The sequence below is a fragment of the Paraburkholderia fungorum genome (assembly GCF_902833645.1).
GTDB lineage: Bacteria > Pseudomonadota > Gammaproteobacteria > Burkholderiales > Burkholderiaceae > Paraburkholderia > Paraburkholderia fungorum.
Window position 1 is genome coordinate 56,482 of the sequence record NZ_CADFGE010000013.1, and the last position, 57,671, is coordinate 114,152.

The window sequence follows — 57,671 nt, forward strand, 5'->3', positions numbered from 1 at the left end:
TGACGGAGCCTAAGTCATAACTCCAATACCGATATGCGATCAAATCCATGCTAATTTGATATGGAAAAATCCTTGATTCGTACTTTGTCTCATCCATATCAGAAAGGCATGGAAAGCATATGAAGTAGATATTTTTAACATTCACGCCGCTTTCGTAGACTCGTAGATGAGATATCACTGCAAAGTCGCTAAAGCACCATGTCCGATTTCAATCGTCAGGTTATCCACTCCCTGCACTGGTGGACCGATACGCTGTTCAGTCTCACGTGCAGTCGCAGCGCGGCGTTCGAGTTTGAGAGCGGCCAGTTTGTTCGCATCAGGAGTGCGAAGTACAACCAGCGTCTATCAGGTCGGTATGGCATCGTCAGTCCGTCCGATTGCAACGAGCTCGAGTTTCTGTGCACGCGAACGCCGACGGAAGGACACAAGAGGAGACTCGAACATCTGGTGCCCGAAGACGAAGTGCTCGTAGACGTTCACGCGAGCGGCACACTTACTCTCGACGCGCTGCTGCCTGGCCATACGCTTTGGCTCATTGCCAGTGGCGCGGGAATCGCTCCATTCATGAGCGTGATACGGGATCCTGATGTGTATCGCCGCTTCGAGCGCGTGGTGCTCGTACATACGTGCCGAAGAGTGCGCGAGCTTGCATATCGCGACGACATCATGACGGTGTTGCCGACGCTTCCCGACATCGGTGATTTTGTCCGTCGGCAACTAATCTATTACCCCACCGTCACGCGAGAGCCATTTCCGAACTCAGGCCGTGTCACGGCACTGATCAGGAGCGGCGCCCTCTTTACCCGCCTGCGCCTGGACCCGTTTTCCAGTTCCTGTGACCGCATCATGATGTGTGGAAACCCGGCGATGCTGCGCGAAGCAGGCGAACTGCTTGACTCAAAGGGCTTCGTGCAGGGACACACATTCAAACCCGGACACTTCGTGATGTCGGACGCGTCCGGTTATGAACCGCTCCTCTCTCATTTTCCCGCTGTCAAACCATCGAGTTTTCAAAAGGAGTGCATGTAATGAACACGCTCAAACGCATTGCCGCCGCCGTACTGCTTGCCGGCTGCACGACCGCGGCGTTCGCTGCAGGGAGTGAACCAGCCGGATTCTGGACTACTCCGACAATTCAGGGTTACGGCCCGATTCACTATCTGCCGAACGCTTCATTCAGGCCCGACGCACACCACAGCTACAGGATTGTGTTCGCTCTGACCCAGGCAGCAAAAGCACCGGGCGACGTGAACCCGGCGCTCGACCACGTTGCCCGCACGGTCAACCTGTACACCGCCGCCGGTGTGCCTCTCTCGCACCTGAAATTCGTCGCCGTAGCGTACGGTGCTGCCACGCCGCTAGCACTTGACGACGCGCATTACCGCGAGGCCTACGGCATGGCGAATCCGAACCTCCCGCTCATCGAAGCACTGAAGAAGGCCGGTGTGACCGTGTCCGTATGCGGACAGGCCGTTGCCGAACATCACTTCGACTACGGATGGATCGCAAACGACGTCACGCTGGCACTTTCCGGACTGACCACAGTGACCACGCTCGAGTCGCAAGGCTATGTGCTCATGCCACTCTGAACCCTTTCAAATCCATCTTTATCAATCAAGGCATCATTTCATGACGACAATCGACAGGACATTGCTGGCTGCCCTGCTTACTGCACTTTGCGTGCAGTTCGCGCCGGCAGCCGATGCGGCCGGTACTGGCGCAACTTCGCCCGCTTCCTCCTCACTGGGCGTTTCGCCACCTTGGCAGCACGGCGAGAACAACGACGCGATCAGACGCGGCTTTGAATTTACAGAACCCGATGCGGACAATCTTGCCGATTTCCATGGAGACCCCATCCATCCAGAACTCGTCCTGTTCGTGGGCGGAAATTACTTCTTCGCAATGGCGCCGCTGGTCCATGCGTTTGAAGGTAGATATCCGCAGTATCGCGGCCACGTCTATTGGGAGACCATCCCGCCTGGTTTGCTCGTCAAGCAGATGGCCAATGGTGGTACGGTTACCGTCGGCAACATGACGTGGACCGTCAAGCCCGATGTCTATCTTGCCGGACTCAAAGCGGTTCAGAAACAGATCGGCCTTGGCACACTGACGGCGCCCGCCGTGCCTTATGTGACGAATACGCTCACGATCATGGTGCCGAAAGACAACCCTGCACACATCACGGATCTAGCCGATCTCGGCGAGCCGGAAGTGCGGCTCGCCATGCCAAATCCCGAATTTGAAGGCATCGCACGTCAGATCAAGGCTTCGCTCGCGAAGGCGGGTGGCGATGCCTTGGTACAGTCCGTCTACGACGCAAAAGTGACGAACGGGACGACGATGCTGACGCATATCCACCACCGGCAAACGCCGCTGTGGATCATGCAGGGAAAGGTACAGGCGGGTGTTACATGGAAATCGGAAGCCATGTTTCAGGAGCAGGTGGCGAATCCTGTTAGTCATGTCGATATTCCGGCCGCACAGAACACGACGGCGATTTACGCGGGTGCCAGGTTAGCACACGCCCCCCATCCGCAGGCGGCTCGTCGATGGCTGCAGTTCATCCGATCACCACAGGCACTTGCAATCTTTGAAAAATATGGATTCATGGCCTACGTTGACAAACAGCAATGAATTACGTCGTTGCTTCGCCCTCTCCACGATGGGACGGGAAACAGCTGGCATAAGCGTCTGCGCAGATGGAACGGTTACAGTGGACGTGACAACGATGCGTATCGGCGACTCTGCATTTACCTCGCTGGCGATGTCAGTGGCACGCGGGAACTGCAGCACGAAGCGGCCGACGAAGGCAGTATTGCCGGATGGAACGCGGCGCGCCATGCCGCTCCAACTGCCTGGCGTCGCCGCGTACCGCTGTCCATTGCGTTCACGGATCCCGATATCGCCTCGATTGGCTGCAGGTTCGATCGCCTGCCAGCACACGCCCTGATCGGCGAAGCCCGGGGCAGCGGCAACGGCCGATCAAAAATAGCCGGGCATGAAGACAATCTGGTGCGCCTCTACGCGGATCCGGCTAGCGGCAGGCTGCTTGGGGCCGCCGTGTTATCGGTGGGCGGGGAACATCTTGCACACCTGCTCGCATGGGCGATCCAACGCGGCGAGACGGTCGCCGGACTTCTCGAGATGCCCTTCTATCACCCCACAGAAGAGGAATTAATACAGAGCGCCCTCAATGATCTCCTTTCGAAAATGGAAAAGAGCGATCCACTTGCCAGAGGTCTGAACCGGTACTGAATGCCTCCCCGCGACGCAAGCAACTCGAACGGTGCGCCGTAGCTGCCTTGCGCGTACGGCTACCCGAGTACCGGCGATAATTGCAGACGGCACCCCCCGCTGAGATCGTAGCTCGGCGGACCTGTACAACGGCTTTTACATCGGAGCATGACTTCCATGAACATTGATTTTGCCGCTTTCACCCCGGGTTCGGCCCTGGCGGGCGGACTGATCATCGGCAGCTCCGCTGCACTTCTGGTCCTCGGAAACGGACGTATCGCGGGTATCAGCGGTATTGTTGGAAATCTGCTGACGGGCAGATTCTCTGATTCCGGCTGGCGGCTGGCGTTTGTCGTCGGGCTGCTTGCCGCACCGTGGCTGTTCCGCCTGACTGCACCCTTGCCCGCGATACAGATCGATGCACCGCCTGCCACACTGGCAGTCGCGGGGTTCCTGGTGGGGCTGGGCACACGCTACGCATCGGGTTGTACGAGCGGTCACGGTGTATGTGGCATCTCGCGCGGCTCAATGCGCTCCATGGTCGCGACCATCAGCTTCATGGTGGCTGGATTCATGACCGTGTTCGTGGTTCGCCACCTCGTCGGGAGCTGACATGCTCGTACTCAACGCGTTGTTAGGTGGCCTGGTATTCGGTCTCGGTCTGATCATTTCCGGCATGGCGAATCCAGCAAAAGTACTTGGATTCCTCGACATTACCGGGCGATGGGACCCGTCGCTCGCATTCGTTATGGCTGGCGCGATATGCGTCGCAATCGTGGCCTTCGCCGTGGCACGTCGACGCAGCCGCAGCTTTCTGGATGCGCCGATGGAACTGCCCATGGCGACGCAGGTGAGCGTCCGGCTGATCGGCGGAAGTCTGCTGTTCGGAGCCGGATGGGGACTGGCGGGATTCTGTCCGGGTCCTGCGATTGTCGCGGCAGGCAGCGGACAGTCGAAAGCATGGATCTTCGTGCTCGCCATGCTCGGCGGAATGGCTCTTTTCAGCCTGTTAGAACGCCGGACAGGACATGCCACATGAATGCCCGCCGGCCAACAACGCCTACCTGACAACACCTATGTCGAAAGAATCCGTCGGACATCGTCCTCCAGCCTCGTGAGCCCATGATCCCGTCCGATACGGAGAGCCTCGTGCAGGTCTGCTCCTTTCAGCCATGCGGCGCGCAGCGCAAACAACGCACCAACGCGATTGCCGGAACCGCAATGGACGACTACCGGCAAGTTGACGGGATCGGCGAGAATTCCGTCCAGCACGTTGACAGCGCCGGGCGTGAGGGAGTCAGCGTCCACAATGGGAATGTGAAAATAATTCAGACCGCCACGTATGGCCTCCGCCTGCTCGTCGAAGCCTGCCTGTTCAAAAGTCGGACGGAGATTGACAATCGAAAGAAAACCTTCCTGCTTCAATTGTGCAAGGTGATCAGACGAAGGCTGACCACCGATCGCGACGTCGTGCCCAACACGTTGAAAACCTGGAATGGATGCCGTCATTGAATACGCTCCTCGAAAGGTGTAGCTGTTACCCTAAAAAACCTGTGGCGGCACTTCAAATGTATGAAAAGGCGCGGGGCTCGGAACTGACCATTCCAGCCCTTGCGCACCGTCCCACGGTTTGTCTCCTGCGGCCTGCAAAGTTTCTTCGCGACGATAGACCGGCAACGCAATTGCGAACAGGAAGTACACCTGGACCAGCCCGAAAGCGAACGCACCGATGGTGGCCACCTGATTCCAGTCGGTGAATTGTGCCGGGTAATCCGCGTAGCGCCGGGGCATGCCAGCGAGCCCGAGAAAATGCATCGGGAAAAATGTGACGTTAAACGCGATCATCGAAATCCAGAAGTGAATCTGTCCACGGGTCTCGTTGTACATCCGTCCGGTCCACTTCGGGGACCAGTAATACCAACCCGCGAACAGCCCGAACAGCGAACCCGCCACCAGCACGTAGTGGAAATGGGCAACGACGAAATAGGTGCCGTGGTACTGGATATCGAGGGGCGCCAATGCAAGCATCAGCCCGGTCAGGCCGCCAAACGTGAACACGAAAAGAAAGCCCACCGCGAACAGCATCGGCGTCTCGAAAGACAGTGAGCCGCGCCACATCGTAGCCACCCAGTTGAAGACCTTCACGCCGGTCGGCACCGCGATCAGCAGCGTCGCGTACATGAAGAAAAGCTGTCCTGTCACAGGCATCCCGGTCACGAACATGTGATGCGCCCAGACCATGAACGACAGTATCGCGATCGACGCCGTGGCATACACCATCGATGCATAGCCGAAAAGGGGCTTGCGGGAAAACGCCGGGATCACCTGCGACACGATTCCGAATGCCGGCAGGATCATGATGTAGACCTCCGGGTGCCCGAAGAACCAGAAGATGTGCTGATACATGACCGGGTCGCCGCCGCCTGCAGCGCTGAAAAACGACGTTCCGAAATGGCGGTCGAACAGAATCATCGTGACAGCCCCCGCAAGCACCGGCATCACGGCGATCAGCAGGAAAGCGGTGATCAGCCAGGTCCAGCAGAACATGGGCATCTTCATGAGCGTCAGGCCAGGCGCGCGCATGTTCAGGATAGTCACAATGATGTTGATACCCCCCATGATCGATGACGCGCCCATCAGGTGAATCGCGAAAATTGCCAGATCCATGCCCGGCCCGAACTGCTCGGACAGCGGCGCATACATCGTCCATCCGCCTGCCGGCGCGCCTCCGGGTAAAAAGAACGTTGCGGTCAGCATCAGGGCGGCGACCGGCAACAGCCAGAAACTCAGATTGTTCATGCGCGCGAACGCCATATCCGACGCCCCGATCTGCAGCGGAATCATCCAGTTCGCGAACCCGACAAACGCCGGCATGATGGCACCGAAGATCATCTCGATGCCGTGCATCGTCGTGAGCTGGTTGAAGAATTCCGGCCTCATCAGTTGCAGACCCGGCTCGAACAGTTCAGCGCGGATTGCCAGCGCCATGACACCGCCCGACAGGAACATGACGAACGAGAACAGCAGATACATCGTGCCGATGTCTTTATGGTTGGTCGCCAGCAGCCAGCGCCGCCAGCCGTGTGGCAGCGGATGCCCGTGGTCATGTCCGGCGATGGGGTCGTGGGCGGCGGTGCTCATGGCGGAACTCCAGATGAATGGTGTGACGGACACTCCGGGTGGTTTTCAGCCCCAGCGCGAAATGCTGCGGCGCATCTCGTTCGCAATCGACGCCCTCAGATGGACCGGCACATGTGTGCCCACCACAACCGTTCTATCCGGACTGCTGATCTCGATCTTTGCTCGCGGCCTGTCCTGCAGGTTCACTCTGATCCATCGCGGGTGCAGCTCCAGATGCATCACGCGATCGCCGTTGACCGCTTCGATGACAACTTTCCCGGCCGAAATCTCTACCCGCTCGTAATCCGTGGCGTGCCTCGCATAAACGACAAAGGCCGCGCCGACACACACGAGGTCGAGTCCCGCGAACGGAAGAACGGCCCAGGCACCGAGCACCGCCCAGAAAGTCGCGATCGCAAGCGACACCGTAACGAGCGAACAGTAAAAAATTACGAACTGCCGCGGCGAGATCGCGCAGTTCCGCCTGAGGTGCCAGACCTGGGTCGCGGATGCATCATCGGAGCCTGACATGACAGCCTCCCAGCACTCGCTACGGCCGGATCGCCGGCACGGCTTCAGGAAAGTCACGACGTTTGTGGAACAGTGGCCAGCGCTTACCCTTGATCACGTTGTTCCAGTAAAGCCATGGCAGGAACGACTGTTTGAGCCACCAGTAAAACCCGCGCGGCAAGCGCGGGTCCATCGGAAAGCTCGGCGTCACGACTCCGTCATAGCAGAACTCGGCCAGCATCACTTTTCCTGCCGACGTCGTTAGCGGACACGATGCATAGCCGTCATAAGTCAACGTTTCGCCCTGGCCGGTCAGGGCCTTCATGAGATTGGCGGCGACCACCGGCATCTGGTTCTTCACCGCTGCAGCAGTCTTGCTGTTCGGAGTGGACGTGCAATCGCCAAGGCCGAAAATATTCTGATAGCGGACATGCCTCAATGAATTCTTGTCCACCTCCACCCATCCGGCCGCGTCGGCCAGCGGGCTTTCCCGAATAAATCGCGGTGCGCTCTGCGGCGGGACCACGTGCAGCAGGTCAAATCTGATTTCCTGCACCGACTTGCTACCGTCCGCACCACCGACTTCAAAGAACGCGGTTTTACCGGGCCCATCGACTTTCACGAGCCGATGTCCGAAACAGGGTGTCGCGCCGTAATCGGCCATCACCCTGTCGAGCGCTTTGGCATAGAACGGCACCCCAAACATCGAGGGACCCGGCGTCATGAACCGGATGTCTGCCCGCTGCTTGTGCTTGCGAAAGTAATCGGCCGCCAGATACAGGATTTTTTGCGGGGCACCGGCACACTTGATTGGCATGGGCGGCTGGGTAAATAGCGCGGTGCCCCCACGAAACGCCTGGATGCACTTCCACGTATAAGGCGCGAGGTCGAACCGGTAGTTGCTCGTTACGCCGTTCTTTCCCAGCGTCGCCTGCAGGCCTTCGATCGCGTCCCAGTCCAGCTGGATGCCGGCCGCAACCACGAGGTATTTGTAGCCGATACTCGGGCCGCCCTCCAGCATCACCGCGTTCTGCTCGGGCTGGAACCGTGCCACCCGGCCAGGAATGAATTCAACCCCCGGGGGAAGACATGCGCGCATCGGCCGGCGCGTCCTCGCGATATCGAACTGCCCACCGCCCACCAGCGTCCACGCGGGTTGATAGAAGTGATATTCGGACGGATCAATCACCGCGATGTCGAGCTCCGGGTCCAGCTTTTTCAGCCGCGCGGCCACGCTCGTTCCGCCAGCGCCGCCCCCGACGATGACTACGGTGTAGTGCTTCCGGATATCTGTGATTTCTGCCAAAGCGCCGCTCCCTCATGTTGACAATTCATGCTCTCAAGTCTATATTCTACTCAGATATAAGCTTATATCAATAAGTAATAAAGACGTTTTTTTGAGGTTATAAGGCCATGCTGTTTCGTCAGATGTTCGACTCCACCTCAAGTACCTACACCTATCTTCTCGCGTCGCGAGTCGGGGGAGAGGCGCTGATCATTGATCCCGTCAAGGAGCAGCTCGACCAGTATCTGACGGTAATCGCGCAGCTCGACCTGCGTCTCGTCCAGGCTATCGACACCCACACGCACGCCGATCACATCACGGCCCTTGGCGATCTGCGGGATGTGACCCAGTGCGTCACGATCATGGGTGAGCTGTCGAAAGCTCATTGCGTGTCCCGCCACGTCCATGAAGACGAAGTGCTGGGCATGGACGGCATCGAACTTCGAGCAATTTACACACCCGGCCATACAGATGAATCGTTCAGCTTTGTGCTCAATCCCAAGGCACCCACCGCAGTCTTTACGGGCGACGTCCTGCTGATCCGCGGTAGCGGTCGCACGGATTTCCAGGGCGGCGATCCCCGACGCTCCTACGATTCGATCGTCAACAAGCTTTTCAGGCTGCCTGATGACACGACGCTGTATCCGGCTCACGACTACAAAGGGTGGACGGCTTCGAGTATCGGTGAAGAGAAGAAATTCAATCCCCGCCTTGCGGGCAAAACCGAGGCGGAGTACGTCGGAATCATGAACGGGCTGCACTTGCCGAACCCGAAAATGATGGACGTTGCTATCCCGGCCAACCTCGCGTGCGGCCAGCCTTCAGTGCTGCCAAAGCGTCAGGGATAGAACTCATGGTTTTCGCCCCAGACGCGGTGACTCAGGGCGTAGCCGCAGCGCTGTGTGGCGGTTTTGTCAGTTTTTCGCTCGGACTGGTTGGCGGAGGCGGATCGATTCTCGCCGTGCCGCTCATCCTGTATGTAGTGGGCCTACACAATCCCCACATTGCGATCGGTACGGCGGCGCTGGCGGTGGCAGCCAGCGCCTACATCAACATGATTCCGCACGCACGGGCCGGGCATGTGCGATGGGGGCCGGCCTTCGCGTTTGCCGCCAGCGGCGTGCTCGGTGCCGCGTTAGGCTCGAGCGTTGGCAAGCTCGTCGACGGACAGAAGCTGGTGACCTATTTCGCTTGTCTGATGTGCGTCGTTGCATTTCTGATGCTGCGGCCGAAGCCGCAGACCGCTTCGACCAATGCGGCCTATCCGACGCCGTATCCGCGGCTTTGCGGCACGGGCCTTGGCGCCGGCAGTCTGTCGGGTTTTTTCGGGATCGGTGGCGGCTTTCTCGTCGTGCCCGGGCTGATGTTTGCAGGTCGCCTGCCCATCGTGGATGCAATCGGAACCTCCCTCTTTGCGGTTGGATCGTTTGGTCTGACAACCGCCGTCAATTATTCGATCTCGGGACAGGTGGACTGGCTCATCGCCGCAGAGTTCGTCGGCGGCGGTGTGATCGGCGGCTGGCTCGGCACCCGCGCGGCAAGCCGGCTGGCCCGCAAACGCGGCGCCCTCAATCTTGTCTTTTCGGCAATGATTCTTTCGGTGGCGGCTTACATGCTCTATCACTCCTGGCAGGCCCGATGAACATGATCCACTTAACCTCGGCAACGCGTCTCGCACGGTGCATCTCTGTCACCTGCGCGTCTGTCACCTGCGCGACAGCAGGCATTTCGCTTTCTGCCATCGCAGCGCCGCCGCCGGCACCGACGCAGGCGGACATGGAGGATATGCTGCGCAAAAGCCTTGGTCCGGACATCGATGTAGTATCCGTCGCAAGAACGCCGCTCGCCGGCATTTTTGCAGTGAACGTCGGCAGGCAGATCATCTACACGGATCGATCGGCCAACTATGTCCTTGTCGGCCAGTTGATCGAGAGCCACACCCGTCGCAATCTTACGCAGGTCGCACTGCAGGACAGTTCAAGGATCGATTTTGCGAGCCTGCCGCTCGCCAATGCGATCAGGACCGTGAAGGGCGACGGCAGTCGCCGGATGGCCGTGTTTGCGGACCCGTATTGCCCGTACTGCAAGCGGCTTGAACAAACCCTGCAGAAGCTCGATAACGTCACCATCTATACGTTCCTATTTCCGATCCTGACACCCGATTCGAAGCCCATGTCCGACGCAATCTGGTGTTCACCGGACCGTGCCAACGCCTGGTCGTCGTGGATGCTCAATGGTACGAAGCCATCCCGGGGAGCCTCGTGCAACGCAGCCGCCGTCAGCAGTAACCTCGCGCTCGCACGGAGCCTTGGCATCAGCGGAACACCTACGATCATTTTTTCCAACGGCACCGAGCGCACTGGCGCGTTGCCGACGGACGAACTGAACAGCGCACTGGATGCGGGCAAATCATGAGCGCGGGATCAATAAGCGAGGCATCGCACCCGGACGCCTTCATCCTCGCCGGGCGCAATGGCCATATCGACAGCGACAGCCTGTCAGCAGGAAATGGAGGCCGCCGTGACGCCTGACTCGTCGGCAACTGAGACCGGGGCGGGTCCGTCCATTGCCCGTTTCGGCGCTGCCCATGCAGTCGATGGCGCGGCGCACCTGCCCGATCCGGCAGCGCACTATCGCCTCATCTTCTCCATAAGTACCGCCGGCAGTCAAAAGGAGATGCCGAACCCTTCACTGAACAGGGTCGCCCGCGCGGTAAACCTGTTCAGGATGTCTGGCGTTCCCGCCGCTCACCTTCACTTCGTCGCAGTCGTGCATGGAGACGCTACGTCGGTCGTGCTGGACGACGCCTCGCACCTGGCGTACGACGGGACACCGAACCCGAACATAGATCTCATCGCCGCGCTGTGCGAGGCGAACGTTGAAGTGACCGTTTGCGCGCAGGCGCTGATTGCGAACAGGTTTGCGCCCGGATGGGTCATGCCGGCGGTGACGCACTCACTGTCTGCCCTCACGACGCTCGCAGTTCTCCAGGCGGCCGGGTACAGCCTGATACCGCTTTGACAGGCACAGTGGGGCGAGGCGAAGCGTGAACATCGGACATTTTGCGTTACCCCTCCAGCCGCTGATCTTCATTGTCAGCGTAGGCATTGCCATGTGCGCCGGACTCTGGCTCGAGCGGGGCCACGCGCGCGTGGAATCCGCGATTTTCTGCGCCGTGCTGGCCGGACTGGTCGTGGCCCGGGCAGGCTTCGTGGTGCGGTATCTGCCCGACTACAGCGGCGACCTCATGAAAGCGTTTGACATCCGTGATCGGGGTTTTGATGCGGTCAGCGGCCTCGTCGCAGGGACCTGCGCGGTTGCGTACTTTTTCATACGATCGCGCTCCATCCGGCCACCTTTGCTGGCCGCCATTGCAGCGGGTGTCATCGTCTGGGGCACAGCGAGCGCAGCCGCGGAGCTTGCGCGGCCCACTGCCACGCTGCCGGCCATATCGTTGCCTGACGCGACGGGCCACACGAGACCTTTATCGGCAGGAGACGGTGTGCCGACGGTGGTCAATCTCTGGGCAACCTGGTGCGGTCCCTGTCAGGCGGAAATGCCCATTCTCGCTCAGGCGCAAGCAGACTATCCGGGCGTGCGCCTTGTCTTCGTGAACCAGGGCGAGGCACCGCGAACCGTCGACGACTATCTGGCGACACGCCATCTGGACGTCACGAACTCCCTGCTCGATCCAAACCATGCCGTCGCGGCCGCCGTGGGTGCGGTCGGCTTTCCAACCACGCTCTTCTACGATGCGCAGGGTCACCTGCTCGCCGCACACCTTGGTCCGTTTTCGAAGGCGACATTCAGACAGGCGCTCACCAGGTTCTATCCAGCAGATATTTCAGGAGCTCCCTCATGAACCGGTTTCCCGTCCTGTCTGCATTGATCGCGACGACGCTGTTCTCCGCTGCGGTCCACGCGCAAACTACGCTGAACGTGTATGGTCCAGGCGGTCCCGCGCCTGTCATGAAGGAAGCCGCCGCGGCGTTCCAGAAGAAAACCGGCGTGGCCGTGTCGGTCACCGCCGGACCCACGCCGACCTGGATCAGCAAGGCGAAAGATGATGCGGACGTTATCTACAGCGGGTCTGAAACCATGATGTCGGATTTTGTCGACGCCATGGGTGAGCAGCTCACGCCGAACGCGCCTGAACCGCTCTATCTGCGGCCGATGGCGATGCTGGTTCGGCCTGGCAATCCCACGCACATCCGGCGATTTACGGATCTGCTCAAACCGGGCGTAAAAATACTCGTCGTCAACGGCGCTGGACAGAACGGCGTATGGGAAGACGTCGCCGGGCGGCTTGGGAGCATTGCGCGGGTAAAGGCTCTACGCAGCAACATCGTCGGCTATGCGAAGAATAGTGCCGAGGCTAAAACGACGTGGACCGACCATCCGGAGATCGATGTATGGCTGATCTGGAACATCTGGCAGGTCGCCAATCCATCGCTTGCCGATGTCGTGCCGATCGAACCCGCGTACGCCATCTACCGTGATGCGGGTGTCGCCATCACGCGGCGCGGTGCAGATCAGCCGGCGTCAAGGCAGTTTGTTGACTTTCTCGAGTCGAAGGAAGGCGCTGCAATTTTCAGAAAATGGGGCTGGAAAACAGATCCATAAGTCCGGCTAGCAGCGCCGATGCGTGCATCGGGTTCTAAACAATCAGGGAGACACAGGATGGCTGACAGAGAAAACCGCCGCACGGCGCTCAAAACGTTTGGTCTTGCTGCGGGCACTGCACTGCTCGCAGCAGGCGCTCCGGCACGTGCCGCAACGGCTGCGGACGCGTCCCTGTTGCCCGGAGGCGCCACCAGTCTCCGGCAACTCACTCAGCGCCTGAAAGACGCCCCGCGTCGCCGCTCATTCAAGACCGTGCCAATGATCCTGCAGAACCCGGATCAGTGGGATCACGAGGCGCTCTCCGAAGTGATTGCCTATCACGGTGGCCAACGTCAGGTATGGGACAACACGGAACTGGGCGGCCCATGGCTGAACCTGATGCGCAACGCCCTGAACGCGCAGATCTGGTCATTCAGGCATCCAGATTTTCTGGTCGTTTCCGCGACGCATGGGTCGGCGCATCTCGCGCTGTTTGACCAGGCGATGTGGGACAAATATGGTCTGGCGAAACTCGCCGGGGACAAATTTGCTTCCAACACATTGATCACTGAAAAGCCGGCCAGTGCATCCGGCGCGGGCGACTACGAAAACGCACAGGGTGCATTTTCTTCCCATGACAACAGCATCGCGGCCCTGCAGCGGCGAGGAGCGGTCTTTCTGTCCTGTCATAACGCGATATGGGAACTGGCCGAGCGTCTCGATGCTGGCGGTAGCAATCCCGACAGGTTGCCCGTCGACGCGCTTGCCGCCGAACTGACGAACCACGTCATCCCGACTGCGATCGTTACGCCGGGCGCAGTCGGTACGTTACCCGAGCTTCAGCAGGCGGGGTTCCATTACGCTGCTTAGGGAGCAGTCCATGCATAAGCCGACGACCGGTCGATGGCGCAATCTGCGACGTCTTGTTACGACTGCGACGCTCTGCTGCATTGGCTCGGCAGCGTTTGCAGCGCCGCCAGCCGACGACACCATTTTCCCGCCGTGGCAGCAAGGCAGGAACAACGACGCTGTCACGCGAGGACTCGAGTTCACCGTACCCCAGGTTGACGTACTGGCTGACTTTCACGGCGATCTAAGCGCGCCGAAGCTTGTCCTCTTCGTCGGTGGCAACTATTTCTTCGCGATGGCGCCGCTGGTTGAGCAGTTCGAGAAAGAAAATCCTGAATTTCGTGGCCGCGTTCTCTGGGAAACCCTCCCTCCGGGCTTACTCGCGCGGCAGATGAAAGCGGGCGGCACGATCACGGTCGGGAACATGACGTGGACGGCCAAGCCGGACGCCTATTTTGCTGGCCTCGGAAAGGTCAAGGACCTGATCAGTGATGGCACGCTGGCGGGTCCGGCAGTGCCGTACGTCACCAATCAGCTGACCATCATGGTCCGGCAGGGTAACCCCAGGAATGTGCAGTCGCTCAACGATCTCGCCAGTCCGACGTTGCGTCTCGCGATGCCCAATCCGGAATTTGAAGGCGTCGCACGACAGATCAGGGCGTCGCTCGTTAAAGCCGGAGGCGATGCGCTTGCATCCGCGGTCTACGTGGACAAGGTCAAGGCTGGCACAACGGAGCTCACCCAGATACATCATCGTCAGACGGCACTGTTTCTGATGCAGGACAGGGCTGACGCTGGTGTCGTGTGGAAGTCCGAGGCCATCTTTCAGGAGCAGGCTGGACACCCGGTCGGTCATGTCGACATTCCCTCGGCGCAGAATACAACCGCGATTTACGCAGGCGCGCTGGTGCGCGACGCGGCGCATGCCGGAGCGGCCAGAAAATGGCTCGCATTTATCCGTTCCCCCGCCGCGCTGGAAATTTTTGAACGGTACGGTTTCAGGAAATATGAAACGCCAGCGGGCGGCTGAATCTGTCGGACACGCGCCGGGAGTAACGGCTTCTGATCGGGAAATTGCTACTGGCCTCGCGGGCTGAATGGATCGATGCTGACGTTGACGCCTGTGGGAAGCATCGGAGCGCGAAACTACAAAAACGAGGGGACATATGACTCAACAGTTCAATCCGGGATGCAAGGTAACGCTCGCACGGTGCGCGGTTGTCGTCGGAGCGATCATGGGAATAACCAGCAGCTATGCGCAGGACTCACCTCTTGGCATAACGATCGCGACGAAGGGCACTGCAAAGGGTATCCCCGCCTGCATCAGTTGTCACGGATCGAAAGGCGAAGGTAACGCTGCAGCGGGATTTCCGCGACTCGCAGGACTGAGCGCCGCGTACCTGTCGACACAGCTAGCAGAGTTCGCAACGGGACAACGGAAGAGTCCGGTCATGCAACCTTTCTCCAGGCTCATGTCGCTGGATGGCCGTAACGCTGTCGCCGATTACTTCAGCAAGCTGCCGGCGCCTGTCGGCAACAAGACTGAAGATACGGGCCAGATCAAACCTTCCGACATCGGTGCATGGCTCGCCACCCGCGGCCGATGGAGCAGTGGCCTGCCAGCCTGCGCGCAGTGCCACGGGCCTGGTGGTGTGGGTGTCGGTGCGACTTTTCCACCACTCGCCGGGCAACCGGCTGCCTATATTTCAGGCCAGTTGCATGGCTGGAAGACCGGCGCCCGGCCGCCGGGCCCCATGGCGCTGATGCCGGTGATCGCGAGCAAGCTTTCGGACGCCGACATCACGGCGGTGGCGAACTACTACGGCGGCAAGGCTTTGGCTGGTGTCGCTCCGACGAAGGGGAGCAAGTGATGAACGTCCGCAGACTGATCTATGGAAGTGCCTGCTTTCTCATCCTCGGCGCCGCCAGTTCCAGCCCGTTCGCGGCGGCCGCCGCTAGCGATGCAGGCACAGCGCCGCCAGCGAAATCGGCGACGGCCGGCGCCGGAAAAGTGTTCGTCCCGCCCTCTGAAGAAACGATGCCGACCAATGATTTTGGCAAATCGGTAAAACTGGGGGAACAGATCTTCACGCACACCCAGGAGTTCGCCGGCAAATATGTGGGCAACTCGCTTAACTGCGCCAGTTGTCATCTTGATGCCGGCCGCAAAGCGAACTCGAGTCCTCTGTGGGCTGCGTATATTTCATACCCCGCTTACCGCAGCAAGAATGGGCATGTCAACACATTCGCCGAACGTATGCAGGGCTGCTTCCGGTACAGCATGAACGGCAAGGCGCCGCCGCTGGGGGATCCTGCGCTCGTCGCATTGGAGACGTACGCGTACTGGCTTGCTAAAGGCGCGCCGCTGGGCGAAAAGGTCGCTGGACGCGGTTATCCGAAGCTTGCGGCGCCCGCGCAGAAAGCGGACTTCACGAGAGGTGGTGAAGTCTATGCACAGCATTGCGCGTTGTGCCACGGCGCTGACGGCCAGGGCCAGTCGACCAATGGAAAGACCGTGTTTCCGCCGCTATGGGGTGAACACTCTTTCAACTGGGGAGCGGGCATGCATGAGATCCAGAACGCAGCTGGTTTTATCAAGGCGAACATGCCGCTCGCACTGGGTGACACGCTGACCGACCAGCAGGCGTGGGACGTGGCAACGTTTATGGACAGTCACGAGCGACCACAGGATCCGCGCTTCGCAGGGTCTGTGGAGACGACGCGAGCGAAATACCACGACTCACCAAATTCGATGTACGGAAAAACCGTTAATGGACATGTTCTCGGAAGTCCCTGAAATCGCGTGAGGAAGTCTCGATTTATGTGGTGGTACTCACAGATGCGATAGCACCATGGCCGCTGCCGAAAGTAGTAGCACTCCAGCAACGACGACACCAATCATGCAAAGGAGTATGAGCAGCAGTTGCCACAAGGTTTTCATCGGGTGCGCCCGAAAAAAAGGCCGCGGATGCGGCCCGAGGAATCGCTACAGGGGGGAGCACTCAGTGTCCCTGACGTTTCTTAAATGTGGCTTAAGGGGAGCGGGTTCGCCGGGACTGTTCGAAGGAAAATCGCGCTCGTGGCAGCGGCAATCGTAGATCACTTCGCAGCTCCACATAACACCTGGCGGCAAGAATCTGGAATACCGTGGCGGGGGTTTTGCGAATACGGTAGCTGATATTTCTGGTGTCAGGTGTTAATGGTGAATCAACGCTCGACAAAGGAAAATAATCAGCGGCGCTGCCTTATCCGTGGCCACGCTTTTTTCCCTTTCATCAGAGGCCCTTGTGTCGGAGTTCGACTCCAGGGAGCCGGGCCAGTCAGTGCGTCTCGATCTACCTCAGGCCCATTTCTGGACCACTACGGCGTTCCACGCACTCGACCGCATCGTGCATAAGTTCCGTCGCAATAGCGTAGCGGTCGACGTTACCGGCTTGAATTGAGCAAGCGCCCGATGATGGAGAAGTATGCGACGCACGACAAGGAGGCTTCGGCGGCAAACTTTGAGCGTCCTCACCCGGCGATGACTTGCGAGAGCAGTTCCTGCGGGCGGTCAGTCTTCGCGGGCATGCATCGATCGGCGTTGCGTTGGCCGTCCGACGGCTAGCAGTTCAGCGGCCGTCGAAACATTCCATGCCATCAGGGCGAAGCGCTTCCAAGGGTTGAAGGACGTCGCGAATTACTAACAGATCGGCAACGTATTGATCGATCTGGTCAATTACGTCCGAGAGCAGATCGACAAAAGACCTGTCCTGTGAACCGACCGTCAGCCCTGCGCCGTTGACAAGCATGTGGGCGATACTGTGCAGGCGCAACAGATCGTCCCGCAGGCCCTGCGGGTCGTAAAGGCTTATGCGTACCGCATCCAGACGGCTGACCGCCGCCAGCATGCGCGTTGTGTCGTAGCCCGATTGCAGCGTCTCCAGCGCGGCGGCATCAACTTCTCCGTAAGGCGTCGTGGTCACTGCGGCTCTTGCGCTCATGCAGTCGTTACCTCATCGCGTCATCAGGGCGTGCTGCCCGGCCAAACAGCGCATCATTGATCCAGCTCTCCGGCGCACGATCAAGGTGCAGCCTGTAGCGCCCGAAGCGCCGGATGTTGTGGGTTGGATAGGGGCTCAGGAATTCAATATCCTCGGCGCGGATTTTCTCGCCTTCGGACACCATGTCGCGTAGCGCGCGCATCATGTCCGCCGTGTTCTGCAGGATCACGGCCGATGCAATCAGGTCATTGTAACGGAGCCGTTTTTGCTGCTCTTCCGGCTCGTTTTCGGCGATCACGTCGCCCCCGAACGATAGCCACTTCGCGAAGCCGTTGTACGACTCGATCTTGTTGGTGTTCGCGGTCACTTCCTGCCGCAGTTCGCGGCTGCCGATCCATTCGAGCAGGTAGACCGTGCGCACGACGTTTCCGAGTTCGCGCGCTGCGAGATAAAGCCGGTTCTTCCTGCTCTCCGAACCGAGACGGCGCAGCAGCAACGGTGACGAAATCGTCCCCGCCTGGATCGACAGGGCGACCTGCATCAGTTCCTGCCAATGGCGCTTGATCAGTTCCCAGTCGATGGTGGCCGTGAAGAGCTTGTCGATGTGCCTATATTTCGCTTCGTCGCCCGGCCGATACAGCACGAGATCTTTCCAGTTGCGGATACGCGGCATCAGCTTGATCCCGAGCAGATGCGTGAAGGCAAACACGGCGGCCGACTGGCCCTGTGTATCTGCATGGACGGTGTCAGCCTTGACCGACAGACCCGTCTTGAGCAGGCCCTCGATCACATAGATGGCTTCCCAGACACCGGGCGGGATGAAATGCCGGAACACAGCAATGTAGTTGTCGGCGACGTGGCGGTAAGCGACGGCGCCCATCTTGCGATAACGGAAGTGATAGCCGGCGAGCAGGTTGTTGTCGTAGAAATCGTACTGGGTACCATCGGCAGCGACTGTCTTGCCATCACCCCAGTGCTTGGGCAGATCGAGCCGCAGGTACAGTTCGATCAGCTCGCGCTGCGCGGTTTCGAGCTTCTCGAGGCTCATGTGCCGTCGATTGACAAACGACAGCATATGCGCCGTCACGTCGGTGTCGAGATGGCGTGCGGCCTGGGTCGGACCGAGATTGCAACCCATCGCGAAAATCGTAAGCAGGTACCGCTCGGCTGCCTTGCGGATCTGCGGATCGATACCGGAAAGCGGTCCGAAATGCCGCGTGAAATGTGTCCAGTGCTCGATGTTGGCGAGTATGTCCAGCACGTTACGGGTCGGCAGCCGCGCGTTGAGCCGCTCCTGCAATGCGATCGCGCTGGCCGGAATCTCGCGGGCCACGGTTTTGCGCACGATCGGCTCGTCGCTCTGACCAATCGTGACGTGTTCGCGTTTGTGCGGAAAATCATCATCCAGCTTGCGAGCCGTTTCGCTCAGCCATTGCCGCAGCTGGGTGACGAGATCCTGCCCATTTTCAGGCAATCCAACCTTCGCGCAATACTCGGCCAGTCGCTGCTCGCATTCTCGCCATGGCAGCAGGTGAGCCCGATAGTCGGCGTACGCGTCCGAACCAGACACGCACAGGTCACCAACACGTAGTTCCTCGGCCATGTACGAAAACACGCATAGCTCGAGATAGCGCCGGTTGGTCGGCGCACCATCGCCATGCGAGCGCCGTACAAGCTTGCGCCAGCGCGGCGCAGCGAAGCTCATGTCGACGTCGGCATCGATCCATTCGCGGTGCCGCGTCTCGTTCTCCAGTACGACCGCGAGCGCATCGAGCAACGTTCTCACCGGGCTCGTCGAATCCCAGTCGAGGGTGCGCGCAAGACGCAGGATGACCGAGCGATGGGCACGGAAATGTTTCCACAGCAGAGGCAGGTAATTGCCGCCGCTGACTGCGCGCACCTCAGCGCAACTCTCTCGCAAACGCTCGAGGTCACCTTTGGGCGCGAGCCATTTACGGATCGACCGGGCTATTGTCATGTCGTCGGGTTGCTCGACGAGGATGTCGACGACGCCGTCAAGGAGGATAACAAGGTCTTCCACCTGCGTGCGCTGCCGGCGCTGGATCAGCTCCAGTTCCTCGCTCGCCCTTTTGTGAATCGCGCCCATACGACGCACAAACATGTCCGCGAGATCGTCGCGGGCACGCACCCGCATCCGGTTAAGCAATGCCACGATCAGCGTGTAGCGCTTCTCGGGCAGAGTGTCCTTTTTCAGATTGGAGGCATCCAGGCTCATGGCCTGAGCGGCAAGCGAACGCAGTTTCGATGCGGGAATGCCCGCGATAGCGGTAGTGAAGTCACCGAGTTCACCGAGCCAGGTGATCTGATCGATCAGCTGGTCGAGATGTTGGCGCGACGGGCGTTTCGCATGACGCTTGATGCGGTTGTAGGCACTTTGACGACTGGCCAGATCGCGCGCGAGGAGCCGATCAAGGTCGTGCTTCTGCTCGTCGGTGAGGCGCCGGGCAACACGCCGGAACAGCCGGGTCTGGGTCTTCGCATGAATCTGCTCCGTGATCCGGTCAAGTGTCGAGAACGCCGGCAATTCAACGTTTAGCGCAATGAGTTCGTCGATCGTAGCGTTGATGATATCGACCGGCTGGTCCATCGACATGGCTGCCGCATGCGCCGCGCGTGTTGCTATTACGTTGGCATCTGTCCCGTAGTAGGGCTTCACGCCAAGGTATTCTCGAATTGTCAGGTAATGCCGGAACAGGGTCGGCGATGATTTCGTGTCGTAGCCGAACTGGACCCTTGAGCCAATGTCTGCCGTAGATCGCACGTGTTCCACGACTGAGCCCGGAATGCAGTCGAGCGGCGGAAAATGATGCATCTGCTGGAAGACTTTGAGCAGCACCAGCAGGCCGAGCCGGGGTCGATCACCCCGCGTCGAACGGCGAGCCCATTCGAGTTCGTCAGGCTGCGGCGTGTAGCAGGCTTGCAGATCCCTGGTGGCAAAGACCTTGGGAAAACGAGGGTAGGCAGTGCGCTCTATGGTGGCCATGCGAGTCTTCCTGATCGCAGAGGGCCGTTCAGGTTAGCGCAAGAAAAATTCGAAGTTACCAGGTCAAGTTGAAATGATCGGGCACGTCTTCATAACTAAAAATATTATGATAGAAATTCTCACGTACCTTGCGCACACCCCTACAGGCCATTGAGGTCGCAGGCGGCGAACATCTCGTGTTCGAAGATCGCATCGCGGATCGCCGGGTCGCGTAACGGGTCACTCATCTGTCGGTGTGTCGATCGGCGGCCGGCCGCAACGGATACGCGGAGCGGCCCGCGCACTGCAGCGATTCTGCCATACACCGGATCATTTTTACCACGCAATTAATGATTCTGTAGACCACAACCGGACATTACCGCCACTATGTCTGTTGGTTTGAAATTGGTTGGAAAGGGACGCCATAAAATGCAACTAACAATTTCACAGGTCGCACCTACAATCTAGCCCGATAGACTGACTGCGACTCCGGCGCGCTAGATGGTCAGACCGGGTCCTAGCTGCTAATCATAAGCACAAGGATGAAACAGATAGCAGCCTGCGTCCAGACTGGGCGTGCGGCAGTCGAAGAGATGATTAGTTGCATTAGTTGACCTTTCTTGACAGGACGCACGGAACGGTTCCGACCGCGATCGTGCGAGGAAGTGAAAGTTGCTTCGTTTCGGAAGTGAAACTAGCAGCAGCATAGGCTTAAACCTGGTGACCGAACGGGAACCCTTCGCGCCCCAATAGGGCTCGTTGTTTGATCGACCAGCGCGGGCTATTAAGAATGCTCTTAAAAAAACACGGGATGCTGCGCTTCGGCTGGCGTACAAAAGTCTTGTCAGCAGTGTCTGTCGCCCCCATAATAGTGTCCAAGTGGACTGGGAGTTCCCGGTCGGCGTCAAAGCCTCGGTGAGTCTCACCGGGGCTTTTCGCTTTCTCGCGCCGGGAAAATCTTCAGTCCCCAGTCCTCGTAGCCTTCTCCCAGACGTTCGCGCCCACCGCTGCAATAGAATTTTCGTTTCAGCACCTCGAATGCGCGGTTCTCCTGCCCCGGGCGAATAACACTCATCCCGACCGGCCGGGCCACGAGGTCAGCGAGTTGCAGCCCGGGCGAATCTACCTTCTTGTCAGCAAAGATGACGTCGAACGGCAGGGAGATGCCCAGTCGGTTGGCCCCGTCACAGATCCGACGAAACTCAAGCTCGAGCTCGTTATCCTCCTTCTTGCCGCGGCATTCGACGACCACGTGCGTCAGTGCTCCATCCTGATTCTTTTCCTGAAGAAATTCGTAGAGCGTTTCGAGACAGAACCCGAGCGCAAGATGGTAGGGGTTGTTGTCCGCGTCGCCGCGCTCACGAAGCCGGGTCTTGTCAATGACACAACTGATCAGGATGAAGTTGCTGAGCTCAATGATGCCGGTCAGCTCAGAGATGAACTGCTGCTTGTGCTCGCGATTGACGAAGAAACGAAAATCTCCTTTCTCCTTCCGGATTTCATGTTCGTGGAGGACCACCAGGTCGTGACCGAAGTGGTTGAACTTGAACTTGTGTAGCGCCGGCACGACCTTTTCGCTGTAGTGCCGCTTGTAGAACACACAGAAAGCCAGCACGAACACCGGATAATTGGCATCCAGTGTCTGCATGCCGTGATCACCACTCTCATCCACGTAGACGACGAAATTGCTGTATTTGCCCGGCACCGACGTCTCGCCGGCATCATCGTCCGCGTCATGGTGCGGCTCATCGCTAAACAGCGAAAATTGCTGCGGCATCGGCGTTGGATCGTTGCTCATGCGTTGGTTACGCTCCCTTGGTCGTCTTCGCGCCGTGCGCCGGATTCTCGACGCAACCACGGCAACTCACGGCGGTGTTTTGGCACGTACCGCCGGGATCCTGTCCCGGTCCGGCGAGCCGACTATTTTACTGTCGACCGATGCGCATCCGCTTTCCCGCACGGGATGTCGGTTGGCCAGCCCCTGATACACATGACGGCACGCAGCCGGGAGCGTCGCTCGGTGTGTGCTCAGAACAGTTGCGCGTCCTGGCAGCTTATTACCACCATTTTCTGCGCAAAGCGCTACTCTTTATCGGTTCGCCTCGTTTGGCATTGAGCTGGCAAAGAGGTCTGAAATCGCGTCGCTCGCCTGTTGGCGCGACGGCATCGTGCCGCTCCGGACCCGCGAGAGAACATCCGGTGACAGCCAGACATCCTCCATTGCGCCGATGCCGCCCTCGATCATCTGCTGCAGGAAAAACGATTGCCTGCGTCCCGTTAATTCTGCCAATAGCCGCAACCTTTGCTCGATCTGTGGGTTGACGCGTACCGCGACTACCTTCCGCTGATTTTCGGCGGTTCGTTTCACCGCATACTCCTGTCGTGTTCTTCTTGCCGCAAACGGGCGCGTTCGTGCGGTGCTTCTACCACTGTGAACCGCAGCTCGCAACGCTAATTCGCGGACGGGGCTCCCGTACCAGGCTACCAGCAATTGCCAGGCGTGAATGAAGAACGCTGACTGCAACGTTGAAACCGAGCGCAATGCCGAACAGCGCGAGAAGGCCGCGCAGTTCAATAAGTGTGGCGGCCAACTCGGCGTGGTGGACGGCATCGATATGCGACAGCTGCGCCACCTGGTTGAGATTGACGCCGACGTGGCGTAACTGCTCGACCAGCTTAAAGGATGCGGTTGCCGCCCCACGATGCGGTGCTTTCGCGCGTCGCCCCAAGCAACAGCTGCGCGCGACGAGTCATCGCATGAATCTCCCGGCGCCAATCCGATTCGACAGAGTATCCGGATGGCGTCTGTCACGACGCGCTTGTTATCCGTTTGCCGAGGCCAGCATCGAACCAGTACACCGTTTCGCCCCACAGCGACACGCATAGTCAGCGATCAGTTCGGGAGTAATCGCGTCATCGATAGTGAGTCCATAGGCGATACAAAGCTCCTCGCCCGGCATCAAGTCTTTGAGCGTCTCGATGAAAACCCGCCCCCGCCCGTCCTCGATCGCCTCACAGTTCGGCTGGCAGGAGTGGTTCAACCAGCGGGCGCTATTGCCCCCGACGCTGCCGTCGATCACGCGCCCGTCAGCCAGTCCAAAGATGAAGGTGTGGCCGGGCACGCCGGATTGCCGGTACCGGGCAGAGGCCCGACGCCACGATGTCACCTCGCCGCGATATTCGAAGATCCGCTGACCGGCTGGGATTGCCTGTAGCGCAAAGACGCCTCGTCCATGAACCGATGATTTCCTGACCGCCACGCGCCGCACTTCATCACTCCCGATCCGTTGAAGGATGCGAGCATATCGAGCGACGCGCTGCGCGGCAACCGGTACCGTCGCGTCAGAACAGCCTGGTCTGCCTGGGGTCGCGTGGCGGGGGTCGGGATACGTCAGTCCGGCTGGTCTGTCGACATTTGCCGCGCCTGTCTCCGACCCGTTGTAGCCGTGCCAGCATCACGCATTCCACTGCACCATCGTTGAAGCGCAACTCGAACACGCCGGTTTCGCCGGACGGGCACGGTGCCGTTGCGCGGAACGACAGGCGCAGACCCCGCCGTTTCGCGCGGGCAATCATCTGTGTGCGGCTCATGCCGTGCCAGCAGTCCGACATGAAGCGCGTCACGGTCCCGGGCAGGGACTCAGGCGCGACGCCCGGCGGAAGCGTCAGTCCGGCGAGCAGATAGATATCAGCCATGCAGCCCGTTTCCCTGGTGGCGAGTACCTTGGTGTTTATACCGTTTTTTTGCGCCGCGTTGCTGCTTTGGCAGTCGGCACCGTACGGGACGAACGGGTCGCCCGTGGTGCCTTCCTGACTCCAGCCGATGCGGACGACGCCCGGGTTTCCCGTGCACGCGCTTCCGCTTCCCGCAGCGTCATCATCTCGGTCTGCAGCCGCGTGTTCTCCGTCCGAACAGCGTCAAGCCGCCCCTGCAGTACGCCAGCCTGATGACGCGCGTCGCCCAGCTGCACCTGTATGGCGTCAAGCACACGGCGATGGTCGGCCTCCTTCCGGTCCGCGCGACGCGTGGCTTCATCCAGCTCCTTCCGCAGCTTCGTCGCGGTACTGCGCTCGCGGTCGATCTCCAGCAGCGCGCGCTTCTCGGACGCGCGGAGCCGGTCTTCGGCGCGTTCCGCCGCTTCCCGCAGCGTCTCCTGATCGCGCGAGAACCCTTCCCTCACCGCGACGAGTTCGCGATCGCGCCCAGCCAGCGCGGCCCCGATGCGTCCAAGTTCCGCCTCCAGCGCCTGTCGCTGCGCGTGGCCTTCGGCCTGTGCCTTGTCCAGTTCGCGGATCTCGACCTGCGCGGCCAGCAGCGCGGCGGTGCGCTGCTCGAGCGCCGTCTCGGTGCGACCCAGTTCGTCGCGGGCGGCGGTGACCGCCTGCTGCGCCCCAACGCGCTGCGCCTCGACCTCGTCGCGCAGCGTGTCGAGCGCCGCCCCGGCTGACGCGGTCGCGCGCGTCCAGAGAGTGGCAACCAGCTCGCCCGCAGCCGCCCCGAGATCGGCCGGCAGGTCGGGATGGTCGATGCGCACCCGGCTCTTTTCGCGCAGCTCTGCCCAGAACTCGCCGAGCACCGCGGCGGGCGTACCCATGCTGCCGCGCCTGACGAGCTGATAGAGGCGGTTCGCGGTCGGCGTCTGGCCGAAGCGGAAAAACAGCAGCGCACAGACCTCGCGGTACAGCTCGCGCGTCCTGGGGAATTCCACCTTCAGACGGTCGATTTCGGCTGCGAGGCGGGCCTCGTCAGGCTGGACAGCGGGCAGGGCGTCAGACATGGATGGGAAACCTCATTAGGTGCTGATAATAATACAACGTAAAATGCAATATATCCAACGTATATAGCCGGATAAACGACATTAGGCCTATAATGTCGTGTATGCTGCGCTAGCTGCTTTTCGTGTAGAAAATCGCCTTTGGGACCTCTAAAACCGTGCCTGATGCTCAACTTGTCGCCGTGCAGCCCGTCGAATCGCTCGTCGTTCCGGCAATTCTCGACGGTCGTGACGGCACGAATCGCGGCGACGCCGCGAACTCGCAACTGTCGGCCACCAACGATCTGGACGCGGTGCGCGCCTGGCTGTCGAACTACGCCGACACCAGGACGACTTTCGATAACTACCGCAAGGAAGCCGAGCGGCTGCTGCTCTGGGCCGTCGTGCAGCTAGGCAAGCCGCTTTCGTCGCTGACGCACGAGGATCTGCTGCGGTTCAAGGGGTTTCTCGTCGATCCACAGCCGGCGGCTCGCTGGGTTTCGGCCACCGGCGGCAAATTTCCCCGCGGCGACGAGCGCTGGCGTCCGTTCAATGGGCCGCTGTCGCCGGCCAGCCAGCGCCAGGCGTTGATCATCCTTAACGCGATGTTCACGTGGCTGGTCAACGCCGGTTATCTGCGGGGCAATCCCATGGCGCTGCTTCGACAGCGCGCAAAACGCTCCGCGCCTCGAGTGACGCGCTATCTGTCGACGTCGCTGTGGGATGAAGTGAAGGCGTTCGTCGAGCAACTGCCGCGCGAGACTGCCGACGAGCGGGCCTACTCCGCCCGCAGCCGCTGGCTGACGACGCTTTTCTATCTGCAGGGCATGCGTATATCTGAAGTCGCCGGCGGGAAAATGGGGGACTTTTCCCGCCGGCTCGGCGCGGACGGACGGGATCAGTGGTGGCTGGAAACGCTAGGCAAGGGTGAGAAGGAACGCATCGTTCCAGTGTCAGGTGAGCTTATCCAGGAGCTGCGGACATACCGGACCGCCAATGGCCTCTCCGCCCTCCCCACCCGGGCTGATGAAACGCCGCTCGTCATCCCGTTCAAGGGAAAGAACCGGTGCCTGTCCCGCTCGGCGATCCATGACGCAATCAAGGGTATCTTTGGCGGCGCTGCGTCCTGGCTACGCGTGAAGGGACCTGAATTCGCCGACCGCGCTGATGAACTCGAACGCGCATCAGCACACTGGCTACGGCACACCGCCGGATCGCATCAGGCGGACGGCGGTGTGGATTTGCGGACCATCCGCGACAATCTGGGCCATGTATCGCTGAATACAACCAGCCTGTACCTGCATGAGGAGGACGACAAGCGGCACCGCGAGACGGTAAACCGGCACCGGATGAACTGGGACGCACAGCCGTCCGCCGAGTCCGATGCTTCAGAGGCAGATCGATAAGCGTGCGCCGCGTGGACGCCCGGGTCGACCCGGCGCACTGTCCGCGAGCCTCCATCCGTACAGCGACCACGATGGGCGCCAACCGCGCGACCGGAAAAAAAGCACCGCGTGGATCGGAATCTGTGCGATGCCCCCGGCGTTCCGCAGCGCGCATCGCACGACGGGCGTGCTGCGCCCGTTTTTCGGCCGTAGGCACGGATGGCTTGTGAGCCGATACGCAACTCGCCCGGCCCGACGCACTCCTGTTCGCCTGATTGGGGGGCGAACAAGGACCGCGCTAATACGCTGCAGAGCATTAGCGCGTATCCCGGCATACCCTCTTTATCGCCAGAAGGCCCGGCAATCAGCCGCAGTGCTGCAACAGTTCTCGCAGCAACACCACGCAGTTCGCCTTGACTCCGGGATACCGTCTGACGCCTATCATTGATACATCGTGCAACACGACACCGTTGGCCCGCTCGTCGCTTGCGCCAGGGAGGTTAGGGCGTGCAGCACCGAGCGCTGGCACGCGCGGAAAGATGTCGTGTCAGCCGCCGGGCGTTGGTCGCGCCGCAGCGAGCTTATGCGGCGTTTGGGCGCCGCTCGTAGTCGAGGTGGCGCAGTATCGAGTTTGATTCAATGAGCACTACACCATGCCGTCTTCCGATGCAGCGATCTCCCGCAGCGATTCGCTTTATTACCGCCACACATTGCCAGTGCGGATCATGCACTGGATCAACGTCATCGCGTTTTTCGTCCTGCTGATGAGCGGACTGCAGATCTTCAACGCGCACCCCGCGCTCTACTGGGGCAAGTCGTCCTATACCGGCCGGCCGCCGATCCTCCAATTGGTGGCAAAGGAAACCGACGACGGAAAAGTGGTCGGCGTAACCAGGGTATTTGGCCGCGAATTCGTCACGACCGGCGTGCTCGGCGCGTCGAGAGGCCCGGACGGCGATCTGGTCGGACGGGGTTTTCCTTCCTGGGCAACCATTCCCGGGCCCCCGTGGCTGGCGCTGGGACGGCGATGGCATCTGTTCTTTGCCTGGATCTTCGTCATCAATGGTCTGGCGTACGTCATCCACGCGATCCTCAGCCGGCACCTCGTGCGCGACCTGTTGCCGACCAAGGCGGACTGGCACTCAATCGGCAAGTCGCTCAAGGACCACCTGCTGTTGCGCCATCCCAAAGGCGAAGCCGCGAAACATTACAACATTCTCCAGAAGCTTACCTACCTGATCGTCATCTTCGGCCTGCTGCCGCTCGCTATTTTGATGGGGTGGGCAATGTCGCCGTGGCTCGATTCGATCATCCCCGGGTGGGTCGATTGGTTCGGCGGACGGCAGTCCGCTCGCACGATCCATTTCGTCGTCGCTTTGGCGCTGGTCGCTTTCGTCGTCATTCATGTCTTTCAAGTCATCATCACCGGGCTCTGGAACAATCTGCGTGCAATAATTACTGGGCGCTATCGGATCCCGCCGACGGAGGACCGTCATGACACCGAGTGAGCCGAACCGCCGCCGCGTTCTTGCCCGCCTCCTGGCCGCCGGCGGCGCCCTGTTTCTCGCAAGCTGCGATCGGTTGTCGGGCACCGCGTGGTTTCCGAACCTTCTGGACAGCGGGGAAAAACTTAGCCAGGTCACGCAACATCTGGTGACATCACGCCAATCGATGGCGCAGGAATTCGCCGAGCCGGACCTCTCGCCAACGTTTCGCAGCAATGGCACCGCCAATCCGGACGACCCGCGATACCAGTTCCTTGCCGCTGGCGAATTCGCGGCGTACGGGCTCAAGGTTTCCGGCCTGGTCGAGCATCCTGCAACGTTTTCGCTGGCCGAACTGCACGAGCTGCCAGCCCGGACCCAGATTACTCGCCACGATTGCGTCGAAGGATGGAGCGCCATCGGCAAATGGAAGGGCGCACGATTGAGTGCGTTGCTGTCGCGTGTCCGCCCGAAGCCCGCAGCACGCTATGTGGTCTTTTACTGCGCCGATCCGATGGACGACGAGGGGACGAAATATTACGAGAGCATCGACATGGAAGATGCCTACCATCCACAGACCATCCTCGCCTACGAGCTCAACGGCCAGCCGTTGCCGATCGCCAATGGCGCGCCGTTGCGCGTCCGGGTGGAACGACAGCTCGGCTATAAGATGGCCAAGTACATCATGCGCATCGAGCTCGTCAGCAGCTTTGCAAATATAGGCGAGGGCAAAGGCGGTTATTGGGAAGACCAGGGGTATGAGTGGTATGCCGGCATCTGAACAAACGCTGGCTTATCCGTGGCATTGCGGTTCAGCTAACGCGCGATCTCTTCCGATTGCATCTTTGACAACCAGGAATTCTTCGATGAGCGTCGCCGAAACATCTTCTACAGGTAAGCCGCGCTTGACCCGCGTTGCATAGGGTGACCGGGCGATGAACGTGTCCTCCGGCTCACAACACATGGGTAATCGCTGACTGAAATCACTGATATGACGCATCCAGACGAACATCCGGCTGATGACAATGCCGCCAGCGTCACGGTTCGGACTGCCGCTGGCCAGTTGAGGATCATTCCGGTTTGGCAGGCCTTGGGAGCGCACGCTGCGCAAGCGAAACGGACCCGGATTCATTGCAACCAAAAGCACAACTTCGACGAAATGACGGTCACGTTCACGTCCATTTCGCCCGCGGATCTGACCGAAATAACTAGGCGGTTGAATACCCAGAAGTGGGTTGTGTCAGCTTCACTTCACACCGCACTGTCGTCATCTCCCGAAGCACAGAAAGACTGATCCGGGAGCATGAGCGCTAGCATCAAATGTCGCGCGGATTTATGGGTAGCGCTCCCGAAGGCTCAGAATTTGTCATCAGCTACCTTTCGAGGAGCGTGGCTGGTCCGCGCGGGACGACGCGGCGTCGAACGATGCGGCACCGGGTCTGACCGGGCCATCGCGCCCCGTTCGTTGAGCCGGAGCTGAGCGCCGCCGGCGTGCTCCCCCGAACCCGTTGGATGACATCGGGCGACGGGCAGTCATGAGGCCCCTCTTGCGGAGACACAGACGCCATCGGATGACCCAGCACTGACGATATGTCCGATAACCGTTCCATTGCGCCTCAACCACAAAGTCGCGGCGCTTGCACGTCGAACTCCCTTTCGCTGCGCTCTCAGCGTCGCCATTCTTCATCGCGTGGCAGCCTAAGTGACCAGAAGATGACGGACCTGTAATCTCCAGGTCATCTGTAGGACCGGTGTGACTCTCAGCACGCCCTCTGCATGAACACAAGTGAGGGAACTACGCGTAAAAACCATTTCCCCACGGTGCCTTCCGGATTTTCCCCTGCGGCAATCGCAGCGAGCGCGCTACGCACCTTGGCCCCGCCACTAAACTGCCTTGACCTTCCTACCGGAGGAAGGTTGAAAATGGGTCTGTATTGAACCGACCTGGAGTCCCATCATGAACATTGGCGAAGTGGCGAAAGCGTCGGGAGTGTCCGCGAAAATGGTGAGGCACTACGAAGAGTCGGGACTTATCCGCCCGGCGACCCGCTCCGGGTCGAACTACCGGACCTACTCCCAGAACGACGTGGAAGTCCTCCGCTTCGTCAAACGAGCGCGCACGCTCGGCTTCGCGATGAAGCAAATTGCCACGTTGCTTGCGCTATGGGAGGACCGCAGCCGTCCGAGCAGCGAGGTCAGGCAGCTAGCGAGGCAACACATTGCCGAACTGAACGCCCGCATCGCGGAGCTGACCGAGATGCGCGACACATTGGAGCACCTGGCTCAACATTGCCGTGGCGACTCCCGGCCCGAATGCCCAATTCTCGAGGGTTTGGCCGCGTCCCGGCATTAGCAGTAAGCGCCGCGAGGGCACATCGAAAAAGGCCTTGACATTCCCACCATGGGAATGTTGATACTGGATTCATCGAAGATAATCTGATGGAGAAGAAGCATGGAATTTCAAGTCAATGATATGAGCTGCGGCGGCTGCGCACGAAGCATCACCAACGCAGTGAAGCAAGTCGACCCCGCTGCTTCGGTGGACGTCGATATCGCGCAGAAAACGGTCAAGGTGAGCTCATCCATATCGCCCGAGAAAGTGCTCAACGCCATCTCAGAGGCCGGTTACAACCCGGTCCTGAAAGACTGATGTACGCCCGGGTCGCTCCAGACCCGGGCTTTTTTCGAGGTGTTGGTAATGGAAGCGACCCTGCAAAAACCCGGCAACACACCGGCATCGAAGGAATGGTCAATTCCCATCGAGGGGATGACGTGCGCCTCGTGTGTCGCTCGCGTTGAGAAGGCTCTGGCTAGAGTGCCTGGCGTCACGAATTCAGCGGTCAATCTTGCGACCGAGCGTGCGAGTGTTACGGCCGATGCCGGCGTGGCGCAAGATGCCATCGTCGACGCGGTAAATCGGGCCGGCTATGAAGTGCCCATGAATTCCACCACCCTCGACATCAAGGGGATGACGTGCGCGTCTTGCGTCTCTCGCGTAGAGAAGGCGCTCTTGCGGCTGCCTGGTGTGTCCGCAGCCGTCGTAAACCTGGCTACTGAAACCGCGACGGTGACCAGCATGGGAGTGAGCAATGACGCATTAGTCGCTGCGGTGATCAAGGCCGGATACGAAGCGGCTCAGCATGTTGACAGCCGTGCCGAGCACGCATCGTCCCGTTTTGACGCCGACATGCTCGCTGTCCTAGCATCCGCTGTCCTGACTATCCCCCTTGTCGTACCAATGTTCGCGGATCTGTTCGACGCTCACGCGATGCTTCCGGCGTCGGCCCAGTTGGCGCTGGCGACTGTCGTGCAGTTCGTTTTTGGCGCCAGATTCTACAAGGCTGCCTATAAAGCCGTGCTGGCCAAAGCTGGGAACATGGATTTGCTCGTCGCTCTGGGGACCACTGCAGCTTACGGTCTCAGTGTGTACGAGCTTATCGCTCATCCCGGACAAATGAATCACCTTTATTTCGAGGCGTCAGCCGTCGTCATTACGCTTGTCCGATTCGGGAAGTGGCTGGAAGTGCGCGCGAAGCGCAAAACCACCGATGCAATCAGAGCGCTCAACGCATTGCGGCCTGAAACGGCGCGCGTCCGCGTGGCCGGCGAAGAGAAAGATATCGCGTTGTCGGGTGTCCGTGCCGGCGACCAGGTTGTGATGCGTCCTGGCGAGCGAATCCCGGTGGACGGAACAATCCTGGAAGGCCAGAGCGATGTAGACGAGTCGCTCATAACGGGAGAAAGTTTGCCTGTTGCGAAGGGTGCTGGAGACCCGGTCGTGACAGGCTCCATCGTAGGAAACGGGTATCTGCTGCTTCAGACCACGGCGGTCGGCGCGGACACGATGCTGTCTCGCATTATCCGTCTTGTCGAGTCGGCTCAAGCCGAGAAGGCTCCGATACAACGGCTGGTGGACCGTGTCAGTGCCGTGTTCGTACCCGTCATTCTAGGCATTGCACTCGTTACATTGGTAGGGTGGCTGCTGGCAAACGGAAACGTCGAAGCAGCCATTCTGAATGCGGTTGCGGTGCTGGTCATCGCCTGCCCGTGCGCGTTAGGGTTAGCAACGCCCACGGCGATTATGGCGGGCACCGGCGTAGCGGCACAGCATGGCATTCTCATCAAAGACGCTGAAGCGTTGGAACTGGCCCACCGCCTCACCGTTATCGCGCTCGACAAGACCGGTACATTGACCGAGGGAAAGCCGAGCCTCGTGCAGTTCGAGGTGGACCAGGTCCCGCACCTCGAAGCTTTGCAACTGGCGGCATCGGTGCAACAGGCGAGCGAGCATCCGCTAGCCCGGGCGGTGGTAAATGCTGCGAAAGAGAAAGGGCTCACGCTGAGTCGCGCAAGTGATGCCACCGCTCTGACCGGCCGAGGTATCGAAGCGACGGTAGATGGGCGCAGGCTCGTTATCGCAAGCGAACGATGGTTCATGGAAAGCGCTATCGGTGTCTCTTCCGAACTCGAGCTTGTCGGAAAGCGGGCACAGGAAGCCGGCTTCTCGGTCTCGTGGCTCGTCGAGACTCAGCCGGCCACCAGGGTTCTGGCCATGATGGCGTTCGGCGACGCAATCAAGAACACATCGCCAGTCGCCATCCGCGCGCTCTCGGCGTTAGGCGTTCGGACAGTGCTCCTTACTGGGGATAACGAGGGCAGCGCGCAGCTCGTGGCAAAGGAGCTGGGGATAAAAGATGTTCGTGCGTCGTTGCTGCCTGAAGATAAGGCAACGGCGGTGGCGGGGTTGAAGAGCGACGGCGCTACTGTCGGCATGGTCGGGGACGGCATCAACGATGCACCGGCACTCGCTGCGGCTGATGTCGGTATCGCAATGTCCACTGGAACCGATGTAGCAATGCATGCATCGGGCGTGACACTTATGCGCGGAGACCCGGCACTTATCGCAGACGCTATCGACATCTCGCGCAGGACGTATAGCAAGATTCGCCAGAACCTGTTCTGGGCGTTCGTCTACAACCTGATTGGCGTGCCGTTGGCGGCGTTCGGCCTGCTGAATCCAATTGTGGCGGGAGCAGCAATGGCATTCAGTAGCGTCAGCGTTGTGAGCAATGCGCTGCTTCTTCGGACCTGGAAACCTCGCTCCCGAGGGGTATGAAGGAATAAGCGCGATGTGTCTAGATAAGCGTGTTCCCCGTACCGGATTGGAACGGTAGATGTGGATGCCTAGGACATCCACGTCTACCATTTGAACATCGGTATCGGAGCTGGATGCCCACTACGAGACCCTTGTCCGCCACGGGTTCGCCATCACGCCAGGAAAAGTCCGCTTCATGACCGAAGATGCTGAACAACACAACGCTCGCAACCGGTTCCGGATGACTCTTTCACATGGGTCCGTCGAATTATGCTTACACAATTGCACCAGGACTCGTTCCCACTTCATAGCGCCGTTCGCCGGCCCATCCTCCGAGACGGAACACTCTCTGGTCGAAAATCGCCTTTACAGCCTGCACCACGTGCTCAGACGCCGGACTGCTTTCGGTGAGTTCCGATTCGAACTTTAGCTAGGCGATTTATTCTTTGCGCCTACTGGAACAAATTTTTGCACGCGTCCTTCGTTCACGGGCCGCGGAGGTCTGTATCGGGTAATATTAGAATCTCCGAGCCCGTCGCTGTCCCGGATCGCCAGGGTAAACGCCTGTTTAGGTAGTCATGTCACGCCAATTTTTCCGTGCGATCGTTTACTTGCTATTGCTACTGCTGCCTTTGCGCGGCTGGGCGGCAGGCGATCTGGCGGACTGTCACCCCGGAATGTCAATGGAGAGCGGCGCCACCAGAGGCGCCGTCGCTTCCCAGCCGATACGAGCTGAAATCATATCGGGCACCACCGACGGACACGGACTAATTCCGGGCACCGCCAAATCGGGAAAGGCGAACGTAAACCTTTGCTCGGTTTGCCTCAGTTGCACGTTTTGCACTCCGATTGCTGTGCAGGCGTCGCTTGACGTTCCTGGTCCGATTGGCTCTCTCACCCGGTTTTTAGCTACCGATCGGATCTATTCCTCCACTGCTCCCGACGTACCCCATCCTCCACCTCAACGCCTTCGCGTCTAATTGCCGCGGGCAATTTTTGTCGTTTAACGGCGTTGAGAGTCCGGTGCCCCAATGGTGCGCCGGCAGGATGTCAATGGTTTCGGAGTAGGACGATGCATCGTCGAAATTTCTTTGCCGGCCTGGCCGGGCTGTCTGCGCTCGGCTGGACCGCCGCCCCGTTGCGCGCCAAGGGCACCATGAGCGGTGCAATGGACAACATGACGGGAATGGCGGACATGCCCGCCATGAACGGGATGGACGCACCAACGCTGCGACTCGCGTCCGCTCGTGCGATACCGATGGGTGGGCCGCTGCAGCCGCCTCGAGTTCTTCAAAATGAAACCAGTGAAGCGGGCAAATTCAGAGCGACGCTAGTCGCGGCGCCAACGCGCATGCAGCTTGTGCCCGGCCAAACCACCGAGGTCTGGAGTTACAACGATAGCTTTCCTGGACCGCTGCTTGAGCTCACTGCGGGCGACGACGTCGAGATCACCCTGCACAACCGGTTGTCACAAGCCACCACGATTCACTGGCACGGGCTGCCGGTACCGCCGGACCAGGACGGCAATCCATCAGATGCGGTACCCCCGGGCGGCAGCCGCGTTTACCGGTTCACGCTGCCGACGGATATTAGTGGGCTGTACTGGTATCACCCACACCCCCATAAGCAGTCGGCGGAACAGGTGTATCGCGGTCTCGCGGGGCCGATCCTGGTGCGAGCCAAGGACGATCCTTTGGCGGCGCTGCCTGAGAGGGTTCTGGCTATCACGGATTTGCGCCTTACCGCAGATGGTGCAATTCCCGCAAACGACATGATGGACTGGATGAACGGGCGCGAAGGCCAGTTCGTTCTGGTCAATGGTCAGCACCGACCAATGTTGGTGTTCGACGCTAACGGACAGGAACGTTGGCGGATACTGAATGCCACCAATGCCCGCTATCTTCGCCTCCAACTACCCGGCCATTCGTTGGCGCTGGTGGGCACGGACGGGGGCCCGCTCGAGCGTGCGCAGATGGGCCTGCGCGAGATTCTCGTCGCCCCCGCGCAACGCGTCGATGTGGTCGTGCACGCCACCGGCCAACGCATGTCGCCTTCGCCGCTGCTTGCTGCTCCATACAACCGCGGCAAGATGGGCGGTGCTGCTGAAGACGCACCGGTTCAACTCCTCGACGTTATTTTTAGCACCGTTCGTGCAGCCAGCCGGCCAACGTTGCCGCCGATCCTGCGCACATGGCCGCAATGGCCGGCCGCTGCCGTTCAGAAGCGCGTCGTCATGAGCGAGTCGGCATCGACAACGAAGGGACAACAGGAGATGCAATTTCTTATGAACGGGAAATTGTTTGCCATGGACCGCGTTGATCTCACCAGCGAGATGGGCGTCACGGAAGAGTGGACGATCGTCAACGACTCTGACATGGACCATCCCTTTCATATTCACGGCACACAGTTTCTCGTGGTCGAACGGGAAATCAGCGGCCGAATCCGCAAGGAATCGTTTCGCGCACTCTATGACACGGTCAACCTGAAATCCCAGGAAACGGTGCGAATCAAGATTGTGCAAACCATGAAGGGCATTCGCATGTTTCATTGCCACCTTCTCGAACACGAGGACCTGGGCATGATGGGACGACTCAATGTCATCTGAATGCCGGGCGTCATTGTGTCCGAATCCGACGCTTTCGAGTGCGGACATCGCGCAACTGGTGTCCGACGTGTCGGCTACAAAATCCTTAGTTGAGCATTTTTATCATGACTGGCATTAGCAACTTCAAGTTTTCGGTCAGCAAAGCGTTGGGGGCTCTGCTGGTTGTCATCCTCGCCATCACGGCATACATGGCTGTTGGCCGAACGAAAGCCGTTCCGGCTGCGACGTTTGTGCTGACGTCGGGCCAAAAGCTAACGACGGCGGACCTGCGTGGAAAGGTCTACCTGGTGGATTTCTGGGCGACAAGTTGCGCCACCTGCATTAAGGAAATGCCTCAGATGATTCAGACGTATAACAGGTTCAAGGGCGCGAACTTCGATTTCATCGCAATAGCGATGAATTACGATCCGCCCGCTTATGTGACCAACTACGCCAATACGAGGCATTTGCCGTTCCGGATCGTCACGGACACAGATGGAAGTCTTGCGCGCAGATTCTTTAATGTTGAAATGACGCCGACCACCTATCTGGTCGACAGGAATGGAAAGATCCTGAAACGCTTTCTCGGTGAGCCTGATTTCGCCGCGCTCGACCGCATGATCAGTGACGCTCTCACCCAATCGACGTAACAGACCGCGCCATGTTCACTTCCCTCTGGATTCAGGCGCCGCTTGCCGTGGCCGCAGGTATGCTCCTCAACCTGACACCGTGCGTGCTACCGGCCATACCGATCAAGGTCCGCGCGATCCTGCGCGAAGCCGGGGGAGGCTTCGGCGCGCGCATGCTGTCAGCCGGCCTGTTTGCCGCCGGATCGGTGCTCTTTTTTTCGGTCCTTGGACTCTCTACGGCACTCTTGCATCTGCAGTGGGGCGTTCTGTTTCAATCGCGCATTCTGCTGATCGTGCTCAGCGTGCTGCTGCTGGCGCTGGCCACGATGAATTTTTCCGGCAGGGGGCTGCCGGTCCCCGCTGCGGCCGCGTCGATGCGGGGCGCCCGCTTTCTCGAGCCATTTGTTTCGGGACTGGTCGGCGCGTTGCTCTCGACGCCTTGCACCGGTCCCCTGTTGGGCGGCGTTCTGGTGTTCGCGCTCACACAGCCGATAGCCAATATCGTGACCATTTTCGTCTCGATTGGCGTCGGCCTTGCGCTGCCCTACGCAGGCTTGATCCTTCATCCCGGATTGCTCCAGCGGCTGCCGCGCGCCGGCGCGTGGTCCGACGTGGTTCGACGTAGTTTCGGCTGGGTTCTGCTGGGCGCGGCGCTTTTCTTCGCGCAAAGCGTGTTGCCGGCCGCGATGGGTCCGTTCCTTTGGTTTGCGTTTCTCGCCGGGTTGCTGGTCTGGACTGCGCACGCGTTCTGGCGAGCTCAGGATCGCGCCGCACGCCGCGCGGTGGCGATCTTCGGGGTCATTGCAGGCGGATTGGTCTACGCGGGGGTCAGTTCCGGATCATCTGCGGCGCATGCCGTCGCGTGGCAACGTCTGGAGGCGTCCGATGCCACGAAGCTATCAGCTCTTGGCCGGCCAGCCCTGGTCGAGTTCACCGCTCAATGGTGTATCAACTGCAAGATCCTGGAAAGCACGGTTTATCGCAACAGTGACGTCATACAGGCCATCCGCTCCCATGGCGCCGTTGCGTTCCAGGTCGATCTCACGCGCCCCAATCCAGCGCTTGAGCGCCTGCTTGCCTCCTACGGCGGCGCAGGCTTGCCGTTTCTCGCGATCCTCGACAGCCGGGGTCGGGTGGTCCAGCAGTTTTCCGGCCTGTTTACGGGCGGAAGTCTTATCGATGCGCTAACGGATGTCAAATAGCAGGTGAACCATCGTGAACATGAAGTCCAGGACAATCAAAATATCTTTCGCTCTGGCGCTACTTGCAGCGGCAACCATTCTCGCGTGGAGCCGGTATCCACAATTTCGCAATGCAGTAACTCCCGGGGATGCGGTAACACAGAATTCACCTTCCCTGACCTTATCCGGTGCATCAGGTGGTGGAATTGGCGACTCCTCTCAACAGGTCACGGCGTCGTTCGAAAACGTCGGCGCCGCGGCTGCGGTGACGCTGCATATTCGCCCGAACTGGCACGTCAACGCCAATCCTGCATCGCTCGATTATCTGATCCCGACGACAATCTCCGTCGAACAGGGCGGCGACATACATCCGGTTGCCGCGCAATACCCAGCGGGCATGAACAGCGGGATTCGCGTCGATGACAAGGAACTCAACGTTTACGAGGACGGGACACGCATCCCGGTGTCAGACCTGCCCAACGGGCCAAATGTCCACCTGATAGTTCGCGTGCAAGCCTGCAGCTCTGACGGCGTGTGCTTGCCGCCCGCGAACATCCCGGCACCGATGAGTATGCGTTAGTTCGGCACCAGTTGCTTTGTACCTCAAGGATTCCTGATCAAACGAAGCCAGATTTGCGCACCCGCATCCCCTGGCGCCTGACTAGAGAAGTCCATGTTAACGATGTTCGGCATCAATATTTCTTTTGACCGGCTGATTTTTTTCGCGGCGTTTTTTTCTGCAACGTGCCTGCTCCGGATTGTCAGCCGAAAGTCAAAACATCCGTCGGTGTACAGGTACAGCGCGCTGCTCGACGAAGCCGCGGTTTGCGGGTTGCTCGTCGCGCGGCTGGGCTATGTCGTTGGACATATGGACGCGTATCGTACGCATCCGTATGAAGTCCTGTTTTTCTGGCTACCGGGGTTTGCGCCTCTATATGGCCTCGTTGGAGGGCTGGCGTGGGCGCTGCTTCGGATTTGGCGAGGCAGGAAAACACATATGCCCAGTCTGCGGGTGTTAGCCGCAGCGGCGCTACCTCTCGTTATCGCGTCGCTATATTTGAGCGTCCAGACCTCGGAGAATCCCACCGGGAAAGATTCCCAGATTGCCGATGCGCTGAACAGTCTGCCGATGACCGGTACAGACGGGCAGCCGCTCTTTCTGAAGGACCTGAAGGGGCATAGCCTCGTTGTCAATTTGTGGGCGAGCTGGTGCGTACCATGCAGGATCGAACTGCCGATCCTGCAGGATGCTTCGCAACGGCTCCAAAAATCCGGCCTGATCGTCGTCGGTCTCGATCTCTACGAGGTACGGTCGCAAGCCCTGGCGTTCGCCAAAGCACGCGGCGTAACGTACGTTATCGCCTCCCCCATCCTTTCATCGGAAACGACACGCACGCAGATCGATCGCCTGATCAATTTCATTGGCTCCAACGTGATCCCGGTTTCGATTTTCATCGATCCCTCCGGCAAGGTCCGAGCCGTATTGCTTGGAATACTTTCACCCGGAACCATTGACGACTGGTTGCGCAGGTACGCCATATAAGCCCTCGGAAGGAATGCCTCGACCTGACGCTCTGCACGAGGTTAAGTCTCCGAAGAAGGTCGTTCGCCGAAATCAGATTGCCAGATTATCCCGGAAGAAAATGGACGCTCAGTTTCAAGGAAGAGATGCGATGACGAAGAAAGCAAATCTGCCACGCAAGTACCCTCCCCATCGTGCAACGCTGGAGCCCGTATGAGTGCGACTGTTTCAGCGCGTAAGGCAAAAGTCACCAGGCGGGCATGGCGCAATACGCTGGATTTGCTAGGTTCGATGCGATTTGCCATCAGTCTGCTGGTGATTCTCTCCATCGCCAGCATCATCGGCACGGTGCTCACGCAGGACGATCCGTACAACAACTACGTCAATCAGTTCGGCCCATTCTGGGCGGATATCTTCCGTTCGCTCGGCCTGTACACCGTGTACAGCTCGTGGTGGTTCATGCTGATCCTCGGTTTTCTGATGGTGTCGGTGTCGCTGTGCGTGATCCGCAATGCGCCGAAGATGATCGCCGATGCGAAGAGCTGGAAAGACAGGGTTCGCGAAGGCAGTCTGCGCGCGTTCCATCACAAGGGCGAGTTCGCGGTGCACGGCACGCGCACGCAGACCTCGTTGGTCCTCGCGACACTCTCGGCCAAGCTCGGCTACAGGTTTGTCACACGTGAATCGGACGGCGCGACGCTGATTGCCGCGAAGCGCGGCGCGCTGACGAAGTTCGGCTACATCTCCGCGCACATTGCAATCGTCGTGATCTGTCTGGGTGGCCTGCTCGACAGCAACCTGCCGATCAGGCTGCAGATGTGGCTGTTCGACAAGTCGCCGATCCGCAGCAACACGGTGATCAACGACATTGCGCCAGAACACCGCCTGTCGCAATCGAATCCGAGTTTTCGTGGCTATGCGTGGGTGCCGGAAGGGCAGCATGTATCGACAGCGATCCTGAACCAGCCCGACGGTTCGCTGATCCAGGACCTGCCATTCTCTATCCAGTTGAACAAGTTCATCGTCGACTACTACTCGACGGGCATGCCGAAGCTGTTCGCGAGTGACATTGTCGTCATCGACCACAAGACTGGCGCGCGAATCCTGGCGCGCATCGAGGTGAACAAGCCATTCGAATATGACGGCGTGTCGATCTACCAGTCGAGCTTCCAGGACGGTGGCTCGCAGATGAAGATGACCGCGTGGCCGATGACGGGCGCAAGCGGGAAGACCACACCGTTCGGCGGTGTGATCGGCAACTCCGCGCCACTTAACGCGCCGATCGCCGGCGCCGATGGCCAGACGATTGAATTCGCCGACTTCCGCGCAATCAATGTCGAGAACGTGTCGAACGGCAGCGGCGCCAACGACGCACGCGGCGTGGCCGCGCATCGCTCGCTGGAAGAAGCGTTCGACGAGCGCCTCGGTTCCGGTGCGAAGACCTCGCAGCCGATGAACATGCATAACGTCGGCCCCTCGGTGCAATACAAGGTACGCGACAAGGAAGGTCAGGCGCGTGAGTACAACAACTACATGCTGCCGGTCGACGTGGGCGGCGACCGGATGTTCCTCGCGGGCATGCGCACCAGTCCGAATGATCCGTTCCGCTATCTGCGCATTCCGGCCGACGCTGGCGGCACCGTCAAGGAATGGATGAACCTGCGCGCCACGCTGGAAAGTCCGGCCATGCGCGCCGCGGCCGCTCACCGGTTCGCGCTGCGCTCGGTGCCGGGTTCGAATGTCGCACTGCAGCAGCATCTGGAAGAAAGCGCGCTACGTGTCCTGAACCTGTTTGCCGGCGCGGACAACAGCATCAGGATGCCGAACGGCCAGACCGTCGGCGGCTTCCAGGCGGTTGCCGCGTTCATCGACCATTCGGTGCCCAAGGGCGAGCAGGAAAAGGCCGCGGGCCTGCTGCTGCGCATGCTGGAAGGCTCGACGTGGGACCTGTGGCAGCTGTCGCGCGAGCAGCTTGGCGAGCCCGATGCGCAGGCCAACGCGGACGCGAGCCGCTTCATCCAGAGCTCAATCAATGCGATATCCGACAGCTTTCTGTACGGATCGCCGGTCTATCTGCAGCTCGACTCGTTCAACGAAGTGCAGGCTTCGGTATTCCAGCTGGCGCGTGCCCCGGGCAAAAAAATTGTGTATCTTGGCAGCCTGCTCCTCGTGTTAGGTATCTTCTCGATGTTCTACGTCCGCGAACGACGCCTCTGGTTCTGGCTCAAGGACACCGATCACGGCACGAATGTCGTGATGGCGATGTCGAGCGCACGCAAAACGCTCGACTTTGAAAAAGAGTTCACGCAAACGCGCGACGCCGTCGGCGCCGCGCTGGGCGCCAAACTCACTGAAGCATCCGACGCCGCCGGCGCCTCCGACAAACCCGGCCATGCCGGCGCGCCGTCCGCACGCTCACAAGATTCGACCCGGTAAGATCATGGACTTGACTCAGGTTTCTTCATCCTCCTCTTCACCCTCGCGGCCGCAGAAGTCGTTCGCGAACGAGGCACTCAACGTTGCTGAGTATGACGAGCGGCCGTTCCTGAAGCGCCTCGGCATCACTGACTGGCTGTTTGCAGTAGCGATGGTCGCGGGGGCCGGGTTCGCGCTGTCGCGCTATCACCCGTTCATGAATTACTACGACAAACTGGTGCTGTGCTGCGCAGTGCCGGTGTTCGTCGTGCTGGGCTGGCGCTGGAAGCCGGTGCGCCCGCTGATGGTGGGCATCGCCGCGCTGTCGCTGCTTGCGATCCAGATCTATCACGGCGATCTGACGCGCGCGGATAACGCGTTCTTCCTCAAATATTTCCTGTCGAGCCAGTCCGCAATTCTGTGGATGAGCGCGCTCTTCGTGTTCGCCACCGTCTTCTACTGGATCGGCCTGCTGTCGCGTTCACCGACCGGCGCCGCGATCGGTTCAAAAATGACGTGGGCTGCGGTGGTGATGGGCTTCGTCGGTCTGATGGTGCGCTGGTACGAGTCGTACCTGATCGGCGCGGACGTCGGCCATATTCCAATCTCGAACCTGTACGAAGTGTTCGTGCTGTTCAGCCTGATCACGGCGCTGTTCTATCTGTACTACGAGCAGCACTACAACACGCGTGCGCTCGGCGCATTCGTGCTGCTGGTGATCAGCGCGGCGGTCGGCTTCCTGATGTGGTACTCGGTCGCGCGCGACGCCCAGCAGATCCAGCCGCTCGTGCCGGCGCTGCAGAGCTGGTGGATGAAGATCCACGTGCCGGCCAACTTCATCGGCTATGGCAGCTTCGCGCTGTCGGCAATGGTCGGCGTCGCGTATCTGGCGAAAGAGCGCGGCGTGCTGGCAGACCGTCTGCCGCCGCTCGATGTGCTCGACGACCTGATGTACAAGTCGATCGCCGTCGGCTTCGCGTTCTTCACGATCGCGACGATTCTCGGCGCGCTGTGGGCTGCGGAAGCATGGGGCGGTTACTGGAGCTGGGATCCGAAGGAAACGTGGGCGCTGATTGTGTGGCTGAACTACGCGGCCTGGCTGCATATGCGCCTGATGAAGGGCCAGCGCGGCGCGGTCGCCGCCTGGTGGGCGCTGACTGGCCTGCTGGTGACGACGTTCGCGTTTCTTGGCGTCAACATGTTCTTGTCTGGATTGCATAGTTACGGAAAGCTTTGAGTGAAATTGTGGCGACTGGACGCTTGACCAAGGTCTCGAATATCAGACGCAGCGAAGCACGGCTCAATGCTATGAATGGGATGGTCCGGGCACAACAGGAGAAGAAGATGGGCGGTGCCCCACTCTCCTTCAGCTCCGAAGCAGACATCCGGCACTGTGTCATCGCTTTTCGCCAGGTAAGCGGGACAGGCGCAGTTGCTACGCAATCGAAAAGGATTCCGGGCTCGCAACCATGTTGGCGAGGACGGATACGCAGCGATTTGCAGGAAACGACATTATCTGGCGACCAGATAGGGAGAACGAAACTTGAACGTAAAATCGGGAATAACACTGGCACTCGCGATGTTGATCGCATCGGCGCCTATGGCGATCGCCGTCGCCGAAACACCCAAAGGCGTCGATCAGGCATTGAAGGCAGCAATCGACAGTTCACAGCGAACGCCTGCTTTCAGGCAGCGGGACAAATATCGACATCCGATCGAAACACTCGAATTTTTTGGCATCCAGCCCGCGATGACGGTGATCGAGGTCCTGCCGGGCAGAGGATGGTACACAGAGATTCTCGCCCCCTTTCTGAAACAACGCGGACAGCTGATTGAGGCGACCCCGCCCGCAACAAGCGTCAATCCATTTTTCCGCAAAATGGCGGGCATGTACGGCGAAAAACTTTCGGGCAATCCGGCTATTTATGGGAAGGTTGCGACGACGGCCTTCGAGCCTCCGGAATACATGCCGCTCGGCGGCCCGGAATCTGCCGACATGGTGGTGACGTTCCTCAATCTCCATGACTTCGTCTACTCAAACGCGCATAACGAGACAACCGACGCGATCGTCCAACGCTTCTTCCTGTCTGCGTATCAGGTACTGAAGCCGGGCGGAGTGCTCGGCATCGTCGAGCATCGGGCCAGGGCAGGCGAAACCGTCTCCGATGCGATCGCAAAGGGACGCGTTCCGCAAGACTATGCGATCCGCGAGGCGCGGCAGGCAGGCTTCGAGCTAGCCGGCACGTCCGAAGCCAATGCCAACCCGAAAGACGACGGGAGCTATCCTGTCTGGTATTTGCCGCCAACGCTGAAGCTGGCCGACAAGGACCGGGCAAAGTATCTCGCAATCGGTGAGAGTGACGACATGACCCTGCGTTTCATAAAGCCGGGAAATTGATGTCGTTACGGACGATGGCGACATCCGAGTTGGCCGATGCAAACGTGCTTGCGTGTACGCTGTCATGTGTCGGGGACAATGACTCGCCCCCGGACATGCAGGTTTTAGCGCGATATCGTCCAGTCTATCGCGGCTGTTTTTGCCACCCGGGGTTGGTGCCGTTGAAACGCGGCCGGTTGCTCCCGATCGTCGCCTGGCGCGGCGGGTAGTCGCCATTTACCGACGGCACAATGTCGTCACATTGAACCGGGACCCACTTCTGGGGAGCCTGCTCCGGCGTCGTCATCGCCGGTCAGGCCTGACTGCCGGCCGCTCGCAATCGCGCAATCAGGCATCGGGTATTGAGCGTCGCTCACGTTGACCGGGTGAGCCAGGCCGCAGTGACGACGGCAAAGAATTCTGACTTTCATCTGTTCTAGATGCTTTCGCTGGAATCAATGGGGGTGAATTCCGACCGGCTCTCATTCTGGATCACCGCATCCGAATGCAGCGTGGCGAGGACCTGACCTTTTCGCCATCTCGGACCACCCTCCTCGGCTCGACCCTGATCAGCTTGCGCCGTATGTGAACAGGCGGGCGTGACCTGAATGCGTTCAGGCAACGCCCGATTAGCAAACGCACATCAAAGCATCCGCGCAATGGCCTCAATCGGTTTCATACCCGCGCCGAAGCGGGCGATGTTTTCGCGGTGCTCCCTGAGTGCACCGTACGGCAGATATTTGATGCCCAGTTCCGTAACGCGTGAAAACGCTGGTCGCGCAAGCTGACTTCGCACATCTGCTTCTCGCGCGTCGGGCGCTACCAGATACAGGTGACGCTGCGCCGCCGTGACCGAGCCGAGCGCGAGGTCGAGCAGACGCACGATGCCCGAGTAGATGGATGTCGTGTGCTCGACCTCGAATGCGGCGACAACCGTCTGATCGGGGTGCAGCCAGATAACGTCGATGAGCGGTACGGTGTCCGCCCCGTTGATGCAAAGTGATGCGGGCAGTTCCGATATGCAGCCGTCAACAAGCTTTCCGCCTGCGTAGGGACGCGAGCGGTCATTGGTGGCAATCCAGACCATGTACCCGAGCGAGTGACCCAGGTCACGTAACCAGCCCTGAACCTCGGTATGGGTCGCATCCTGTTGCTGATTCGCTTCGAGTTGCCTGGCAAGCGTGGCTGATTGCGCGCGGACAGCCTCCAGATCCTTCAGCCACGCGTGGCCCGACGCAGTATCGTCGATGGATGGAGGCAGCGGATACCGATCCATGCCGACATCGAACAGGAAGCCTGCAATGGCACCGAGATCGTTGGACAGAAGTGACCGGTGCTCGTGGTTCAGCTCCAGGATGCCTTGTCGCATCGACAGATAGTGGTCCCAGCGCCCCAGTTTCACGTTCGCTCGCGTCACCGCGTTGAAGCCTCGCACAATCGCGGTGTTGAAAGGACTGACATGTGTGGGATGAATGAAATACAGCAGATTGGCAACTGCCGGTCCCAGACCCTTGATCGCATGCGAATCCAGTATCCGGATTGCATCGAGGACTTCATCTGCCTCGTTACAGCAATCGCACGCGTCCAGCGCTTTCCCGAACGCACGCTGGTTCACGGGATTCTCGTAAATGTCGGGAATACGCAGCTTGGGTTTCCAAAGGAACGCGTGATCCGCGCCCCTGAAGATCTGGCGCTGTTCCGCGACGGACGCGACGACAGTTTCGAGCGAGGAGCCGCGGTACGCATTGCCGAAGGCGCCAGAATTGATTTCCTTGACTACCTGCCGTATCCCCTGGCGGATGGAACGGAAATTCTTGAGCCGTTCGGGCCAGAGAAACCATGTCTGGAACGTCCCCGCGGGGTCGGACTTCCAGTGCTCAATCAGCGTGTGGAGACTGTTCATAGGGTAACGATTTGTAGTTTGGCGACGAGTCTATCACTGTACAAACGCTGTCCACGCGTAGGCGCCTTTACCAATGCGCGAGGTCGAGGGTGGCGGGCATGCCAGTCCGACGCGGCTGCGGGAATTCAGGACGAACATTCGAGGATCTGGCGAAGGCGTTCAGCGTGGCGGCCAACGTTGATCCGATGCGACGAAGAAGCTTCAGTCCATCCAGCTTCTTCCGGGAGTATTCGCAATTTTGGCGGGGGCGGTGTCGGCCAATCCCAGTGCAGGATTGGGGAGCCTACGGATTCCCGATGGCGCCCGTCCTGATTCGAATGACCGAAGTATCCGTCGTCACGCCTGGCAAAAGTGACGTCGACACGGCTTCGCAGGGAACGCAGGTCCGGGTCTTGCTACCATACGATTCATCTGAACGTGCACCGACCAAGGCAAATGGCGCAGGCTGTAGCGAAAATGGCGCTCGTCTTGACCTTCCCGCCGTGGGAAGGCCCATGCTGGTGGTTCTGACTTGCGACTGGAGGCAAACATGGAATTCGAAATTAAACACATGTCCTGCAACGGTGTGCGTCAATTCGACTACGAATGCGCTCACGCATCTCGACCCGGCAGCGACGCTGGAATCAGACATCACCACCAGAATCGTGAGAGTCGATTCCGCCTTGCCTGAGCAAAGCCCGGTTGCTCCGATTCAAGCGGCGGGATTTCACCTGACGGTCCGTACTCGCATTCTCCAAGGGGAAGCCGGAAGGCCGCTCTCATTTCGCACGCTGTTGCTCGCCTGCGATTAAGCGTTTTGCTCATGTCGAAAACATCCACGCTCCTGGTTCGCCCAACGCGTGTGTGAACGGATTGACGAAGTCAGCCTGAAGCTGGTCAACACCATGAAGGCATGAAAATTCTCACGATGTCTCATGATGTACTTCGATAGCCCGAGGCCGCTCGTAAAGAACCTCTCGTGCAGGAGTTTGCGATGCAGATTGTTACTGCCTTAGGTCATGCCCTCTGGATGGCATTCACCATGTTGTGGCAGATTTTCTGGGGATTGAGTCTGGGCTTCCTGGTCTCGGCCGTCATCGAGGTCGTGGTCTCGAAGTCCGAGATGTCGAAGCTTCTGCCTGACGCGTCACCGCGGTCGCTGACTTTCGCGAGTCTGCTCGGCGCCGCGTCTTCCTCCTGTTCGTATGCAGCGGTCGCAATGGCGCGGTCGATCGTGCGAAAAGGTGGCGACTTCACTTCTGCAATGGCGTTCCAGTTCGCCGCTACGAATCTCGTACTTGAGCTCGGCGTATTGATGTGGGTTCTGATTTCCTGGCAATTCGCTGCCGCAGAGTTCATCGGTGGTCCGATCATGATTGTCGTGCTGGTAATTCTCTTCCGTTTCATTCTTCGCGACTCGTTGAAGAAAGAAGCCATCGACCAGGCCGACAAGGGTATCGCCGGCAGCATGGAAGGGCATGCAGCCATGTCAATGGGCGAGCAGCATGGGACGTGGAAGCAACGCCTCTCCTCCAAACACGGGTGGATAGCGATCAGCCACAGCTACGTGATGAACTGGTCGATGCTGTGGCGCGACATCGGTATTGGGTTGCTCATCGCAGGCGCGCTCGGCGCGTGGGTGCCGGACAGTTTCTGGCAGAAATTCTTCCTCGTCAGTCATCCCACAGCCGCAATGATTTGGGGTGCATTTGTCGGCCCCCTGATTGCCGTTGCGTCGTTCACCTGTTCCGTCGGAAACGTGCCGCTCGCTGCGGTGCTGTGGAACGGCGGCATAAGTTTCGGCGGTGTCGCCTCTTTCATCTTTGGCGACCTCATCATTCTTCCCATCCTCAACATCTACAGGAAATACTACGGTGGCAGGATGACGGTGTTCCTCGCTGTGACCTTCTATCTTGCGATGGTCTCGGCTGCACTCGTGGTCGAGGCGCTCTTCCAGTCGCTCGGATGGGTCCCGACAGAGCGGCATACTGCAGTCGTCGACGCGGCGATTACCTTCAACTACACCGCCATGCTCGACATCGTCTTTGGTGCCATCTTCATCATCCTGACGGCCGTATTTTTCAGAACCGGTGGCCCCGAGATGATGCGAATGATGGACGGCGGTGAGCACGACCATGCTACGCACGAACACCGCGGCTCGCGTGACCATGCACACCACCAACATCCCGGTCACTCAGAATGATCTTTTACACAAGGAGATTCAAAATGAAAAACCTTCACGCGCTTCGTACCCTTTGCCTTTGTTCTGGCGCCGCACTTGCCGTCGCCGCCGCCCCCGTCAGTGCCCAGCAGGCCGCGTCTATGCCGGGAATGAATATGTCCAGTTCCACAGATGCCGGGTCGGGTCCGTCAACGCAGGCTTTCAAGGACGCGGACCAGAAAATGATGAAGGATATGAGCGCGCCTTCGTACACGGGCGATGCCGACAAGGACTTCGTGGCCCACATGATTCCCCATCACAAGGGCGCGGTCAGCATGGCGAAGGTCGAATTAAAGTATGGCAAAGACCCGGACATGAAGCGGCTGGCCAAAAACATCATCAAGGCACAGAATGAGGAAATTGCGTACATGACGAAGTGGCAGGCAAAGCACGGCGTCAAGTAATGGAGTACGCGGGCTTCGGCGCGGTACGATTCGGCGTAGCCCAGTCCTTCGGTGGAGGATGGCTACGATGGCTACCTGGTTGCACCGCGCCCTCTGCAACTCGTAGCCCGGCTGCTGCGCGCATCGCTCCACACAGGTGTTTGGGGAGGCGCTCATCGTCGTCCGAACCAAGCGCATTGCAAGTCTGGCGATGCTCCGGCTGCGGCATGCTCTTTTGCTGAAAGTGATGCTGCGGCCGAAGTGACGGGGCGGATTTGCGTTGGACATGGCTGGAGTCGCAATGAATGGACGACCGTGCTCGTGACAAAGACGCGCGTGCGACGCTGACGAAGCGAACGACGCTGGCGATACGGGAGCGGCTCGAAGGCAGAGGCGCTCGCGTGTTTCTGCCATTTTTCGGCCCGGCGGTGGTCGTCTCAATTGCCTACATGGACCCCGGGAACTTCGCGACGAACATCCAGGCTGGCGCGAAGTACGGCTACACGCTCCTCTGGGTCGTGCTGTTGGCGAATCTGATAGCCATGCTGTTTCAGGCGCTCTCCGCAAAACTCGGGATAGTGACCGGACGAAATCTCGCGGAGCTCTGCCGCGAACACTTCCCGAAGTTCCTCGTCCTTTTCATGTGGGGCGTGAGCGAGGTGGCCGCGATGGCCACGGATCTGGCCGAGTTTCTGGGCGGAGCAATCGGCCTGTCACTGCTGTTTCACATGCCGTTGTTTGTCAGCATGGTGGTCACCGCTCTCGTGACCTATGCGCTTCTGTTGTTTGAGCGCGCAGGTTTCCGTCCACTCGAACTGGCAATTGGTGGACTAGTCGGTGTGATTGGCTTGTCGTATCTGGCCGAGCTGTTCATCGTACCGGTCGCCTGGCCAGCAGTCTTCGCGCGTATGTTTTCGCCGCAGCTTCCGGATTCAGAAGCTCTCACGATCGCTGTCGGCATTGTTGGCGCCACGGTTATGCCACATGCGTTGTTTCTCCATTCTGGGCTAACCCAAAGTCGCGTGCTCCCAAAGACAGAAGCTGAACGCACCACGCTGCTGGCATATTCGAACCTCGAGGTTGTCGTCGCGTTGGCCACCGCAGGTCTTGTTAATATGGCCATGGTCGTCATGGCTTCTGGCGCCTTCCACGAGGGTCATTCTGACGTCGCCGAAATCGGAACGGCATACCACACCCTGGCGCCTCTGTTGGGCATAGGGGCCGCGGGCATTTTTCTCCTCGCGCTAATCGCTTCCGGAATATCCAGCTCGGTCGTGGGCACCATGGCCGGCCAGATGATTATGCAGGGCTTCACTGGCTTTCGTATCCCGCTTTGGGTGCGAAGAGTCGTGACAATGGTGCCCAGTTTTGCAGTGGTCGGCTTGGGAGTGAACGCTACAAACGCGCTCGTCATCAGTCAGGTGGTGTTGAGTTTGGCGCTGCCGCTTCCGATGACGGCGCTGGTTTGGTTCAGCACTCGGCGGGATATCATGGGCATTCACAGGAACCGCGCATTCACGACCATAGTGGCCATGCTCGCAGCAACTGTGGTTCTGTCGCTTAACGCGATTCTGCTCCTCCAAACCGTCAGAGTGACGTTTCCGTTGTCGTGACATCATGCACTCTCTTCTCATCGCCATCGTTCTCGCGATCACCAGCGCACCCACGATATATGCTGACGAAAGCGGGAATCCGGGCGCGCCCTCCACTATCGAAAACGATGTGCACGTTTTCGTCGTGGCGGAAGACGACGACACGACGGTGCGCGCGAATACGGCGGCCGGCATCGAGGACATCGCGCAGCGCTATATCTCGTTCGACCAGAACGTCTCGCACGTCGACGTACTCGAAGCCTACGCGATTGACAGAAACGGGGTCCGGCGTCCGGTCAGCCCGGGTCGGGTCCGCGAGATGCAGGAGGCGCGCCCCTGCGGTGTACCGACCTTCAAGGACGCTTGGCTCAGAGACGTGATCTTTCCCGACGTCGGCACCGGGCCGTGACTCGCCCCACCCTCAATACCCTCCGGGAGAAGAAAATGAGTGAAGAACTTGAGTTAGAAACCGTCGATTGCCTGGTCATCGGTGCGGGGGTGGCAGGACTAACCGCGGCGATCTACCTTGCTCGCTTTCGGCGCAGCATCACAGTAGTTGATGCTGGCCAAAGCCGGGCCTCTTTGATTCCCCTTTCCCACAACTGCCCGGGATATCCGGACGGTATCGCCGGCCCGGATCTGCTTGCGCGGTTGCGCGAACAAGCTTCGCGTTATGGCGTTAGCATCGTTGCGGGAACGGTGCAAAATCTCAGCCTGCACGAGGATCGAACATTTCTGGCATTGACAGAGTCCACGCACATCCGGGCCAGAAAAGTGCTACTCGCCACAGGTGTCATCGACGTCGAGCCCGCTTTTCCCGGTCTGGACGACGCCGTTCACCGGGGCCTGGTCCGTCACTGTCCTATCTGCGATGGCTACGAGGTGATCGGCAAGAAAGTAGCAGTCATCGCGCAAGACACGGAGGCCCTGAAAGAAGCCCTGTTCATTCGCACTTATACGGCGGACCTGACGCTGTTTACCCTTGGTCACAGCGTTGCATTTTCTGAGGAAGACCGCCAGAAACTGACAACCGCCGGAATTACCGTGATCGAAGACGGAATTCCCGCGCTACGCATGGAGGGAGACAGCATTGCTGCCCTGCAAACGCGCTCTGGCAAGGAGTACGAGTTCGATACCATTTACTCCGCGCTGGGAGACACGGTAAGGTCAGAACTCGCCTTGTCCCTTGGCGCGGCCCACGCGCCTGACGGGACCCTGATTGTCGACCAACACATGGCGACATCCGTCGCCGGTCTGTATGCCGCGGGCGACGTGGTGCACAGTCTCGATCAGATCGCTGTGGCCTTCGGGGAGGCCGCCACCGCCGCCACGGCTATGCACGATTGTCTGAATGCGGAGGGTTGGGTGGCCGGAGACCGGGGGCTGCGCGCAGGTAACCCGGAGAATTAGCCACCGGATGACCGGGCGATGCGCAAAGGCACACATGACGGCAATTGCGCGTAGAACAGAACAGCACCCCCGTGGCGCGCGCGCTAATGGGGGTCTGCACGCAATCGCCGTTCGTCCCGGCGTCTCCCGGTCAGCGCATGTTGCCTGTGTGCCCGAGCGAATACCGGCCGGGCTGCGGCCACACCGTGAGTCCATGCGGTTCCATGCCCACCGGAATGGATTTAACGGTTCCGGCGGTCGTATCGATCGCATAGACGACATCGTCGTACCGGCCGGACAGCAACAGCGTCCTGCCATCGGGGCTGACATTGCCCATATCCGGACTGCCGCCACCCGGAATCGGCCAGGTCGTCACGACTTTGCGTGAAGCGAAGTCGAGCACCGACACACTGCCCTTGCCATGACGTGGACCATGAACCAGATTGGAGCCGCGGTTGGCGATGTACAGGCGGGTGCCATCGCGGCTCGGATACAGGCCGTGCGTGCCAACACCTGTCCTGATAAAGCCGATCTTCGTGAAGCTGTCGCCGTCGACCACGAAAACGCCATCGGCCTTCATGTCGGCGACATAGAACACCTTGCCATCCGGCGAGATACGGATGTCTTGCGGCATGCCCTTCTTGTCGAGTTGAAGATAGCCCACGACCTTCCGGTTGACCAGATCGATTTTTGCCAGCTTCCCGCCGAATTCACAGGTGAACAGGACGTACCTACCGTCGATCGAGAAGTCGGCGTGATTGATCCCCTTGCACTCCGGTACGGACAGGCTCGACTTTAGGGCCATCGTATGCGGATCGCGGAAGTCCAGTCGCGCGTGCGCTTCCGCCACCACGATCGCTTCCTTGCCGTCCGGTGTGAAATACATATTGTAGGGATCGTCGACCATGACCTCCTTGCCGGGCTTGCCGGTCTTAGGATCGATCGGTGTCAGACTGCCGTCGGGGCGCCCTTCGGCGTTGTTTGCCACCCACAACGTCTTCAGGTCCCACGAAGGAACCACGTGTTGCGGGCTGTAGCCGACACGAAACCGGTCCACCACCTTGAATGTGGCCGGGTCGATCACATAAACGTCATTGGAGCGGAGATTGGGCACATAAATCCGCGGCAATGCATCCTTGACCTCCGGGCTGAAATGACCAGCGCCCGCTTCACTGTACAGGTTACTGGCGTTCACCACCGGAGGCATGCCCGCGACAGTATTGGGAGTCGAGGCTGCCAATACGCTAGCCGCGATGGACAAACCGGCCAGCGCGACACCAGCAGACGGCGCGAGTCGCGAGAAGAAGCGACGGGAACGTGAGTACATGATGAGTTCCGTTATTCAGTGAAATAATGATGGAAGATGAACCTGATCCTGCCCGGAACGTCACCGGCTCGTGGTGTCTTTCCTGATGGCATTGACCGTTTTCGACACGATAGCCTCGATACCCGGCTCGCCGAGTCCGGCAGTCGAGCGGCGAGGGTCCCCGCCATAGACGCCGTCGGCAGGCCCGGGTTTCGGCGCATTCTTCAATTGGCTCTGCCGCACCATTTGCGGCGCCACCGCGAGCAGCAGCGACGTATCCGCGAGACCGGCATGCGTGCCGATCTCGTTATCGCTGTAACCGCGTTGACGCAGGATCTGTGCGTAACCGTCCGAGCTCGCGCCGTAGTATTCCGGCGGATCGAATGCGCGCGCGCCTGAGCCTGCCCAGGCCTTGTTCAACTGCGCGACCGCGCGCCGGATGTCGTTCTGATAGCCGCCGTGATCGCCGAGAAAAACAATGTTCCTGAAACCGTGAACCCTGAAGCTGTTCGCGACGGATTCCAGCGTTTTTTCGAACACATCGTCCGGCACCGTGGTGGTGCCGGGGAAACGCATGTGCGAGGTCGGTGGTGCGTAGCCGCCCTCCGGCACGTAGGCGATGACCGGCGCGACAAGCGCATTGCCGAGTTCCTCGGCAATGCGTTGCGACAGCACCTTCACGCGCGCATTGTGCTTGCCTAGTGCGACATACGGACCGCTTTGCTCGGTGCCGCCAATAGGGACAAGGATGGTCGTCTTGCCGGCCTGAACCTCGTCACGCAGTTCGGTCCACGTCAGGTCATCCAGGAATACGGTCTTTGGAGTCTGTGAGAAGACGGCATGCGAGGCAGTCAGAAAAAGGAAGGAAACGAATGCTTTTCGTAGTGTTGGGCGCATGAGGGTTCCGGGCACTTGCTGCAAACTGGCTGTAATGTAAGTCGGATTGAAACGCCGCGTTGCGCGGTCCTTCGGTCGGGCACCATGCTGCCAGATTTTGCTGGCGTTGTGCGCTCATCATTGGCATGTGCGCATCATTCTCACGACGGTTGGCAACGCCAGCCTGATCGTCCAGATGCGATTGTCATGACAGGTCACTGCCAGCACACATCAGACGGTTTCGCAATTGCAGCTGGCCATGCTTGCCCGTCCTGCGGCGCCCGGGTCGATAATGACGTGTGCCGGGAAGAAGGGAAAAAAGAACCTGAAGTCCGTCCGTCCGACATAAGGACGGATGCGATGACGCTTGCCTGAACTCCATCGACCGGCATGCGGCCGGCTGTATGAACGGCCCTGCCCCGATGTCGCACCGCTGGTGCGCCGGGGGCGCTGTTTCATGCACGGGACTAGCCTTTCGATGGGCCCCCGCTGTGAGGAGACGATGCACTCATTCGTTCGAATTTTCTGTGTGGCGTGCGCGATGGCGTACGCCGCGAGCGCATCCGCCACCATGCTGAGCGAAGACAACGAGGCGCCGTCGACACTGGAAAACGACGTGCATGTCTTCGTCGTCCAGCACGACGGTTCCGTCGAGGAGCACGACGACTCGACGCTGCGCGCAAATACCACGAGCGGCGTCGACGATATCGCGCAACGTTATATCTGGTTCAACAAGGATATCGAGAAGGTCGAACTGCTCGCGGCCGAGACTATCGGCCGCGACGGCGTCGCGCATGCGGTTGGTCCGGAAGCGATTCGCGACGTGCAGGAACCGCGCTCCGCCGGCGCGCCGACCTTCCAGGACGGCGTGCTGCGCACGGTGATCTATCCCGGTATCCAGGCCGGTTCGCGCACGCGTCTCGTATTCCGCAAGGCGCGTGCGAAGCCGCTTCAGGCGGGACTCTTCAGTTATTTCGTCGAGCCGTCGCGTGAGCCAGTCGAAAGCCAGCGCCTGATCTTCGACCTGCCCGTTGACGTGCCACTTTACGCCGACGCACGCGGCTACGTCGCGCTGGCGCCCGTCACGTCAAACGGTCGCACGCGCTACGAATTCGACTACCGCCACGGCCCTTATCCACCGATCGAAAGCGGCGCCGTCGGATACGCGACTTACGGCGACCGGCTGATGGTGTCCACCGAACCCAATTTTGCGTCGTTCGCGGCGCGCTACCGTATCGCGGCCATGGACCCGAGCGTGGGCGACCCCGCGGTCGTGCAGCTCGCGCAATCGCTGACAGCGAACGCAGCGGACCCGCGCGCGAAAGCTCGGGCAATTTATGACTGGGTACGTCTGAATGTGCGTTACGTCGCGCTCTTTCTCGGCGAGACGGCGGCGGTTCCGCACAAGGTGACCGACGTACTACGCAATCGCTATGGCGATTGCAAGGATCATGTGGCGCTCTTTGGCGCGCTGCTCGCCGCGGTCGGGATACGCAGCGAACCGGTGCTGCTGGGTCTCGGTCCTGTCTATACGTTGCCGTCCGTGCCTGGTTATGGCGCGAGCGCGATCAATCACGCGATTGTCTGGATGCCTGATCTCGCCCTGTATGCCGACACGACTGTAGGCGGCACTGAATTCGGCTACCTGCCGGCTGGCGTCATGGATCGTCCGGCGCTGCTGGCGGACGAGGGCGTGCTCTCTCGCACGCCCCCAGCGCAGCCGCGGGAGCGAGTTGCGCGCCTGCAGATCGGGGTTTCGGATAGCGGCGTGGCCGACTACACCTATCACGTCGAGGACGCGGGCTGGACCGCTGAACTGGAGCGCAACATATTCCGGCGTGCGACACGCGAGCGCGCACGACAGATTGCGACCGACCGCCTGCGGCAGACCGGACTGCACGGCACGGCGCAGATTCGTACCAGCGAACTGGACACGACGGGGGGGCCGTTTGACGCATCGATAGCAGGCTCCCTCGATCATTTCGTGTGGCCGGACGGCACGACCGCGCTGCCAGCGCTGTCAAGCCTGTCAGGCGGCATCGCGACCCAGGTGCAGGCCTGGCTCGCCGAGCCGGTACGCACGCAGCCCTATGTGTGCATCGGCGGTGACTTCGTCGAGACGGCGCAGATCGCGCTACCCGAGACCGTACGCGTGACCGTGCTGCCTGAGGATACCAGGGTGCAGGATCGCTTCTTCGATTTCGAATCGCACTATGTCTTCGATCCGGGTACGCAGGTCGTGCAGATCACGCGCCGGCTGCACGCGCGCTTCGCGCGTCAGATGTGTTCGCCGGACGATTCTGGCGCCGCGCATGCGTCGCTTGAGCGCATTGAGCGCGACACGCGGGCGCAGATCGTTGTGCGGGCAAAGAACCGTTGAAATGGGCCGCGCAAGGGACCCGGGAGCCAGCTTGCGTTCATTCAGCCATGACCCATGGGGTAACCGTCTGGCCCGTCCAGAGACTGACGGTTTGATTGCAACAAACCTTATCAATTAAAGGTTCGCTCACCCACCGATGGCGCGAAAGCCAACGAGCCGCAAGGTCTAGCTGCAGGCGGCCCTGAATGCGGAGACCGATGGTTCCGGCATGATCGCACGATCCACCTGGGGCCCCCGCGCCGGTCACACCTATCGGGGCGGGCAGTTCGTTTTCACATGCAAGCTTTGGCAAGGATATGTTTTGGGTAGTTGCACCGCCGTCGCTGCACTCGGACTGGAGTCATCGCTACTCACGGCGCTCGACGCTTTTGTCGCGACGGAATTCGCGCAGCCTGCAAGCACCACAGCCAGACCCGATATCACGGCGACTTTACTCCACGCAAGAGATGGCATATGTACTCGACAAAAAGGAGAATGGGTTGCAGCACGGCTATCAACGTTGACTAGCCCGCCGCGCGTTAGTGCGCCGCTGACGCGCGCGGTTGCGCTTCGTCAACGCCTGACCGGGAGGGTCAGTTTGCGTTCCCTGGCAGCACAACGTCGTCACGTTGAGACTGATTCGCCTCCTGTTGCACCCGCTCGCGCGTCTTTCCCCCGGGCGATTCCCGACCTCCCGGCGGGCGCCATCTCGATGTCGGATATCTGCGTCAGGTTTCACGACGGAGAAACCGGCCGCTGCAGCCCTCAGGTAGTCGTGGTCAGCGGCAGCAGGAACGCACGAGGCAAGCGGCGCAAGAATAGAGGCGCTAGCGGTAAGTTGAAGTTTCATGTCTCCCCTCCACTACAGCGTCGGAATCGGCGATAGCGATTCCGACTGGCTTTCATTCTGGCTGGCGGCATATGAACGGGACATGGCGTGAAAATGACCTTTTGGTCATCTTCATCTCGGACGAGTCGGCCCTGCCGCTTTCGACTCCGGCCCACGGCAACCGACCAACGAACGGCCAGATACCGCCCTCAGGCGCCGAAACCAGTGGCTGCTGAACACCAAAACAAAAATGTAACCGTTCGCGGAACCCGCCGAATCGGTAATGTCCCGCGAGCGGTTATGCTTCAACTCGATGTCTCGCTCTACACGTTGCTACAGATTCTTTCGGTCTCCGTATTCGAGAAAACCGGGATTTCATGTGCCTTGCGGCCCGATCCATCACCCCGGATATCGTCCCGCGCATATCGAGAAGATTCCGAGGGTGCTCGGGTCTACTACAACTACGCCCTCAAGGGTAAGGACGGAAAGACGCCGGCAATGCGATTGGGCCTTTCGATTCACGTCGTGAAGCTCGATGAACTACTCGGCGTTCACGAGGCAAGAAAACGCCCCTCGGAACCACGTTCCAAGGGGCTTTGAAACAGCACCCGCGTCGGTCAGCCCGACGCAAAATCATCAACAGATTAAGCGATAGGCTTGTTCGTGCTTACCCCCTTGTACTCGATAGCGGGTGCGTTAGCGCGCCGCGATTTCCTTATCGGTTGGTCCGCCTTCACGAACGGCAATCCTCCCGACCATCCCCGCTTCGTAGTGACCAGGCTCAAGACACGCAAAATCCACCACTCCGGTCTTGCTGAACTGCCAGATCACCTGTGCGGATT

The 57,671-nt window shown here is 59.8% G+C and carries 56 protein-coding genes (1 of these 56 running past the window's edge); 40 read left to right on the plus strand and 16 right to left on the minus strand.

Annotation, left to right across the window (positions count from 1 at the left end; all coding sequences use genetic code 11):
* Positions 1-447 precede the first annotated feature (447 nt).
* The 6 genes from HWX91_RS31425 to HWX91_RS31450 all read left to right on the plus strand — a co-directional run bounded on the left by HWX91_RS31425 (position 448) and on the right by HWX91_RS31450 (position 4,273).
* On the plus strand, positions 448-1,029 hold the full coding sequence (locus HWX91_RS31425) for a ferredoxin reductase domain-containing protein (protein WP_244144168.1): 582 nt from the start codon (positions 448-450) through the stop codon (positions 1,027-1,029).
* Positions 1,029-1,589 (plus strand): DsrE family protein, encoded by a 561-nt coding sequence (locus HWX91_RS31430; RefSeq protein WP_028196999.1) that lies wholly within the window; start codon positions 1,029-1,031, stop codon positions 1,587-1,589. The genes HWX91_RS31425 and HWX91_RS31430 overlap by 1 nt, the downstream gene beginning before the upstream one ends.
* 40 nt (positions 1,590-1,629) lie before the next feature.
* Positions 1,630-2,634 carry a substrate-binding domain-containing protein gene (locus tag HWX91_RS31435; protein ID WP_052660730.1) on the plus strand — a complete coding sequence of 335 codons (1,005 nt, stop codon included), beginning with the start codon at positions 1,630-1,632 and terminating at the stop codon, positions 2,632-2,634.
* A gap of 9 nt (positions 2,635-2,643) precedes the next feature.
* Positions 2,644-3,255 carry an NAD(P)/FAD-dependent oxidoreductase gene (locus HWX91_RS31440; RefSeq protein ID WP_028197000.1) on the plus strand — a complete coding sequence of 204 codons (612 nt, stop codon included), beginning with the start codon at positions 2,644-2,646 and terminating at the stop codon, positions 3,253-3,255.
* A 156-nt stretch (positions 3,256-3,411) separates the two neighbouring features.
* Complete coding sequence (locus tag HWX91_RS31445; protein ID WP_028197001.1) at positions 3,412-3,846, plus strand: YeeE/YedE family protein; 435 nt, start codon at positions 3,412-3,414, stop codon at positions 3,844-3,846.
* Between the two features lies 1 nt (position 3,847).
* A complete protein-coding gene (locus tag HWX91_RS31450) occupies positions 3,848-4,273 on the plus strand; it encodes a YeeE/YedE family protein (RefSeq protein WP_028197002.1) in 426 nt (141 codons plus the stop codon).
* 35 nt (positions 4,274-4,308) lie between these two features.
* On the opposite strand, the gene HWX91_RS31455 is transcribed toward HWX91_RS31450, so the two are convergent.
* From HWX91_RS31455 to HWX91_RS31470, 4 genes are read right to left on the minus strand one after another with little or no spacing between them, the layout of a single operon-like run.
* Positions 4,309-4,743 (minus strand): protein tyrosine phosphatase family protein, encoded by a 435-nt coding sequence (locus HWX91_RS31455; protein WP_052660731.1) that lies wholly within the window; start codon positions 4,741-4,743, stop codon positions 4,309-4,311.
* Positions 4,744-4,776: 33 nt separating this feature from the next.
* Entirely contained in the window at positions 4,777-6,375 is a 1,599-nt protein-coding gene (gene ctaD / locus HWX91_RS31460; protein WP_028197003.1) for a cytochrome c oxidase subunit I, read from the minus strand.
* 45 nt (positions 6,376-6,420) lie between these two features.
* Complete coding sequence (locus tag HWX91_RS31465) at positions 6,421-6,885, minus strand: DUF2244 domain-containing protein (protein ID WP_028197004.1); 465 nt, start codon at positions 6,883-6,885, stop codon at positions 6,421-6,423.
* Between the two features lie 19 nt (positions 6,886-6,904).
* Positions 6,905-8,170, minus strand: coding sequence for an NAD(P)/FAD-dependent oxidoreductase (locus HWX91_RS31470; protein WP_208459050.1), 1,266 nt, complete (start codon positions 8,168-8,170; stop codon positions 6,905-6,907).
* A 107-nt stretch (positions 8,171-8,277) separates the two neighbouring features.
* On the opposite strand from HWX91_RS31470, the gene HWX91_RS31475 reads away from it, so the two are divergent.
* From HWX91_RS31475 to HWX91_RS31525, 11 genes are all read left to right on the plus strand, one after another.
* Positions 8,278-8,997, plus strand: coding sequence for an MBL fold metallo-hydrolase (locus HWX91_RS31475; protein ID WP_028197006.1), 720 nt, complete (start codon positions 8,278-8,280; stop codon positions 8,995-8,997).
* Positions 8,998-9,002: 5 nt separating this feature from the next.
* The gene (locus HWX91_RS31480; RefSeq protein ID WP_028197007.1) at positions 9,003-9,791 is read left to right on the plus strand and encodes a sulfite exporter TauE/SafE family protein; all 789 of its coding nucleotides are present in this window, start codon (positions 9,003-9,005) and stop codon (positions 9,789-9,791) included.
* A gap of 2 nt (positions 9,792-9,793) precedes the next feature.
* Positions 9,794-10,564, plus strand: coding sequence for a DsbC family protein (locus HWX91_RS31485; RefSeq protein WP_375792422.1), 771 nt, complete (start codon positions 9,794-9,796; stop codon positions 10,562-10,564).
* Between the two features lie 105 nt (positions 10,565-10,669).
* Entirely contained in the window at positions 10,670-11,170 is a 501-nt protein-coding gene (locus HWX91_RS31490; RefSeq protein ID WP_158380641.1) for a DsrE family protein, read from the plus strand.
* A 25-nt stretch (positions 11,171-11,195) separates the two neighbouring features.
* Complete coding sequence (locus HWX91_RS31495; RefSeq protein WP_028197010.1) at positions 11,196-12,011, plus strand: TlpA disulfide reductase family protein; 816 nt, start codon at positions 11,196-11,198, stop codon at positions 12,009-12,011.
* Complete coding sequence (locus tag HWX91_RS31500; RefSeq protein WP_028197011.1) at positions 12,008-12,772, plus strand: extracellular solute-binding protein; 765 nt, start codon at positions 12,008-12,010, stop codon at positions 12,770-12,772. The genes HWX91_RS31495 and HWX91_RS31500 overlap by 4 nt, the downstream gene beginning before the upstream one ends.
* A 57-nt stretch (positions 12,773-12,829) precedes the next feature.
* A complete protein-coding gene (gene tetH, locus HWX91_RS31505) occupies positions 12,830-13,621 on the plus strand; it encodes a thiosulfate dehydrogenase (RefSeq protein WP_028197012.1) in 792 nt (263 codons plus the stop codon).
* 10 nt (positions 13,622-13,631) lie between these two features.
* The gene (locus HWX91_RS31510; protein WP_081833077.1) at positions 13,632-14,630 is read left to right on the plus strand and encodes a molybdate ABC transporter substrate-binding protein; all 999 of its coding nucleotides are present in this window, start codon (positions 13,632-13,634) and stop codon (positions 14,628-14,630) included.
* A 205-nt stretch (positions 14,631-14,835) separates the two neighbouring features.
* Positions 14,836-15,471: a c-type cytochrome gene (locus tag HWX91_RS31515; RefSeq protein WP_235429551.1), complete on the plus strand. Its 636-nt coding sequence runs from the start codon at positions 14,836-14,838 to the stop codon at positions 15,469-15,471.
* A complete protein-coding gene (locus tag HWX91_RS31520; protein WP_042275131.1) occupies positions 15,471-16,397 on the plus strand; it encodes a c-type cytochrome in 927 nt (308 codons plus the stop codon). The genes HWX91_RS31515 and HWX91_RS31520 overlap by 1 nt, the downstream gene beginning before the upstream one ends.
* A 490-nt stretch (positions 16,398-16,887) precedes the next feature.
* Entirely contained in the window at positions 16,888-17,043 is a 156-nt protein-coding gene (locus HWX91_RS31525) for a hypothetical protein (protein ID WP_156034523.1), read from the plus strand.
* Between the two features lie 168 nt (positions 17,044-17,211).
* Here HWX91_RS31525 and tnpC read toward each other — a convergent pair whose 3' ends face one another.
* The 4 genes from tnpC to HWX91_RS31545 all read right to left on the minus strand — a co-directional run bounded on the left by tnpC (position 17,212) and on the right by HWX91_RS31545 (position 22,934).
* On the minus strand, positions 17,212-17,583 hold the full coding sequence (gene tnpC, locus HWX91_RS31530; protein ID WP_028197016.1) for a Tn3 family transposase post-transcriptional regulator TnpC: 372 nt from the start codon (positions 17,581-17,583) through the stop codon (positions 17,212-17,214).
* Between the two features lie 7 nt (positions 17,584-17,590).
* Positions 17,591-20,587: a Tn3 family transposase gene (locus HWX91_RS31535; RefSeq protein WP_028197017.1), complete on the minus strand. Its 2,997-nt coding sequence runs from the start codon at positions 20,585-20,587 to the stop codon at positions 17,591-17,593.
* 901 nt (positions 20,588-21,488) lie between these two features.
* The gene (locus tag HWX91_RS31540) at positions 21,489-22,364 is read right to left on the minus strand and encodes a DUF3800 domain-containing protein (RefSeq protein WP_028197018.1); all 876 of its coding nucleotides are present in this window, start codon (positions 22,362-22,364) and stop codon (positions 21,489-21,491) included.
* 291 nt (positions 22,365-22,655) lie between these two features.
* Complete coding sequence (locus tag HWX91_RS31545; RefSeq protein WP_028197019.1) at positions 22,656-22,934, minus strand: hypothetical protein; 279 nt, start codon at positions 22,932-22,934, stop codon at positions 22,656-22,658.
* 136 nt (positions 22,935-23,070) lie between these two features.
* Here HWX91_RS31545 and HWX91_RS40955 point away from each other — a divergent pair, with 136 nt between their 5' ends.
* Positions 23,071-23,229, plus strand: a complete 159-nt coding sequence (locus tag HWX91_RS40955; protein WP_235429550.1) for a hypothetical protein — start codon at positions 23,071-23,073, stop codon at positions 23,227-23,229.
* A 159-nt stretch (positions 23,230-23,388) separates the two neighbouring features.
* On the opposite strand, the gene HWX91_RS31555 is transcribed toward HWX91_RS40955, so the two are convergent.
* The 3 genes from HWX91_RS31555 to HWX91_RS31565 all read right to left on the minus strand — a co-directional run bounded on the left by HWX91_RS31555 (position 23,389) and on the right by HWX91_RS31565 (position 25,344).
* The gene (locus tag HWX91_RS31555; RefSeq protein ID WP_028197020.1) at positions 23,389-23,835 is read right to left on the minus strand and encodes an SET domain-containing protein; all 447 of its coding nucleotides are present in this window, start codon (positions 23,833-23,835) and stop codon (positions 23,389-23,391) included.
* 73 nt (positions 23,836-23,908) lie between these two features.
* Entirely contained in the window at positions 23,909-24,262 is a 354-nt protein-coding gene (locus HWX91_RS31560; RefSeq protein ID WP_028197021.1) for a hypothetical protein, read from the minus strand.
* 35 nt (positions 24,263-24,297) lie between these two features.
* Positions 24,298-25,344 carry a DNA-binding protein gene (locus HWX91_RS31565; protein ID WP_042275132.1) on the minus strand — a complete coding sequence of 349 codons (1,047 nt, stop codon included), beginning with the start codon at positions 25,342-25,344 and terminating at the stop codon, positions 24,298-24,300.
* 155 nt (positions 25,345-25,499) lie between these two features.
* On the opposite strand from HWX91_RS31565, the gene HWX91_RS31570 reads away from it, so the two are divergent.
* The 3 genes from HWX91_RS31570 to HWX91_RS31580 all read left to right on the plus strand — a co-directional run bounded on the left by HWX91_RS31570 (position 25,500) and on the right by HWX91_RS31580 (position 28,970).
* A complete protein-coding gene (locus tag HWX91_RS31570) occupies positions 25,500-26,726 on the plus strand; it encodes a tyrosine-type recombinase/integrase (protein ID WP_028197023.1) in 1,227 nt (408 codons plus the stop codon).
* 632 nt (positions 26,727-27,358) lie between these two features.
* Positions 27,359-28,213, plus strand: coding sequence for a cytochrome b/b6 domain-containing protein (locus tag HWX91_RS31575; protein ID WP_028197024.1), 855 nt, complete (start codon positions 27,359-27,361; stop codon positions 28,211-28,213).
* A complete protein-coding gene (locus HWX91_RS31580) occupies positions 28,200-28,970 on the plus strand; it encodes a molybdopterin-binding protein (protein ID WP_028197025.1) in 771 nt (256 codons plus the stop codon). The genes HWX91_RS31575 and HWX91_RS31580 overlap by 14 nt, the downstream gene beginning before the upstream one ends.
* A 12-nt stretch (positions 28,971-28,982) precedes the next feature.
* On the opposite strand, the gene HWX91_RS31585 is transcribed toward HWX91_RS31580, so the two are convergent.
* Positions 28,983-29,330, minus strand: a complete 348-nt coding sequence (locus HWX91_RS31585; RefSeq protein WP_127837868.1) for a hypothetical protein — start codon at positions 29,328-29,330, stop codon at positions 28,983-28,985.
* Positions 29,331-30,146: 816 nt separating this feature from the next.
* Here HWX91_RS31585 and cueR point away from each other — a divergent pair.
* The 11 genes from cueR (at position 30,147) to HWX91_RS31640 (ending at position 44,013) form a co-directional block, all read left to right on the plus strand.
* Positions 30,147-30,542, plus strand: a complete 396-nt coding sequence (gene cueR, locus HWX91_RS31590; RefSeq protein WP_028197027.1) for a Cu(I)-responsive transcriptional regulator — start codon at positions 30,147-30,149, stop codon at positions 30,540-30,542.
* A 99-nt stretch (positions 30,543-30,641) separates the two neighbouring features.
* Positions 30,642-30,839 (plus strand): heavy-metal-associated domain-containing protein, encoded by a 198-nt coding sequence (locus HWX91_RS31595; RefSeq protein ID WP_028197028.1) that lies wholly within the window; start codon positions 30,642-30,644, stop codon positions 30,837-30,839.
* A gap of 48 nt (positions 30,840-30,887) precedes the next feature.
* Positions 30,888-33,305 (plus strand): heavy metal translocating P-type ATPase, encoded by a 2,418-nt coding sequence (locus HWX91_RS31600; protein WP_042275136.1) that lies wholly within the window; start codon positions 30,888-30,890, stop codon positions 33,303-33,305.
* A gap of 1,051 nt (positions 33,306-34,356) precedes the next feature.
* Positions 34,357-35,889 (plus strand): multicopper oxidase family protein, encoded by a 1,533-nt coding sequence (locus HWX91_RS31605; protein ID WP_028197030.1) that lies wholly within the window; start codon positions 34,357-34,359, stop codon positions 35,887-35,889.
* Positions 35,890-36,077: 188 nt separating this feature from the next.
* On the plus strand, positions 36,078-36,518 hold the full coding sequence (locus HWX91_RS31610; RefSeq protein WP_244207646.1) for a TlpA family protein disulfide reductase: 441 nt from the start codon (positions 36,078-36,080) through the stop codon (positions 36,516-36,518).
* A gap of 59 nt (positions 36,519-36,577) precedes the next feature.
* Positions 36,578-37,699, plus strand: a complete 1,122-nt coding sequence (locus HWX91_RS31615) for a protein-disulfide reductase DsbD family protein (protein WP_235429549.1) — start codon at positions 36,578-36,580, stop codon at positions 37,697-37,699.
* Between the two features lie 19 nt (positions 37,700-37,718).
* Positions 37,719-38,258: a protein-disulfide reductase DsbD domain-containing protein gene (locus HWX91_RS31620; protein ID WP_081833078.1), complete on the plus strand. Its 540-nt coding sequence runs from the start codon at positions 37,719-37,721 to the stop codon at positions 38,256-38,258.
* Positions 38,259-38,351: 93 nt separating this feature from the next.
* Entirely contained in the window at positions 38,352-39,221 is an 870-nt protein-coding gene (locus HWX91_RS31625) for a TlpA disulfide reductase family protein (RefSeq protein WP_081833079.1), read from the plus strand.
* Positions 39,222-39,413: 192 nt separating this feature from the next.
* Positions 39,414-41,636: a cytochrome c biogenesis protein ResB gene (locus tag HWX91_RS31630; protein WP_028197034.1), complete on the plus strand. Its 2,223-nt coding sequence runs from the start codon at positions 39,414-39,416 to the stop codon at positions 41,634-41,636.
* Positions 41,637-41,640: 4 nt separating this feature from the next.
* The gene (ccsB, locus tag HWX91_RS31635; protein ID WP_028197035.1) at positions 41,641-42,852 is read left to right on the plus strand and encodes a c-type cytochrome biogenesis protein CcsB; all 1,212 of its coding nucleotides are present in this window, start codon (positions 41,641-41,643) and stop codon (positions 42,850-42,852) included.
* A 306-nt stretch (positions 42,853-43,158) separates the two neighbouring features.
* Positions 43,159-44,013: a class I SAM-dependent methyltransferase gene (locus HWX91_RS31640; protein WP_235429548.1), complete on the plus strand. Its 855-nt coding sequence runs from the start codon at positions 43,159-43,161 to the stop codon at positions 44,011-44,013.
* A 622-nt stretch (positions 44,014-44,635) separates the two neighbouring features.
* Here HWX91_RS31640 and HWX91_RS31645 read toward each other — a convergent pair.
* The gene (locus HWX91_RS31645) at positions 44,636-45,895 is read right to left on the minus strand and encodes a hypothetical protein (protein WP_028197037.1); all 1,260 of its coding nucleotides are present in this window, start codon (positions 45,893-45,895) and stop codon (positions 44,636-44,638) included.
* A gap of 296 nt (positions 45,896-46,191) precedes the next feature.
* On the opposite strand from HWX91_RS31645, the gene HWX91_RS40530 reads away from it, so the two are divergent.
* From HWX91_RS40530 to HWX91_RS31675, 6 genes are all read left to right on the plus strand, one after another.
* Positions 46,192-46,686, plus strand: a complete 495-nt coding sequence (locus HWX91_RS40530; protein WP_200898805.1) for a hypothetical protein — start codon at positions 46,192-46,194, stop codon at positions 46,684-46,686.
* Positions 46,687-46,868: 182 nt separating this feature from the next.
* Positions 46,869-48,077, plus strand: a complete 1,209-nt coding sequence (locus tag HWX91_RS31655; RefSeq protein ID WP_028197038.1) for a permease — start codon at positions 46,869-46,871, stop codon at positions 48,075-48,077.
* A gap of 23 nt (positions 48,078-48,100) precedes the next feature.
* Complete coding sequence (gene copM / locus HWX91_RS31660; protein WP_028197039.1) at positions 48,101-48,499, plus strand: CopM family metallochaperone; 399 nt, start codon at positions 48,101-48,103, stop codon at positions 48,497-48,499.
* A gap of 284 nt (positions 48,500-48,783) precedes the next feature.
* Entirely contained in the window at positions 48,784-50,091 is a 1,308-nt protein-coding gene (locus HWX91_RS31665; protein WP_042275146.1) for an Nramp family divalent metal transporter, read from the plus strand.
* Positions 50,092-50,095: 4 nt separating this feature from the next.
* Positions 50,096-50,479: a DUF3857 domain-containing protein gene (locus tag HWX91_RS31670; RefSeq protein WP_028197041.1), complete on the plus strand. Its 384-nt coding sequence runs from the start codon at positions 50,096-50,098 to the stop codon at positions 50,477-50,479.
* Between the two features lie 35 nt (positions 50,480-50,514).
* Positions 50,515-51,480, plus strand: coding sequence for an NAD(P)/FAD-dependent oxidoreductase (locus HWX91_RS31675; RefSeq protein WP_028197042.1), 966 nt, complete (start codon positions 50,515-50,517; stop codon positions 51,478-51,480).
* Positions 51,481-51,610: 130 nt separating this feature from the next.
* Here the strand turns inward: HWX91_RS31675 and HWX91_RS31680 are convergent, their stop codons facing one another.
* The gene (locus tag HWX91_RS31680) at positions 51,611-52,786 is read right to left on the minus strand and encodes a YncE family protein (protein ID WP_028197043.1); all 1,176 of its coding nucleotides are present in this window, start codon (positions 52,784-52,786) and stop codon (positions 51,611-51,613) included.
* Between the two features lie 60 nt (positions 52,787-52,846).
* Positions 52,847-53,662 carry a creatininase family protein gene (locus tag HWX91_RS31685; RefSeq protein ID WP_028197044.1) on the minus strand — a complete coding sequence of 272 codons (816 nt, stop codon included), beginning with the start codon at positions 53,660-53,662 and terminating at the stop codon, positions 52,847-52,849.
* Positions 53,663-54,143: 481 nt separating this feature from the next.
* Here HWX91_RS31685 and HWX91_RS31690 point away from each other — a divergent pair, with 481 nt between their 5' ends.
* Both HWX91_RS31690 and HWX91_RS31695 read left to right on the plus strand, forming a co-directional pair.
* Positions 54,144-56,021 (plus strand): DUF3857 domain-containing transglutaminase family protein, encoded by a 1,878-nt coding sequence (locus tag HWX91_RS31690; protein ID WP_028197045.1) that lies wholly within the window; start codon positions 54,144-54,146, stop codon positions 56,019-56,021.
* Positions 56,022-57,129: 1,108 nt separating this feature from the next.
* On the plus strand, positions 57,130-57,429 hold the full coding sequence (locus HWX91_RS31695) for a hypothetical protein (RefSeq protein ID WP_162181296.1): 300 nt from the start codon (positions 57,130-57,132) through the stop codon (positions 57,427-57,429).
* A gap of 96 nt (positions 57,430-57,525) precedes the next feature.
* Here the strand turns inward: HWX91_RS31695 and HWX91_RS31700 are convergent, their stop codons facing one another.
* Positions 57,526-57,671, minus strand: partial view of a cupredoxin domain-containing protein gene (locus HWX91_RS31700; RefSeq protein ID WP_028197046.1) — the 3' end only. 343 nt of this gene lie beyond the right edge of the window; 146 of the gene's 489 nt are visible here — the last part of the coding sequence; its start codon lies off the right edge, out of view; its stop codon occupies positions 57,526-57,528.

Bases quoted from the DNA above. Each gene is read 5' to 3' on its own strand.
- HWX91_RS31560 (WP_028197021.1), bottom strand. From the start codon at position 24,262: ATGGCTGATATCTATCTGCTCGCCGGACTGACGCTTCCGCCGGGCGTC.
- copM (WP_028197039.1), top strand. From the start codon at position 48,101: ATGAAAAACCTTCACGCGCTTCGTACCCTTTGCCTTTGTTCTGGCGCC.
- HWX91_RS31575 (WP_028197024.1), top strand. From the start codon at position 27,359: ATGCCGTCTTCCGATGCAGCGATCTCCCGCAGCGATTCGCTTTATTAC.
- HWX91_RS31615 (WP_235429549.1), top strand. From the start codon at position 36,578: ATGCTCCTCAACCTGACACCGTGCGTGCTACCGGCCATACCGATCAAG.
- HWX91_RS31670 (WP_028197041.1), top strand. From the start codon at position 50,096: ATGCACTCTCTTCTCATCGCCATCGTTCTCGCGATCACCAGCGCACCC.
- HWX91_RS31600 (WP_042275136.1), top strand. From the start codon at position 30,888: ATGGAAGCGACCCTGCAAAAACCCGGCAACACACCGGCATCGAAGGAA.
- HWX91_RS31485 (WP_375792422.1), top strand. From the start codon at position 9,794: ATGATCCACTTAACCTCGGCAACGCGTCTCGCACGGTGCATCTCTGTC.
- tetH (WP_028197012.1), top strand. From the start codon at position 12,830: ATGGCTGACAGAGAAAACCGCCGCACGGCGCTCAAAACGTTTGGTCTT.
- HWX91_RS31620 (WP_081833078.1), top strand. From the start codon at position 37,719: ATGAAGTCCAGGACAATCAAAATATCTTTCGCTCTGGCGCTACTTGCA.
- HWX91_RS31580 (WP_028197025.1), top strand. From the start codon at position 28,200: ATGACACCGAGTGAGCCGAACCGCCGCCGCGTTCTTGCCCGCCTCCTG.
- HWX91_RS31655 (WP_028197038.1), top strand. From the start codon at position 46,869: ATGCAGATTGTTACTGCCTTAGGTCATGCCCTCTGGATGGCATTCACC.
- HWX91_RS31435 (WP_052660730.1), top strand. From the start codon at position 1,630: ATGACGACAATCGACAGGACATTGCTGGCTGCCCTGCTTACTGCACTT.
- HWX91_RS31665 (WP_042275146.1), top strand. From the start codon at position 48,784: ATGGACGACCGTGCTCGTGACAAAGACGCGCGTGCGACGCTGACGAAG.
- ctaD (WP_028197003.1), bottom strand. From the start codon at position 6,375: ATGAGCACCGCCGCCCACGACCCCATCGCCGGACATGACCACGGGCAT.
- HWX91_RS31685 (WP_028197044.1), bottom strand. From the start codon at position 53,662: ATGCGCCCAACACTACGAAAAGCATTCGTTTCCTTCCTTTTTCTGACT.
- HWX91_RS40955 (WP_235429550.1), top strand. From the start codon at position 23,071: ATGAAGAACGCTGACTGCAACGTTGAAACCGAGCGCAATGCCGAACAG.
- HWX91_RS31695 (WP_162181296.1), top strand. From the start codon at position 57,130: ATGCTTCAACTCGATGTCTCGCTCTACACGTTGCTACAGATTCTTTCG.
- tnpC (WP_028197016.1), bottom strand. From the start codon at position 17,583: ATGAGCGCAAGAGCCGCAGTGACCACGACGCCTTACGGAGAAGTTGAT.
- HWX91_RS31455 (WP_052660731.1), bottom strand. From the start codon at position 4,743: ATGACGGCATCCATTCCAGGTTTTCAACGTGTTGGGCACGACGTCGCG.
- HWX91_RS31450 (WP_028197002.1), top strand. From the start codon at position 3,848: ATGCTCGTACTCAACGCGTTGTTAGGTGGCCTGGTATTCGGTCTCGGT.
- HWX91_RS31630 (WP_028197034.1), top strand. From the start codon at position 39,414: ATGAGTGCGACTGTTTCAGCGCGTAAGGCAAAAGTCACCAGGCGGGCA.
- HWX91_RS31595 (WP_028197028.1), top strand. From the start codon at position 30,642: ATGGAATTTCAAGTCAATGATATGAGCTGCGGCGGCTGCGCACGAAGC.
- HWX91_RS31445 (WP_028197001.1), top strand. From the start codon at position 3,412: ATGAACATTGATTTTGCCGCTTTCACCCCGGGTTCGGCCCTGGCGGGC.
- HWX91_RS31680 (WP_028197043.1), bottom strand. From the start codon at position 52,786: ATGTACTCACGTTCCCGTCGCTTCTTCTCGCGACTCGCGCCGTCTGCT.
- HWX91_RS31515 (WP_235429551.1), top strand. From the start codon at position 14,836: ATGGGAATAACCAGCAGCTATGCGCAGGACTCACCTCTTGGCATAACG.
- HWX91_RS31500 (WP_028197011.1), top strand. From the start codon at position 12,008: ATGAACCGGTTTCCCGTCCTGTCTGCATTGATCGCGACGACGCTGTTC.
- HWX91_RS31520 (WP_042275131.1), top strand. From the start codon at position 15,471: ATGAACGTCCGCAGACTGATCTATGGAAGTGCCTGCTTTCTCATCCTC.
- HWX91_RS31510 (WP_081833077.1), top strand. From the start codon at position 13,632: ATGCATAAGCCGACGACCGGTCGATGGCGCAATCTGCGACGTCTTGTT.
- HWX91_RS31465 (WP_028197004.1), bottom strand. From the start codon at position 6,885: ATGTCAGGCTCCGATGATGCATCCGCGACCCAGGTCTGGCACCTCAGG.
- HWX91_RS31565 (WP_042275132.1), bottom strand. From the start codon at position 25,344: ATGTCTGACGCCCTGCCCGCTGTCCAGCCTGACGAGGCCCGCCTCGCA.
- HWX91_RS31480 (WP_028197007.1), top strand. From the start codon at position 9,003: ATGGTTTTCGCCCCAGACGCGGTGACTCAGGGCGTAGCCGCAGCGCTG.
- HWX91_RS31540 (WP_028197018.1), bottom strand. From the start codon at position 22,364: ATGAGCAACGATCCAACGCCGATGCCGCAGCAATTTTCGCTGTTTAGC.
- HWX91_RS31645 (WP_028197037.1), bottom strand. From the start codon at position 45,895: ATGAACAGTCTCCACACGCTGATTGAGCACTGGAAGTCCGACCCCGCG.
- HWX91_RS31690 (WP_028197045.1), top strand. From the start codon at position 54,144: ATGCACTCATTCGTTCGAATTTTCTGTGTGGCGTGCGCGATGGCGTAC.
- HWX91_RS31610 (WP_244207646.1), top strand. From the start codon at position 36,078: ATGGCTGTTGGCCGAACGAAAGCCGTTCCGGCTGCGACGTTTGTGCTG.
- HWX91_RS31535 (WP_028197017.1), bottom strand. From the start codon at position 20,587: ATGGCCACCATAGAGCGCACTGCCTACCCTCGTTTTCCCAAGGTCTTT.
- HWX91_RS31675 (WP_028197042.1), top strand. From the start codon at position 50,515: ATGAGTGAAGAACTTGAGTTAGAAACCGTCGATTGCCTGGTCATCGGT.
- HWX91_RS40530 (WP_200898805.1), top strand. From the start codon at position 46,192: ATGGCGCCCGTCCTGATTCGAATGACCGAAGTATCCGTCGTCACGCCT.
- HWX91_RS31605 (WP_028197030.1), top strand. From the start codon at position 34,357: ATGCATCGTCGAAATTTCTTTGCCGGCCTGGCCGGGCTGTCTGCGCTC.
- HWX91_RS31625 (WP_081833079.1), top strand. From the start codon at position 38,352: ATGTTAACGATGTTCGGCATCAATATTTCTTTTGACCGGCTGATTTTT.
- HWX91_RS31475 (WP_028197006.1), top strand. From the start codon at position 8,278: ATGCTGTTTCGTCAGATGTTCGACTCCACCTCAAGTACCTACACCTAT.
- HWX91_RS31430 (WP_028196999.1), top strand. From the start codon at position 1,029: ATGAACACGCTCAAACGCATTGCCGCCGCCGTACTGCTTGCCGGCTGC.
- ccsB (WP_028197035.1), top strand. From the start codon at position 41,641: ATGGACTTGACTCAGGTTTCTTCATCCTCCTCTTCACCCTCGCGGCCG.
- cueR (WP_028197027.1), top strand. From the start codon at position 30,147: ATGAACATTGGCGAAGTGGCGAAAGCGTCGGGAGTGTCCGCGAAAATG.